We start from the raw sequence: 47,011 nt of genomic DNA on the forward strand, positions 1-47,011 counted from the left end.
CAAATCAGGCCGACAACGAAGGGAGGAAGCCAAAATCTTGACCACGGCGTAACCGCCGTTCCATACACAAAAGGCGGGTCAATTCTCGGTGGAAATACCGGGTCAGTTCTCAGTGAAAATCAACAACTGCCTGTTTCAGAGCCGCTTGTGCCTGTTGCAACTGTGCCGAGGCGACGGCGAGTTCGCTGTCGGCCAGTTTCATCTGTGCCTCGATTTCCGCTACCCGCTGTCTTGCCGTGGCCAACGCCGCTTCCTGCGTACGGCTGTCGAGTTTCAGAAGCGGCTGACCGGCCTTCACTTCGCTTTCGAGTTCGTTGGCCACATAGACTTCCTCCACGCGCCCAATGGCCTCAGTCAGAATCGGCACTGTCCTGAAAGTTGACGCAGCGCTTACGGCCGTTGGGTGGAAATAGAAGATCAGCGTTATCAAGGAAACAGTCAGCATAAGGCAGGTGACGATGCCGTATCGCAGTTCGTACCAAACCGAATAGAGGGTTATCTCCCGGCCGATCCTTTTCCCCTGGACAAATCGCCTGAACAGAAAGTCCGGCAGGATCGTCAGCATTGAACAGAACAACAGCTCAAACATCGATCACTCCTTGTTCGTCGGCCGTTCAGGCTCGGCGATCTCGTTCAATGCCACCACGAGTTCTTCATCAGGCGTGGGATTGTGCCCGTCAGAGGAGCGAGGGTCAGCCGCGGGCTGCGCCTGGTCAGGAGTGTCGCCACCAGATGGCGAGCGGTCAGCAAGTGCCGGCCCGTCACGGCCAGCGGTCACAGGGCCGACCATGCGGCCAAGCGACTCGGCGATTGAGGCGAGCGGTGTCAAAAAATCCGGCAGTTTGACAAACGCCAGAAGCAGTGCCGCCACCCAGAACCAATTGTTGTGTGTGAAAAGCGCCAGCAACCCAAGAACCGCGACAACCTCGAACTGCATGCGGTCATGCTTGTGCGCCAAGCGCTCGGGAAGTGAATGCAGGTAGAGATAGAACACGCCGACCATGATCACACCGGCGACAAGCAATACCGTCATGACGGTCATAAGCGGATCGGTTCCGTCCGCCGACGGTATGAAAAAGGGAACGTGATGAGGGGCAAGCTCGTTCATGCCCGCAGGCGCCGCACCAGCCATGACTTCTCCCCGATCAAGGCAAGCGCCGCATCCCGGCAGGCGCGCCCCAACAGTCTAAATTCGATCAACTAATCCGCAATCGCCCAACCATATCCGAATATCTGGCGCTGGAACAATGGATCTTTTTCGCTGGCTCCCGCTACGGCCGTGCGCGTCTATCCGAACACGATTCGACAGACACGATGGGGGCTTTGCGGAAATGCAAAAGGGCCGCAGTGAATGGCCCTTGCGTACTCACGCAACGTCGCCCTGTTACTTCGGCGCCATGCGGATCGCGCCGTCAAGACGGATGGTCTCGCCGTTCAGCATGTCGATCTCGGAGATCGACTTGACCAGCGCCGCGTATTCGGCCGCCTTGCCGAGGCGCGAGGGAAATGGCACCTGCTGGCCGAGCGAGTCCGGCACTTCCTGCGAGAGGCCGAACAGCATCGGCGTCTCGAACGTCCCCGGCGCGATCGTCATGACGCGGATGCCCGATTTCGACAGGTCGCGCGCCACCGGCAGGGTCATGCCGACCACGCCGGCTTTCGAAGCCGCATAGCCCTGCGGCTTCACCGCAGGCAGCTGCGCGAAAACGTCGGCCGCGAGTTCGAGACGGTCCTGCACCTGCGCGGTGGTCCAGTCAGACATGGCTCACCTCCCGGACCGCAGGCGGCTTTCCGTAGAGCTTCTCCCCCAGCTGACGGACCAGCGCGCGCTCTGGCCAGGTCAGGCGGTGATCGTGGACGGAGACGGCGAGCAGACCCTCGTCATGCCAGCCATCGCGCTTCACCTGGTCCGGGTCCCGGCGCGTGCGGCCGGAGCCTTTCGGGTACCACCTCAAGCGTGTGCGATACTCTGGGTGTGAAGAGCTGCGACCAGTTTGCCTTTGGTCGTTCCCTCGATTTCAGGACAAACTGAAAAAGACCGTAAATGCGTGAGCTAACCGTCGTCGGCTTCAGCTAAACCTGACTCTTCCGATACCGCCACTCCGGCGGCGCCTCGCGCCCGCCCTCGTCGCGCCTTCGGTACCGCTCCCAGCCGTTCGCCTTGAGGTAGGGCCAGTGCTCAGCCCCTCCCGCATAACCCTCGAAAACAAAGGAAAAATCCGGCTGCAGCCGGATCGTGAGAACTCTTTCTCTGAGGCAAGTGGCGGAGCAAATGGGACTGAGACCGAACGTTCTCCATATGTTAAGCTATGAGAATTACATAATTTAAACTGGTCGCCGCAAACCGGCGCTACCGGGGCACATCAGACAAGCGCGATGTCCGCTCCGCCTCTTTACGCCAGGAGCGGATCGTTTTCAGCCGAAGCATTCTCCACTCTGACCAGTACCTCCATTGAAAGCAGATCGACGTTCGAACCAAGGAACGTGCCTGCCACCGGCGTGACCTGCGCAATGTTCCGGGCCACGGCGAGCGGTATCAAGTTTCCTGAGCCGACGCTCCGGTTCGTTGGATCGAAGGCAATCCAACCAGCACCGGGGATGAATATCTCGACCCAGGCATGTGTAGACCCTGAACCAGCCGAACCTGCGAGGCTTGTTTCGGGATTGGACAGATAGCCTGAAACGATGCGGGCTCCCAGGCGAAGATGGCGGGCGGCCTCTGCAAGCAGGACTGCGAAATCGCGGCAAGAGCCACATCCCCGGTCGAGCGTCTCGATTGGCGACTGGGTGCCTTCGTCGTCGCGGCTCTGGTAGGAAATCTGTGTGAAAACGCCATTGCTGATGTCCTTCAGCAGAGACAGAGTATCTGTCGGGCGCGCCATGACAAAGCGCTCGACCCATTGGGAAAAGCGGCCATCGACATCACTGTATTGCGGTACCGTCAATGCCCCTAGATCCAACCATTCGTCAATGTCATAGACAAAAGGGAAGCGGGCGGCCGAGGCAGCGATAGCAAAGACCGGCCAAGCTGGCGCGGTCAGTTCCACGCTGGCGCGGCTCTCGATCATCAAATGATCTGTCGGACCGTCAAACACGACGGTGGCGATCGCGTTGCCAGCCACATCATGAGCCCAGGTTACGGTCGCCGTCGGCGTGATGGAAAGTTCGTGCGAAAAAAGCCGTAATTCCCGCGTTTCGCGCGGGCGCAGCATCAACCTGTGCGCCCCCAGAGCGACCGCATGACGGTACCGGTAGCTTGTAGTGTGAAAGATGTCGAGACAGGCCAAATGCGATCCAGTATGGTTCGAGGTGGAGGGCACGCACGTCGATGCGGATCCTCGGCAGCGAGATGTGCTCGGGCGGACAGGAACGGCGTTTCACAATCGGCTGCGGCCTTGCAGCGCCCACACAAGCCTCAGACCTACCAGATCAGGGCGCCCGACCCTCGGCCGACCAACGGTCCTCGGCGACCAACCGACAGAAAAGGTTCTCGACAGTCTGTCCCATGGGATGGGCGTTTCTGCCATAGCCGGGAAACTCGGCATCACCCAACTGTGGATCTTGCGGGTCCGGGACGAAGTTTCAATGAAACCCCAGACTTACTTGCACTCGATCGAGTTCATGCGACCCAACTGAAGACTCAGGTCTTGGTTATGCCCCATGATTACACTTCCCTTGTTTTCCAGCTAAATGACCTGCGGAAAGCGTTGCGAGCCACAATAACGCAAACAGGCCGAACGTCGCAGAAATTGTGGAACCCGCAAGGATTCCGAGCTTTGCCGCACCCAGCGTGGTCGGATCAAAAGCCAGGCTGGCAACAAATAGTGACATGGTAAAGCCAATGCCGGCGAGAAAGGCGCCGGCCGTCAAGAACGGCCACGACAGATCTGGGGGCTTAACCGCCAGGCCTGATCGGACGGCCAACCAGCTGAAACCGAGAACGCCGAGAGGCTTACCGAGCACGAGCCCGGCAACAATGGCGATGGGGATTTTTTGGCCAAAATCGCCCAACTCGATCGCGACGCCTGCATTTGCAAGTGCGAACACCGGCATCACCACAAATCCCACCCAGGGATGCAGCGTCATTTCGAGCCGCTCGACCGGAGAAAGAGACTCTGAAACCGCCCGGCCGGCCTCACGGAGATCACGGCGGTCCGGGGTGTCACCGCTCCAGTGCTCGCCTCCCGGATAGGCAAGCACCCGCCCAAGGATTCCACGCAGACGTGTATCGCTCACCCAGACTTGGGTTGGTGTCATCAGTCCGAGAACAACCCCGGCAATAGTCGCATGAATGCCAGATGCGTCGATGCACAACCAGACGGCGCCGCCAATCAAAAAATACATTGGAATGCTCCGCACTCCAAGCCGTGCAAATCCAGCGACCAATCCAAGACCGAGAATTGCAAGCCCGATGACGACCCAGTTCAACGGCTCACCGTAAAAAACAGCCACCACCAGTATCGCCCCCACATCGTCGAAAATCGCCAGCGATAACAAGAACAACCGAAGCGCGGTCGGAATGCGCTTTCCGAAGAGCGCAAGGCACCCGATCGCCAATGCCGTGTCGGTCGCCATGACCGTTCCCCATCCCTGAGCGCCCGGCTGTCCTGCGATCAACGCCAAATAGATTGCGACTGGAACGATCATTCCCCCGAGAGCTGCAGCCAGCGGCAAGGCCGCTTGTTTCGGTTTTCTCAATTCTCCCAGGACAAGTTCCCGTTTGAGTTCGAGTGATATCACGAAGAAAAAGAACGTCATCAATCCGTCGTTGATCCAGTGCCGCAACGAGCGGGTGAAATCCAACGATCCGAAATTCAGACCGACCGGTGTCTCCCAGAATTCGAGGAAGGTGGACGCCCAATTTGAATTGGCCAAAAAAAGCGCTACCAAAACAGCCATGAGCAACAGTCCACCGGCCGCGGATTCGATCTTGAGAAATCTTGCGACGGGTTTCGTGAACCTGTCGGCGATTTCGCGTGGCAGTTTCGTGTTGTTCTTGACAGTCATGACAATTGCGATACCCATGTGCCGTGAAGCGCACTAGCGCCTTATTGAAGTGGCAGAACCAAATCGCTTTCGGCACGGTTCGATCTCAGGGCGCGCGTCTCACCGAGTTGCCACCGGAGATAATCCGGTTGATCAGATCCGAAACGGCCCGGTGCGTTTCCATATCCGTTTCAGAACCTGAGGCATTCTCATGGGTTGCGGCAGCGTCTCGCAACACACCTAAGATCTCGTGCTCGGGCAGAATTTTGCGGTCGTTCATTGCAAGCAAGAGGGCTTCACAGATCGAAAGTGCTGCCATTCCTGCATAGTCCCGTTGGTCAGGCATTTGAGCAGTCCTTTCAAGAATGAGGGCCCATGCTTCGGTGCGACCCCGAGAAACTTCTGCATGATGACAGAAACCCGGTATGCTGAACTGATCGAAAGCAGTGCCAACCCAGACGTCTCGCGAAGCGGATCACACACTGGGGAGAACCGCCATTGACCGCTGTCGAACAAAGTCCGCTGGTGCTCAAGCTGTCCAATTTCGTCGTCTTGACGGACACTGAGCTCAACGTACTTCATCATTTGCACCGGCGCGGGCGTTCCTTCGTTGCCGGGCGCGATCTTGTGCAGCAGGGGCAGTCGGAACAGGCAGCCTATATACTGGCCAAAGGTTGGGTTTGCTCCTACAAGATCCAGCCGGACGGATCACGGCAGATCATTGATTTTCAGATCCCGGGCGACTTTCTGGGCTTACGCAGCGTTCTGTTGCGCACATCGGACCACAGTTTTGAGCCAATCACCGATATTCAGGCAGCCGAGGTACCGGCGGGTGACCTGCTCGCCGCCTTTGCCCAAACTGCGCGGCTCGCAACTGCCGTCCTGTGGGCCGCGTCACGGGATGAGGCGATGGTCGTCGAACACCTCGTCAATCTGGGGCGCCGCGATGCAGACGTCCGTGTGGCCCATTTTCTGCTCGAACTTGGCGCGCGACTTGCACTGGTCGGCATGGGCAGCAAAACGGGCTATGATTGTCCACTGACCCAGTACCACCTCGCCGATGCACTGGGACTGAGCGCGGTGCATGTCAATCGCGTTTTGCGGCAACTGCGTGAGAATGGGCTGGTGACGTTTCGAAATGGCAAGGTGATGTTCGACGATCGAGACCGGCTGGTTCAATTCGCAGAATTCGATCCCGAATATCTCGATCAGACCGGCCCTTTGCTGACATAGGCCGCGCGCCTGCGCCGACCCAGCGAAGGCCAGGTCATGCTTCACCCGAATGTGCCGGAAACAAAATGCGTCGGAAACGGAGGACAATTCCGCTCTTGGGCGGATCGATTGTTCTGGACCCCCGACGGTCATTCCTCCGGCCTCACTCGACCAAAGCAGCTTGCATGCAGCGCTTTCGGCTGCAGGCCAATGCAAAAGACGCCAAGGACTAACCTCGATCAGGATACTGCCTGAAAGCGGCCTGTAGGATCCGTCGAACAATCAGGGTTCGAACATTTCTATTCGCTGTCTCAAGGTGCTTCGACACCCCCGATTGGCTCAAGCGCAGGTTTCAGTGTCAGGTTCTCCCCGTGCCGAGGCAGCGGGTTCGGCTTCGCCAGTGCTTGGTCCGTTTCGAATTCCACATCCGCCTGTCGAAGCGAGTGATCGTGGACTTTGAACGATCCACGTTCCAACAGGCAAAGGAGCAGCACGGCCATGGAAACAAGAGCGAAAGACATCGACTCCAAAACGGATTCAACCGACCTCGAAAGGCGGGTTCTGACGCAAGACCGAATTCTGCAACCGCTGATCTCTTATATGTCCTGTTCCGAGCCACGGTTTGTGGAGCATCTCAAGATGCGTTTTGCCGACACCATGTCCATGGCACGGCGGGAACAAGACTACCGAGACGATGACGAGTACGCCGAGGAATTCATCAGGCCGGGTTTCAACCTTGGGCAATTCGACGGTCCGGGAAAACCGGAGAGTTCAACATCCAAAACGACCATGGACCGTTCGCCGGAAAACGATGTCCACGAGAAAGCGCATCTCCCTTTTGCCAAAGGTGAAACGGATCGCGTACGGGTCCGGGAAAGAAACGGAATTTGGGAGATCCGGGTGGACCGCGCCTTTTTCGGAGACCACAACAAACCCGAACATGCTTGGGCGGCAGCCGCTTTGGCCACGCATTCGATCAGATGAGGAAAAACCCTCCATCGGATGTCAGTGTGAGACAGTCAAAGCGGGCAACACAAGGAGATATCCGGATCAGTCTGGGTTGCCGACTTGAGTTTGAGTTTCCCAAATCCACCCCGCTGGTTGCTATGCTGAATGTCGATGGTACACGGTATCAGGACATAGAACTGCTGGATTATTTGACGACGTCTCCCTGCGTACAGATCCAGAGTTACCAGGATATCTTCGGAAATTGGTGTTCCAGGTTGATGGCACCGCCCGGCACTTTCACATTGGCGACGCGCGGCGTATTTTTGGACAGTGGAAAGAAGGATCCGGTTTTTCCAGCCGCCTATCAGCACGCTGTTGAAGATCTCCCGTCCGACACGTTCGTGTTCTTATTGGGAAGCCGGTATTGCGATACGGATCTCCTGTCGGAAGAAGCCTGGCGGCTGTTTGGAAATTCAAAGACTGGCTGGGCCAGGGTACAGGCCATTTGTGACTATGTGCATCAGCATGTGGTCTTCGGATATGAGCACGCTCAGTCGACCCGTACGGCGTCCCAGACGCTGGCTGAAGGGCATGGTGTTTGCCGTGACTTCACCCACCTTGCGATCAGCTTCTGCCGCTGCATGAACATCCCGGCCCGGTATTGCACCGGATATCTGAGTGATATCGGCGAGCCGGAACCGCATCCCCCAGGTGATTTTGCAGCCTGGATGGAAGTCTTTCTGGCCAACCGATGGTGGGTCTTCGACCCGCGCAACAACCAGCGCCGTATCGCACGGTTTCTGATAGGCCGCGGACGCGATGCAGCCGATGTTCCATTGATTCAGACATTTGGTGACCACTCTTTAACAAAATTCACGGTCTGGACCAATATTTCCAAATGAGACTAACCTCGATCAGCACACAGGCCTCTATAATTTCCTATATTTCACCAAACACTCACTTCTCTAATTTGCTTTATATTCGAATAAGAGAATGACTAGTTTTTAGATGACTTCATAATAAAAGGGGGTGGACACGACAATGAGCGCCCGTTCTACAAGATCTACGGTAAAATTCTTCCACCCGTTTTCACTTAACGGGCAATCGGAAGTCCTGCCTGCCGGAGACTACGAAATTATTGTCGAAGAAGAACTTCTCGAGAGCATGAGTTTCCTCGCCTACCGGAAGACGGCAACCTACTTGATCGTCACCGGCCATGGCCGGACTGAAATGCGCGAGATTTCCGGAGACGATCTGGAGGCCGTGCTCTCCCGCGATCGCTCCTCACAGAACCCTTGACAAAAAGCGGGGCGGCACTCTGGCCGCGGGAAGAACGAATATGAACGCGCCTGGCTTGCTGAAAACTGCTGTGCCTGGCGCTGTGCCCGGCACAGATTGTGTTGGCATGGTGCGCTACCACTCGGGCAGCAGAGTATCGGGCATCAGGCTAGAGGCAACACCATGATTTCAGAAATCTCGGGCCCGGACACTTCAGGGCCATGGGGAACTGGCCCCCAAAACCGGTCAGCAGACATGGATGTCCTTTGGCAAAAGGGACGGCAGCAGTTTGGCGGATTGTTTCCAGGTGGGCCGCCTTCGGTCCGGGGACTACTTATCGCCGCCACCGTTGCGGTGGCTGGAATAGGGATCTGGTCGTCCTATTACACCGTGCCGAGCGATTCCGTTGCCGTGATCCAGCGATTTGGCAAGTATGTCGCAGACGTGCCGCCGGGCCTGCATTTCAAATTTCCCATGGGCATCGACACAGCGACAATCGTGCCCGTGAAGCGGCAACTGAAACAGGAATTCGGATTCACCACACCAGGTGGCAATGATCCCTATCAGAGTCCGACGGACGGACGGCGTGAAACCGAAATGGTGACGGGCGACCTGAACGCAGCCCTTGTCGAATGGGTGGTTCAGTATCGCATTTCCGATCCGGTAAAATTCCTGTTCGAAGTCCGCGAACCGGCCGCGACGCTGAGATATGTTTCTGAATCCGTCATGCGCGAAGTCGTCGGCGACCGTACTGTTGATGAAGTCATCACCATCGGCCGGCAGGAAATCGAGAGCGAAGCGCTTTTTAAAATGCAAGCTTTGGCTACGAAGTATGCCATGGGCATAAGCATCGATCAGGTGCAGCTAAAAAACATCAATCCGCCCGAGCCTGTTCAGTCCTCTTTCAATGAGGTCAATCAGGCCCAGCAGGAAAAGGAGCGCCTGATCAACGAGGCCCGCAGGGAATACAACAAGGTTATCCCCCTGGCAGAAGGTGAAAAGGACCAACGTATCCGTGAAGCAGACGGTTATCGCCTGAAACGGATCAACGAGGCGGAAGGCGATGCCGCGCGCTTTAGCGCTCTGCTGAGTGAATATCTGAAAGCACCGGATGTAACCCGGCGTCGGATCTACATCGAAACGCTGCAAGATGTGATGCCCGGTATCGAATCGAAAATCATCGTTGATGGAACCACAGGCAGCATCCTTCCGCTTCTCAATCTCGACCGGCAAAGGGAAAACCAGCCATGAAGATCGTACGGGTACTTCTTGCTGGGATTGCCGGAGCAACCGTTCTAGCGGCCTCAACCGCCGTGTACACAGTTAGCGAGACTGAACAGGCGATCATCACCCAGTTCGGCAAGCCGGTAGGCGAGCCCGTGACCACGTCCGGCCTCAAACTGAAACTGCCCTTCATCCAGGACGTCAACCGGATCGACCGCCGGGTTCTGGAGTGGGATGGCAATCCCTCCGACATGCCCACCAAGGACAAGCTCTATATTTCCGTCGATCTGTTTGCGCGGTGGAAGATCACGGATCCCTTACAGTACTTTCTCCGGCTTCGTGACGAACGCAGCGCCCAATCCCGGCTCGATGACATTTTGGGCAGCGAAACACGCAATGCCGTTGCAAAGCACGAACTGATCGAGATCATCCGGACGACCAAAGGGCGCACCCCCTTGCGGGATACACTTCTCACAGATGACGAACTGGCGCAGGATATCGGCGCCCTTGTCCCGATTCAGAAAGGCAGGGCGCTGGTTGAAAAAGAGATTTTCGACGCAGCAGCCGAGAAAGTCCGCGTCTTTGGAATTGCGCTGCTTGATATCCGGTTCAAGCGGATAAACTACAATGAGAGCGTCCGGCCGAAGATCTACGACCGGATGGTCTCCGAGCGGCGGCAAATTGCCGAACGGTTTCTTTCCGAGGGAAATGGTGAGGCCGCCCGCATTCGCGGCAACCGAGTGCGCGATCTGAACAAGATCCAATCAGAAGCCTATCGCGAAGTTGAAGAAATTCGCGGCGTGGCCGATGCCACTGCGGCCGATATCTATGCCCAAGCCTACAACAAGACCGTGCAGTCCGCAGATTTCTATGAGTTTACCCGAACCATGCAGGCTTACAAGGATATGATCTCCACCGGAACGACCCTCGTCTTGTCGACGGACAGTGATCTTTTTAAGTTCCTGAAGGGTATGCAGGTTGGCATGGGGAAACAGGACCGCAGCCGGCCGGACAGCGGCGGCGGAATGGTTCGTGACCTTACAACAACCAGTCAGCAATGAAAAAGCAGGTCCCAGCAGATCGCGCGGAGTTTCAAAAGCCGCAAAAATCCGGGGCTGTTCCCTTGGCGACGTCTTCCCCGGAAGCCGAAATTGTCATGAGAAGTGCCCTGGAAAAATGGGGTGACGAGGGCGGAGCGCCCGCGCAGGATTCCATGCATAGCGAATATGGAAAGCGGATCGAGACCGATGGGACCTGGACGATCTACCACGTCTTTTCAGGAGGACCAGCAACAATCGGCGGCGATCTGATGCAGGGAATGACTTTGAAAGACACACTGGACCAGATGCAAAGAGCAAAGTTCCGCAATTGCGAACGCAGAGCAGCGCATGCAGGTGTCTTGAAGGCTCGGTTCCTGCCTACTTGGTTGGTGCGGCTCAGGAGCTGCTTCTGACGCGCTGTTCTTCAGTCCGCGGGGCATGGGAGTTTGGCCTTGCCGACCCTCCAAGAAATATTGCCAGTTTTTTGGCGTTTTTCAGGAGCTTTGATCCCCGCCGGCGGCGGACCGACCCCTCTGGCCATCAGCGCGCGAATACAAGCAACAGTGTTTGTCCGGAAATGATACAATTCAAGCCTTCCATGGGATGGAGGCTTCGCAGCCTCGCAAAGATCCCACTGGCCCAAACTGATGCGTGTCGGTCCGGCGACAAAAGAAACGAAATTGCCTTGTCTTGCAAGTTGAACTAGCCCGCCACGGGCTCAACGCTTGTCGGGCCGCGTCCTGTCGGTGATGTCATGAACCGTGCCGCGAATCCGGCGGCCGTGCCCTTCAGTCGCTGTCACCGCTTCGACGCACGCATGGATGACCTTGACAGTGTCATTGGGCAAACGGATCGAAAACTCCGTGTCACAGGGTGCGCCTGTGTTCAACGCCGTCTCGGCGATCGCACGCAGTCGGTTGCGATCATCCGGCTCGATTACGGCCAGGATAGACGCCATGTCACCGGCGGTTTGATCCCATCGGAGACCGAAGATCCGGCGGAGTTCGGGCGAAAACAGCGCGGTATCCGTCTCCAGATCGTAACTCCAGCTTCCCAGCCGCGCGAGCCGCTGGGCTGCCTGCAGTCCGGCCTCACTTGCGACAAGGTTTTCCCGGGAGCGGATCGGGTCGGTAATCTTGGCGTATGTAATCACCGTCCCGGCGATCTTGTTGTCATGGGTTCGGTATGGCAGCACCCGGCGCCAATACCACTCAGCCTGACCAATCCCATTAGCCACGGCTCTGACTTCCCGTTCCATCGGTGCCAGCTTGTCCATAACCCGGCCGATATCGACAACCAACCCCGGATCGTCGACATTGACTGAAATATCGGTCAAAGGCCGACCGATATCCGATGAAATAACATTGAACAATTGCTGTGTCGCCGGAGTGAAGCGTTTGATACACAAGTCGAGATCCAGGAAGATTGTTGCCATGTCGGTACTGGCCAAAAGGTTGGCAAAGTCGTTGTTGGTGGCCTCAAGCTCATTCAATTTTTCTTGAAGCTGCACGTTGACCGTGCTGAGCTCTTCATTAACCGATTGCAATTCTTCCTTAGAGGTTTCCAGTTCCTCGTTTGTGGATTGAAGTTCTTCGTTCATGGACATGACCTCCTCATTGGAGGCCTTCAGTTCCTCGTTCGACGTTTCCAGCTCCTCAATCGTACTCTGGAGGTCCTCACGCGTGGCTTTCAGCTCATATTCGAGCTGCTGTACCACGCCATCCTCGTCCATCGGTTCGCCTTCGAACAGCGGCACCGCAGGGACCACGCCGGGGATATCCTCGAATGTAATCACTAGGCTGCCTTCAGCGTTGCTTCGCAAAGGAATGGCGGTGATCTTCAATCGTTTTCCGGGAGCAGCATCCGGCCTCAGGCGGACCCCGGCGGAGGCCGCAATCGCGCCGGACTTGACGGCCTTGTTGACCAGGGCCCGGATATTGCCCCGCAGCGCCGGACCTGCCAGATCCAAAATGTTACGCGTCGGTTCACCGGCTGGCTGGCTTAAATAAGCATGTGTCCGCCCGTGAAAATACTGAACCGTCATATTCTGGTCGATGAGAACCGCTGCTGGAGCAAAAACATCGAGCAGTGTCCTTTGCACCAGATCCTCATGTGAAACTGACGTACTTTGCAGATCTTCGCCGTGCGAAAGCGCAGAACCGAAAACCCCATCGGCGGAGGAAACGGGGAAGGCAAGAAGGCTCGGCCCCGCGGCTCGTGTCTTCTTGTAAATGCGGACCTTTTTGCCAAGCTGCCGGAACAGGTCACCGTGACGGCCGACCGTCTCCGATGTTCCAAGGCACAGATATCCATCCTTGCGAAGGGCAAAGTTGAACAGCGGAATGATCTTCTTCTGGATCTGCGGCTCCAGATAGATCAAAAGGTTGCGGCAGGAAATCAGATCTATCCGGGAAAACGGCGGATCAACGATGAGGTTCTGCGCTGCGAAAACGACGTTTTCCCGCAACTCCTTGTTGACACGGTAAGTATGTCCGTCCCGTGTAAAGAACCGGTTCAGCCGTTCGGGCGTGACATCTGCTACGATGCCGTCCGGGTATATGCCGTTACGCCCGACTTCGAGGGCGTCCATGTCGACATCGGTTGCAAAAACCTGCAAGTTGGGTTTCTGTCCAGCCGCCCGGAAGCCCTCCATGAACAAGATGGCGATGGAATAGGCCTCTTCGCCGGTCGCGCAGCCCGGAATCCAGACCCGCAATGGGTGGTTGCCCGCCGCCCGGGCAACAAGCTCCGGCACGACTTTTTCAGCCAGTTCCCGCATGGTCTCCGGATCGCGGAAAAAACTGGTCACGCTGATCAACAAGTCCTTGAACAGAGCTTTGAGTTCGTCACCGTTTTCGCGCAAAATTCTGAGATACGCCGCCATATCCGAGATATTCAAAATGCCCATCCGGCGCTCGGTTCGGCGGACCAAAGTGGTCTTCTTGTAGTATGAAAAATCAAAATTCAGCCGCACCTTAAGCAAGGCCAGCACAGGGTCTATCTGCTTCGCAATAGATCTTTCCACGGGAAGTGTTGCTCGCATCGCGTCCAAGCCAGGCGATTCGGACCCGCCAAGAAGATAGTGCGCCATGTCTTCCGGTGGGCACACTTCATCCACCAGCCCGGTCGCGATCGCGCTTTTCGGCATGCCGTCATAGCCGGCGGTCTCCGGATCCTGCACGATCGCCCGTCCCCCCTGTTGCTTGACCGCTTGAAGACCAAGAGTTCCATCGGTTCCGGTCCCCGACAAGACAATACAGATCGCGTCTTTGCCACGGTCCTCCGCCAGCGAGCGGAAGAATATGTCAATCGGCATCCGCTGACCTCTTGGTTCGGGTGGAGCAGCAAGATAAAGGGCCTGGCCGCGCAGCGTGACAAAGGCCTTGGGCGGTATCACGTAGACATGGTCGGGTTTCACCGGCATGCCATCGGTGATCTGCAGAACGGTCATGCCGGTCGTCCGCGACAAGAGCTCGACCATCATGCTCTCGTGATCCGGATCCAGGTGCTGGATCAGCACGAAGGCAAGCCCGCTGGTTGGCGGGACCGCGTGCAAAAGCCCCTTGAACGCTTCCAGGCCGCGCGCGGATGCGCCGACGCCGACGACCGGGCAAACAGGTGGGGCCGCGTTCAAAGAAGGGGCTGGTGTATCCGTATCCAAGGACATTTCCGCATGGGGAAGCTGGCGGTTTGCGTTCGGTTTGCGGGGCTTGCGCGCCACCTTGGACCGGGTCTTCTTTTGTCCAGCTCTGCCCTTGTTCGAGTTCTCATTCGTCATCGTGCCACACTAGAGCATCGGGCGTTTTGTTGGAAACGCCAAAAGATGCTCGGTCCCTTCAAAAGCGATCAGCTTTGCGCGTGAAGTCGCTTCCGATCGAACACTCGCCGATCTAGCCTTTGAACGCCACAAATCCACAAGGGATCGGAACGCACAACGGCTTTTTGCAGCCACTATTTTTGGTTTTTGTTTTGCGCGGTGATCAGCGAGATAAAGTCGGTCGGGTGCATCGGCCTATGGTAGTAGAAGCCTTGCCCATAGCTGCATCCATATTCTGCAAGACGCGTGGCCTGCTCCGGGGTTTCAACGCCTTCGCAGATAACCCGCAACCCTAGGCGATTCGATAAATCGATGATTGCCTGAAGGATGATTATGTCAGCGGCGTCCTTATCCATGTTTTGAAGGAAGGACCGGTCAATCTTGATCGTGGTGATCGGATACATCCGCATGTAGGCAAGCGAGGAGAAACCAGAGCCGAAGTCGTCAATGGCAATTCCAAACCCCAGTTTGCGGAGATCACTCAACGTCTCCAGAGCTGCGCTTTGGTTGTCCATCAGCACGCCCTCGGTCAGTTCCAGCGTCACGTTGTCCGGATTCACCCCATGTTGGCGGGCGAGCGCCGCAAGATGTACTGATGCGAAATCCCCCTGGATGTCGCGCCCGGACAAGTTGATGGTGATATCCGGCACCGAAATGCCTTGACGGCTCCAGTCCGAGAGGGTCCGGAACACCTTCTCGCACATCCATTTGCTGATTTCCGAGATCAAGCCCGTTTGCTCTGCAATGGGAATGAATTCATCGGGAGACACCGCCTCACCGTTATCGAGTTCCAGCCTCAACAGCGCTTCAGCACCCTGAACAAGGCCCGTCTTGAGATCGACGATCGGCTGGAACACAAGATCGAAGTCATTCTGCACAAGCGCGGCCCTGAGGCCGTTTTCCAACCGCATGCGCCGCCGCGCAGCCTGCATCAGATCCTCGGTATAGAATTGATACTGGTTTTTCCCGCGTACCTTCGCATGATACATGGCGATATCCGAATGCTTCAACAGGCTCTCACCGTCCGAGGCATCGCCGGGGTAAAGGCTGATCCCGACGGACATGGTTGTAAAAACCGTTTGACCGGCGAGTTCGAACGGCGGAGCCATGGCGAGCAGAATGCGCTTTGCCGCTTCGATCGCTGCCGCCTCGGCATCCGGGGGTTCAATCAGCAGCGTAAATTCGTCGCCGCCAAAGCGGGCAAGTGTGTGTTCTTCGCGCACGACACTGCGCAGACGGCCGGCAACGGCCTGGAGCAGACAATCTCCTGCATCGTGGCCCTGGGTGTCGTTGATGTTTTTGAAATTGTCCAGATCCATGAACAGAACTGCGATCGTGGCTGACGGGTTCGCCCCACTGTCTAATTCGCGGATCGTTTTGCCGATACGATCGGTAAAATGCGCCCGGTTTGCCAGATCGGTCAGTTCGTCATGGGTGGCGAAATACTCTATGCGGCGTTTTTCCGTCCGGACGCTCCTGATGTCGGACAGCATGTAGACCGTATTGGCAATCACCCCCCGGTCCGTTCTCACGGCAGTCACATTCAACCAGGTCAAATGATCCTCACCGTCCTTTTGCCGGCGCCAGATACGCCCCTGCCACCATCCGTCGGCTTCAAGACCGTGGCGGATGCGTCCGCGCAGATCGCTCGCCTGACGGTCGCTGTCGAGGATCGCGGTTGTCTTTCCGGTAATCTCGTCCAGTCCATAGCCGGTCATGTCTGTAAACGCCTCGTTGACGGTGAGGATTCGCCCTCTGGCATCGGTGATCGCAATGCCCTCGGCAGACCGGTTGAACAGCTTTTCGGCAAGGCGGGAACTTTCCTCCGCCTTCTTCCGGTCCGTAATGTCGATAAGGCTTGACAGGCACAAGCCAGTGCTCGTTGCGGGCTCCGTTACCGCGACACTGACGAGCTCAACATACCGTTCGCCTCTATCCATCGAAAAGACGCGGGTTTCCAGCGACGCGACCTCTCCGGTTTGAAAGGCCTGCCGAAGGTGTTCGCGAACAGCGGGATGGTCGTCCATATGGAACCGGGATAGAAAACTCCGCCCCTCCATGAGAGAGGGGCTGGAGTAGCCAAAAAGGCAAGCGGCAGCCTTGTTGGCACACCGCACCAGGTCGCCGGGATAGCCAATATGAACCATGGCGGTCGGCGACTGGTCGAACAGCGCACGCTGATAGGCGTAGAGCGCTTCCGCTTCCTGTTGTGAAGCTTGAAGTTCCGAGTTCTGAGCTGTGAGTTCCTCTTGATGGATTTGCAGATCCGCGAGGGTCTGATCAAAAATGTCCTTGAGCCGTGAGAAACGCGCATCCTCGTCAGCATATGCCCTGTAAATCCGCGTGATTTCTTCTATCTCTGCGCGGATTTCCTCAGCCCCTTTGGTGGTTGCCATAAGGTGTGGACCCCCTGACGATCAAACCATCAAATGCCCTCGTTCAAATGGGGCCCGGATTCTTCATGTTCTGATTTGACGTTATTGCAACTTTCGCGATTCACCTAACCCAAATATGGCGAAGAATGATGCTTTGGCGCACTGGCTGACGGCTTTCAGGCACTGCCCCCAAGCCCTGCCCCCAGCCCTTGCCCTTTGTGCTCACCGGAAAGGCGAAGGGACGGCCGGACGACCAAGAACCGCCAAGAGCCGTGATAGCGACCCGGAGCGCCATGAGCACAAATGCGGGGCCGGCGAGCGTGGCCAAGAGCCCGCCGATCACCGCTGCCCCCGTTTCCAGTCATCGAGCCGGGCATAGATCGTGACCGCGCCCCCCCCCCCGAGAGAGACGGCAATGACCCCCCAGCGGAGCGTGTCGAGATAAGGGACGAGCGGCAGGACCGCGGTCTGGGTCTCGGCCAGGACGCTCTGCGCGACCTCGACGCTAACCGCGCCTGGTGTCGCGATGCCAGCCAAGCCGATTTTACCGCCTCTTTCGGAGAGCGGCCGTATCGAGAACTAGTGACGCAGTGCGCAGCAAACCACTAGTTGGACCCGAGTCGCGTTGGCGGAGGGGATGGGGCCGGGATCCAACGTTCTCCAAAACAAAATGAATGTTTTCAATGCCTTATGGGAATTCCTGGCCCGCGATGCTGGCGAAGAAGAACAGCGTGGCGAGGGCCATGGCCCATATCACGCCGCCGACCACGATCATCGCTGCAACACCGACCGCGAAGCCCGCAAGGACCCAAACGCCGTCGCGTTCGATCATGCCGAGTGCGATGATCGAGATCGCCAGCGCCGGCAGGACGTTTCCCAAAGGGATGGGCAGGATCTGGATGACCGCCAGGGCGAGGCAGAAGGCACCGATCACCCGCTCTGCCGTATCTCCCTTCAGCCCGGGCATCCTCGGGCGCAACAGTCTCTCGACCCGTTACAGCCGGGGCAACGTCTGGTCGACCATGCGACCGAAGCCGTCGCTGGAAACGGATCGCTCGAGGACGACGTCAGGGAGCATCAAGGGACGACCGCCCATCAGTTGAAACGCGACGATGACCAGCGGTAGGCCAAGGATGCCCGAGCTCCCCGGCGGCGTCGGCAGGACGTTGGGCACGGCGAACAGAATCAGCAGGGCGCCCGAAGCGCGGTAGCGGAACGCCTCGACGAGCGCGCGCACAGAGGCACGGTCGCCGCGGGTCTGGTCCGAGACCTGGGCAAGCATCTCGGTCAGCCGCAGCGGGCTGCAGGCTTCAGCACTGTCGGCTGACCACCTCGTAGTCTGGTCGGTCATCGCGATCCCCGGGGAAAGAGTCCATGGCGGATGGGTCCGCACGGCGCTCTGTTCCCCCGGTTTACGGAGCCGCCAGGCGCCCCCATCCGCTGAAAGAAGAGCGCCGACAATTTTTCGAAGTGCGGGATGCGATCGGCCGACGCCTCCGTATAAAAGTCGAACCCAGATAAGAGAGCACGTATGGATTCACCGCTGCAGATCGACACGACGACCCTGCTGACGCCCGGCGACCCCGCGCCCGGCTTCATACAGAGGAGCGTCGCCAACCCGCGCTACGCCTTCGACAGCGCGGCGGGGCGGTACCTGGTGCTCTGCTTCTACGGCAGTGCGGGCGATCCCGACGCGCAGGCGGCGCTGAAGGCAGCCCACGGGCGGCCGGACATCTTCGACGACGACCGGGCCTGTTTCTTTGGCGTGAGCGTCGATCCGGAGGACGAGGCCTCAGGGCGCGTGGCGAACCGCATCCCCGGCTATCGCCACTTCTGGGATTTCGACCTGACCGCGTCTCGGCGCTACGGCGTCGCCGACAAGGAGGCGGATCCGGCGCGCGGGCCCGTGGCGCTGGCGCGGCAGTGGGTCATCATCGACCCCACGATGCGCGTGATCGCCGCGATCCCCTTCCGGAGAGATCGCAGCGACCTGGCGGAGGTGATGGACGTTCTGGACGATCTGCCCCCGCCCGCGCGCTTCGCCGGGGTCGAGATCATGGCCCCGATCCTGTTCCTGCCACGCGTGTTCGAGCCCGAGCTCTGCCGCCACCTGATCGGGCTCTACGAGGCGCAAGGGGGCCGCGAGAGCGGGTTCATGCGCGAGATCGGCGGCAAGACGGTGGGCGTGACCGATCCGGGCTTCAAGCGGCGCAAGGATTACAACATCGAGGATCGCGATCTGATTTCCGCCCTCCAGGGGCGGTTCCTGCGCCGGGTGGTGCCCGAGATCGCCAAGGTGCACCAGTTCAAGGTGACGCGGATGGAACGCTACATCGTCTCCTGCTACGCGGCCGAGGACGGCGGGCATTTCTCGGCCCACCGCGACAACACGACGAAGGGCACCGCGCATCGCCGCTTCGCCGTCTCGGTGAACCTCAACGACGAATTCGACGGCGGCGAGGTCAGCTTTCCCGAATACGGCCCGCGCAGCTTCAAGGCCCCGCCCGGCGGCGCCGTCGTGTTCTCCTGCTCGCTGTTGCACAAGGTGAGCAAGGTGACACGCGGCCGGCGCTACGCATTCCTGCCCTTCCTCTACGACGATGCGGCGGCGCGGCTGCGCGAGGAAAACGCGCGATATGTAGGCGACACCGGATCGTCGTATCGTTCGGGACCGCAGGCCCAGGTGGAGAAATCTGCATGACCCGCGCCCGAAAGGAGACGTGAGCCGCATGGCCCGTGACGACCTCGATATCGTCGGACAGCTGGAGGCCCTTCGGCGCTACGCGCGCGTGCTGACCCGCGACGCCGAGGCGGCCGACGACCTCGTGCAGGCGACCTTCGCGCGGGCGCAGGAGCGGCGCGCGACCTTCCGCGAGGGGGCGGATGTGCGGGTCTGGCTGATGGCGATCCTGCACAACCTCTTCATCGACACCCGGCGCAGCGCGCAGGCGGCGCAGGCGCGGGAACAGGCCTGGGCGGAGACGCGACCCTCCTTCGTGGAGGCGTCCGGCGAGATGGCGGCGCGGCTCGCGCAGCTGCGCGCGGCGTTCCTGTCGCTTGGGCCCGAGCAGCGCGAAGCCCTGCACCTGGTGGCGGTGGAGGGGCTGGGGCCGGCCGAAGCGGCGCAGGTTCTGGGCGTGCCCGTGGGCACGGTGATGTCGCGCGTCGGCCGGGCCCGCGCGGCGCTGCGGGCCTTCGAGGACGGCGCGGCCGACGCGGGCCCGGCGAAACCCTTCAGGATCGTGGGAGGCCGCGATGAGCGACAGGACTGAGTCCGACTCGGACGTCGAGGCCGATTTTCTGGCGCTTCTCGAAGGGCGTCTGGACCCCGATCGCACTCTCGCCATTGCCGATTACCTCAAGGGGAGGCCGGAGCGGACGGCGGACCTGCTGGCCGATGCAGGCAACACCGCCGCGCTGCGCATGGCGTTGTCGGCGGCGGACGACCCCGCGCCGGAGCGGCTCGTGACCGAGGCGCGCCGCCTGCAGGATAGGCTGCGCGGACAGCGCCTGTTGCGCCGCACAGCCCCCTTCGCGGCTGCCGTCGTCCTGTTCGCGGCCGGTTGGACCGGTCATGTCGCCTGGCAAGCGGCCGGCCCCGCGGGCGCGCCCCCGCTGGTCGAGGCGGCCCTCGACGCGCAGGCCGCGCTGGAGCTCCGACACTGGATGGTGTCGCAGCCCGAAAGCGCGGAACTGAATGCCCAGGAAATCGTCGCGGCGCTCGGCATCGAGCTTCCCGTCCTCCCAGAGGACTGGACCGTGCGCGACGTGCAGATCGTCGCCACCCCCGACCGCCCAGCCGTCGCCATCGCCGTCGATGCCCCGGATCTCGGGCGGCTCCTGCTCATGGCCGTCGCGCGGAGCCCCGAGGATGCCGAGGATCCGCCGACGGCCTTCGATTACCGGGGACGCACAGTCGCGCTGTTCGAGCGCGGGCGGTCCTCCTTCGTCCTCGTCGACGAGTCCGGCCATCCCGAGCAGCTGGCGCTCGGAGCCGACAGGCTGCTGTCTCGTGGTAACTGAGTGTGCCCGCTGTCTCCGAAACGAATGCAGGCTACGACCAAAACCACACGCGGCGGCATCCGCGTCGCCGCCGAAACCCGCGAAGAAGGATAGAATGTTTCCGTCACCACGACCGAGCAACACCGAAAAGGCCTGCGATCTGCGGACAGCCTCGAAGGCCGCGCGCACCGGAAAACCGATGCCGGGTTTGCCAATACGCGGCAGATTTCGCCACTCCAACGTCTCGATCTGGCTCCTCGCCATCTGTATCGCTGTGGCGCTGATCCTGCGGACGACCACGGCAGCCGAGGCGCAGGAACGCCTTCAGGATTGGCTGCCCGACGTTCTCGAACTGCCGGGTGATGTCGAGGTGCTCGCCGACCGCCAGGTCGGATCGACCATCCGCATGCTCACCCTGCGAACATCGGCGAATGTCGACGATCTGCTGATCGAATGGGAAGTGGCCCTGCGTGCGAACGGATACGCCATCGGGCGCGGACGCGACGAGTCGCTCGACGGCGTCATAGAATTCAGCGGGACCGGGATCGTGAATGCAAAGATCATCGTGGCTCAGGGTGGCGACGACGACGGCCGGGTGATCGAGATCGACGCCACCCTGCGCTGACGCCGGCGGCCACGCGCCAATAGCCAATGCGCCCAGTGTGCGGACGGGCTAAACCATGCCCATGACCATCCGCTCCATCACAAATACTTCGCATTGGGCTCACTCATGTTTTTGGAAATTCTTCTCGTTCTGCTTCTGATCGGTGTGAACGGCCTGCTCGCGATGTCCGAACTGGCGGTGGTCTCGTCGCGGCCGGTACGGCTGAGATCGCGCGCCGAGCACGGGGACCGCGGCGCCGGGATCGCTCTTCGGCTGGCCGAACACCCGGGAAAGTTCCTATCGACCGTCCAGATTGGCATCACCCTGGTGGGCGTTCTCGCCGGCGCCTTCTCTGGCGCCACGATCGGTCTGCGGCTGGCCGAAGTGCTCCCTGAATTCGGCATTCCCGAGGCCGCAGCGAGCAAGGTCGGGGTCGGGCTCGTGGTCGTCGTCATTACCTATCTGTCGCTGATCGTCGGCGAGCTTGTCCCGAAGCAGATCGCTTTGGCCGCTCCAGAACGCGTAGCGAGCGCCGTTGCCCCGGCGATGCTTATGCTGTCCCGCGTCGCGGCGCCCGTGGTCTGGCTGCTCGACAGATCGGGTACCCTCGTCCTGCGCCTCATAGGCCATTCGGGAAAACGCGAACCCTCCGTGAGCGACGAGGACATTCGTACACTGCTTTCCGAGGCGGCCGGCGCCGGCGTGATCCACCGGGCCGAGAAGGACCTGATCGGCGGCGTCATGCGGTTCTCCGATCGCCGCGCAAGGGGCCTGATGACGCGACGCCATCACGTCGAGACCGCCCACGTGGACGAAACGCGCGCTCAAATCCTGGCGCGTTTCCGGACGTCTGGCCACTCGCGCCTCCCGCTCCGGCGCGACGGGCCGGACGATATCATCGGTGTCCTTCACAGCCGCGATCTGCTCGCGACGACGGACGCGGCGTTCGATGCACAGGCGCTCATGCGTCCGGCCCCCGCGATCCAGGAGTCCCTGCCGGCCCTCGACGTCATCGATCGGCTGCGGGATTCTCCCTGCCACATGCTGCTCGTCTATGACGAATACGGACATTTCGAGGGGATTGTCACGCCAATGGACGTGTTGGGGACGATTGCAGGGGGATTCGACGAAACGGAGACCGACGAGCCCAAATTCGTCGAACGCGGTGACGGCTCACTGCTGGTCGCGGGCTGGATGCCTGTCGACGAGTTCATCGAGCAGCTCGAATTGACGATCCCAAGCCCCTCCTCCGCCGAAACCGTCGCCGGTCTTGTCATGGAGCACCTTGGCGAGATGCCGCGCGTCGGTCAGACGATCGACGTCGATGGCTGGCGGATGGAAATCATCGACATTGAAGGCTTGCGGATCGACAAGCTCATCGTAAAGCGTGAAGCGGCTACCTGATGGCGGGACGCGACCGTCCCGCGCGGGCCACGGTTAAACGGGCTGCGACGGAGGGACGGCAAGAACGTCGCGATCGGCTCTGCGCAGGACGGCTTCCGCGACGCTCCCGAGAAAGAACCGGGCGAGGCCGCTGCGACCGTGCGTTCCGACGACCACGAGATCGGCAGAGTCGTCCCGCGCCGTTGACAGGATTTCTTCGGCCGGGGCGTTTCGTACCTGACGTACCTTCTGCCGGATCGATCGCCAATCGACCGACTTCACGAAGGCAGCGAGCGCGCGCGAAGCCTCCTTCCGCTGATCTTCGAGATAGGCCTCTCGCGCATCCGAGGGAATGGTGTGGCTCATGGCCAGATGAATGGCGGGCGCATCGAAGACATGCAGTATACACGCGTTCGCGCCGTGGGCGATGTCGCGCACCACGGAGGCTTTCGCTGCCTGCGCGGCGCCCTCTGACAAATCCGTCGTCAGCATCACATGACGATAGGATCCCACGGGTGGCGCATTGACCATCAGAACGGGACAGGCCACCGAGCGGATCGTCCGCTCCGCCGTGGTGCCGATGAACACGTCCCTGAGCACTTGGCGTCGATGCGGACCGATGACGAGAAGGTCGGGCGTCGCATCTGCCACGGCTTGCGCGATGCCGACGAATGGGGACGCGAGGATGACCCGCGTATCGCAGTTAACGCCGTCCACGTCCCGCAGCGTGGCGGCCATCTGGCGAAGCAGCTTCGTGGCCTCGTCGCGCTCGGCGTCCACGATCCGGCGCGGTTGATCGTCGTCGACGACATGAACCAGCAGCATGGTGGCTTCGAACTGGCGGGCAAGAAGGGTCGCACGCCGCAGCGCCCGATCCGACCGCTCCGAAAAGTCCGTAGCCACTATGATTGTCTTCATCGTTTCCGGTCCCGGGCCGTGGCCTCACATCTGCGAGCGACGCGCTGCGACGCATCAAGCTCTGTCTGAATCATCTCATCTATCCTATAATCTGCTATATTATGCCAAATCCGGTGAAAAGGCGCCAGCATGTCACGCGAGCAATATCGGACCGTGAAGGAGGTCGCGGACCTTCTGCAGGTCAACGAGGTCACCGTACGACGCTGGATCAAGGACGGCGAGCTCCGGGCGATCGACATCGGCAAGGGATGGCGGATCGGCCCGGACGACCTCGACGCCTTTCTCGAAGGTCACGCGACGCGGCCCGCCGCCAGGCCAAACGGCGAGACGAACACCTCTCCGGAGGCGACAGCAGCACAGAGTACGAAGGAACAGAAGAATTGATGGAAGTGATTGTTCAGTCGCCGTTTGCGGAGATCGCCGCGCTTCTGGTGCTAGCGGCGGTTGTCGGGTTTCTCGGGATCATCCTGCGCCAGCCGCTGATCGTGAGCTTCATCGCGGTCGGCCTGATCGCAGGTCCCTCGGCGCTGGACCTGGTCCGGTCGGACGAGCAGATCAGCCTGCTTTCCGAACTCGGGATCGCGGTGCTTCTGTTCCTCGTCGGCATTAAACTCGACGTGAAGCTCATCCGCTCCCTCGGGGCCGTGTCACTCCTGACCGGGCTCGGCCAGGTCGCGTTCACGTCGATCTTCGGCTACCTGATCGGGCTTGCGCTCGGGCTCGGGCATATCACCAGCCTCTACGTCGCCGTGGCGCTGACCTTCTCCTCGACGATCATCATCGTGAAGCTGTTGTCGGACAAGCGCGAGATCGACAGCCTGCACGGCCAGATCGCGCTCGGCTTTCTGATCGTGCAGGACCTTGTCGTCGTGCTGGCGATGATCGTGCTCTCGGCCATTGGCATCGGCGCGGGCGGCGACGGCGGCCATGGCGGGGGATCAGTGTCGCTGGTGCTGGCCTCGGGCGTGGCGATGGTGGCCCTCGTCATCCTCTTCGTGCGCTATGTCGCAAATCCGCTGACCGAGCGGCTGGCGCATGCGCCCGAACTTCTCGTGATCTTCGCCATCGCCATGGCGGCGATGTTTGCGGCGGCGGGCGACATCGTCGGCCTCGGCAAGGAGGTGGGCGGCCTGCTTGCCGGCGTCGCGCTCGCCTCGACGCCCTATCGCGAAACCATCGCGGCGCGGCTCGCCCCGCTGCGCGACTTCCTTCTCCTCTTCTTCTTCATCGCGCTCGGCTCGGCGCTCGACCTGTCGCTACTCGGCGCGCATGTGACCGGTGCCATCGTCTTCTCGCTGTTCGTGCTGATCGGCAACCCGCTCATCGTTCTGGCGATCATGGGGGCCATGGGCTACCGCAAGCGCACCGGTTTCCTCGCCGGCCTGACAGTCGCGCAGATCAGCGAGTTTTCCCTGATCTTCGTCGCCATGGGGGTGTCGCTCGGCCATGTGCAGGAAGATGCGCTCGGCCTCGTGACCATGGTTGGGCTCGTGACCATCGCCGCCTCGACCTACATGATCACCTATTCGCATCAGCTCTACGCCGTGTTCGAGCGGTTCCTGGGTGTGTTCGAGCGCAAGGGCACGCCGCGCGAGCCGTCCGAGGCCGGGGCGCATCGCAACGACGGCCACAAGGTGATCATTTTCGGGTTGGGGCGCTTCGGCACCGCGATCGGGCTCCGGCTGCAGAAAAGGGGTATCAAGGTCCTGGGAGTCGACTTCAACCCTCTCGCCATTCGGCGCTGGCGTGAGCTTGGGCTTGAGACCGAATTCGGCGACGCGACCGACCCTGAGTTCGTGGCGGAGCTGCCGCTCGCGCGGGCGGAATGGATCGTCTCGACCGTGCCGCTTCACCCGACAGGCCTAAGCCACGAGGACACGCGCACGACGCTGATCCAGCTCACACGCACCTCCGGTTTCCGCGGGCGCGTGGCCGTCGCGTCTCATCACCCCAAGGACACCGAGGAACTCTTCGCTTCTGGCGCAGACATGGTGCTGGAGCCTTTCCAGGACGCGGCCGACCGTGCGGTGGACCTGCTCTGCGGCGCACCGGAGGAAGAGCGGACCGAAATCCCGTCCATCGGAACCGAAGAGAAGCAGGTGTCGTGATCGTGATGCCGCGCAGAGGACAGACGGGCCAACCGGGATGACGAACCACCGAGATCTTCCAGCATATCACGCAATGCCCTCGGCCACGGCACTGGACGCCCTCGCGTCCAGGTCAAGCGGGCTCGAAACCGGGGAATACACACGTCGCCTTGCGAAACATGGCCCGAACCGCTTGCCCGAACCGCCTAAGCGCAGCCCGATCCTGAGGTTCCTGTCACACTTCCACAACGTATTGATCTACGTCCTGATCGCTTCGGCCGCCGTGACGGCGGCGCTACAGCACTGGGTCGATACTGGTGTCATTCTCGCAGTAGTCATTGTAAACGCCGTGATCGGCTACATCCAGGAAGGCCGCGCCGAGCAGGCCATGGATGCGATCCGCGGGATGCTCGCACCACGGTCTGCCGTCCTGCGCGACAGGCGGCGGATCAGCGTGGATGCGTCCGATCTCGTCCCGGGCGACATCGTGCTGATCGAGGCCGGGGATCGCGTGCCTGCCGATCTGCGTCTGATCGAAGCGCGCGGCATCAAGGCGGAAGAGGCGATCCTGACCGGAGAGTCCGTGCCAGTAGATAAGGGCACGGCGCCCGTGACGGAGGACGCGGCGTTGGGCGACAGGTCCTCGATGCTGTTTTCCGGCACGCTGGTGGCCGCCGGTGCCGGGCGGGGCGTCGTCGCCGCCACAGGTGCGGACACCCAGATCGGGCGGATCAGCGGCATGCTCGGACGCGTCGAGACGCTGACCACGCCGCTTGTGGCCCAGATGGACCGCTTCGCGCGCTGGCTGACGGTCTTCATCCTGATCGTCGCAGCCTCCCTGCTGATCTACGGCTACTTCGTCGGGCATCTGCCTTTCGCGGACCTGTTCATGGCCGTTGTCGGCCTGTCGGTTGCGGCCATCCCCGAGGGTCTGCCTGCGGTGCTCACGATCACCCTTGCGGTAGGCGTTCAGGCCATGGCGCGACGCAATGCCATCGTGCGTCGCCTGCCCGCGATTGAGACCCTGGGTTCCGTCTCGGTGATCTGCTCCGACAAGACCGGCACGCTTACCCGCAACGAAATGATGGTGGCGTCTCTGGCTGCGGCGGGGCATAGCTACTCCGTCGGCGGGAATGGCTATGCGCCCGAGGGCGCGGTGCGCTGGCGCGAGGCCGACGCCCACCCCGACGAACACGCCGTGCTGATGGAATTCGCGCGGGCTGCGGGGCTCTGCAACGACGCAATGCTGCACGCCCATGAGGCGGGTTGGCGAGTCGAGGGCGATCCCATGGAGGGCGCGCTGATGGCGCTCGCCGGAAAGATCACCCGCGAGGGAGGCGAGCCTTTCCGGCAGTGGACCCGCACCGATGCGATCCCATTCGACACCGCCCATCGGTACATGGCCGTCCTCCACCACGACCACGAAGACCGCGCCTGCATCCACGTGAAGGGCGCGCCGGAGGCGGTGTTGGCGCTCTGTGCCGATCAGCGTGCCGCTGATGGCGGGTCCCAGCCACTCGACGCGGATCACTGGAACGGGATGGTGGAGGATCTGGCGGCCGAGGGGCAGAGGGTGATCGCCGTGGCGGCCCGGGCGGTGCCCCAGGACCACACGATCCTGAACACCGCAGATTTGGAGGGGCGACTTACGCTCATCGGACTGATCGGGCTGATCGACCCGCCGCGCCCCGAGGCCATCGAGGCGGTGGCGGAGTGCCACGCCGCCGGCATCCGCGTGAAGATGATCACCGGCGATCATGCCGCCACCGCGCGGGCGATTGCAGGCATGATCGGCCTGAAAAATCACGACCGCGTCCTGACCGGCGCCGATCTTGAAGCGATGGACGATGCCGCGCTCGCGGAGGCAGCGGTGCAGGCCGACATCTTCGCTCGCACCTCTCCCGCTCACAAGCTGCGTCTCGTCACCGCCCTTCAGTCGCGCGGGCTGACCGTCGCGATGACAGGCGACGGCGTGAACGACGCGCCCGCGCTAAAGCGCGCCGATGCTGGCATCGCCATGGGACTCAAGGGTAGCGAGGCGGCGAAGGAGGCTGCTGAGTTCGTGCTCGCGGACGACAACTTCGCTTCGATAGCCGCCGCCGTACGCGAAGGCCGCACCGTCTACGATAATATCAAGAAGGTCATCAGCTGGACTCTGCCCACAAACGCGGGCGAGGCCATGCCGATCATCATAGCTCTCTTTCTCGGGATGGCTTTGCCGATCACAGCGGTGCAGATCCTCTGGGTCAACCTCGTCGCCACCGTCACGCTGGGGCTGGCTCTGGCGTTCGAGCCTTCGGAACCCGGAACCATGCGCCGCCCGCCCCGGCCGCGCGGCGAAGCCCTGCTCAGCGGGGGGCTGCTCTGGCACGTAGCGCTGGTCTCGCTTCTGTTCTCGGCCGCCGTGTTCGGTATGTACACCTACGCGCTGGACAAGGGGCATTCGCAAGAGCTCGCGCAGACCATGGCGATGAACACCATCGTCGTGCTGGAAATCTTCCACCTCTTCTTCATTCGCAACATCCACGGGACGTCTCTCACTTGGGCGGCAGCAAGAGGAACGCGGGTAGTCTGGGCGTGCGTCATCGCCGTCACCACGGCCCAATTCGCCGTCACCTATATGCCGCCGCTTCAGGCCGTCTTCGGAACCGAAGCCGTGCCTTTGTTCGACGGGCTGCTTATCGTCGCAATAGGCGTCGTCTTTTTCGGGCTGATCGAGACCGAAAAGCAGATGCGGCTGACCTTCCGCTCCGCCAATGGCGCCGCGGCAGGATAGCGGCGGGAATGCGCCGACGAAATTGAACATGTACGCAGGTTAGATAGCTTTCTGGCCATGACATCCATGACATGCACCCCCGCGAACCCTTTCCTTCCGATCGGCCCCAGACGAGCCGTCGCCAGCCTGCGCACCACTCTCCTGCGCCTGCCCGTGAGAGACGCGCTTGTTGCAGCCTGGCTCGTGCTGGCCGCCTCGGCGGTCGTATACGCCGACGAGCACCTACAGGACTGGATTCCCGACGTGCGCGCGATCCCGGACGATGCGGAGGTCGTCACGGACCGCGCCATCGGCTCGACCGTGCGAATGTTCTCCATCGCGACGGGCGCTGATGTGGATGCACTCTTTGCGGATTGGGAAGAAAGCCTGAGCGGCAACGGATATCCCGTAACGCAGGGCGCCGACGATTTGCTGGACCGGTCGATTGAGTTTTCCGGCCCGGGCATCACCAACGCAAAAATTATCGTCGCGCCGACGACAGACGACGGGCGCAGCATCTTTGAATTCGACGCGACTCTGGACTGACGTCAAACCGACGCGCGATCGTCTGGCGGGCGCTCGACGTTCGTGTCGTCGAATAGATGGTCCGGGTCGACCCCGCGCTTATCGGCGCTCGCGCGGACGGCGTCCTGAAGAGCTTCGCTGCGCTCCAGCAGCCGGCGGAACCGCGCCTCGTCAAGAACGAGCAGCGTCGAGGGCGCGATGGCGCGCACCTCGGCGCGACGCGCCTTCTTCATCAGGATCGCCATCTGACCGAACATCTCGCCCCGCCCGAGCCGCCATGTCTGACCGGCGGTCTCGAGTTCCACCGCCCCGGAGGCGATGAAGAACACGCTTCTCGCGGCACTGTCCTTGCGGATGATGACCTCGCCGGCGTTGATGTAGCGCGTCTCGAGCGCGCGGCCGAGGCGCCTCAGAACGGCATCGTCGAGTTCGGCGAAGAGCGGAAACTGCCGGACCAGTTCGGCCCGCTGGAGCGCGATGTCGAGATGCGGGCGTTCCTCGGCGGCGGCCCTGCGCGCATCGAGGTCCTGCATCAACGTGGTGTAGACCTCGGCGCCGATCAGCCCATCCTCGCGCATCGCGGTGTATTCCCGTTCCTCCAGCCGAAGCGCCGTGCGCCGGATGAACCGGCGTTCCAGCTCCTCCGCATAGCCCGGGTATTGCAGGCGCAGCCCCTCCAAAGCGGTCTCGACCATCTCGATCCGGCGCGCGAGCAATTCGTGCAGGAGGTCCGCCACCCGCCGGCCGTGAATGCGCCGGATGCGCCCGTCGATGAAGGTGCCCAGATCCCGCAGGATCAGCCGTTGCGAGAGCAGAAGCTCGAACCGGTCGGCGGTCATGCGCGCCAGCGGCCCCGACAGGCGCAGACGGCCGTTCAGCACCACGGCGACGCGGAAACCGGGGCCGTAGGCGACGCTGCGCCGGGCGGCGCGGTTGTAGCCGCTGCGCCCCTGGCTGCGGGCGCCCTCGATCAGCCGGTCGGCATCCGACAGGATCTGTTCGGCCATCCGCGCCGAAATCGTCCGCTCCCGGACGCGGGCAAGGATCGTGTCGCGCTCATGGCCGGCCAGCGCGATCAGGCCGAGCGTGACCCGGTCGCGGTCGAGGATGTCCGCGCTGTCCTCGGCCGACTTCACCGCCGCATCCAGCCGCTCGCCGAAGCGCTTGGCCTCCGAGCGCACGGTGTCGTGGCTCAGTTCGTAGTTCTCGGTCGTGCGCGCCACGTCCTCGCGCACGGTCTGCAGCGCCACGGCGACGACCTGCCGCGACAGCGCCTCGTCGATGGGCGAGAGCCGGTCGAGCCCCAGCCTGCCGATCACCCACCTGAGCGTGGTGCCCTGCACGATCAGCGTGAAGAGCGTGAAGCCGGTGGCCAGGATGGCCACCACGCGCTGGATGCCGTCCGGCACGCGGAAGCTTTCCGTTACCGCGAGCGCAAGTGCGAGCGTCACCGCGCCCCGCAAGCCGCCCCATAGGATCGCGACGCGGTAGGGGCGCTCGACCGCGGGCGAGAGCCTGAGCGCGGTCAGGAGCGGCAGAAGCCCGAACAGGATCACCGCCCGCGCGGCGATGGCGGCGAGGATCACCACGCCGACCAGAACGAAATCCTCGACGCGCACCTCCTCCAGCAACCGCGGGATCAGCAGCGCAGCAAGAACGAAGATCAGCGCCCCGGCCCAATGCGCCAGCACGTCCCAGATCTCGCGCAGGTTTGCCCACGCCTGCGGCGGCAGGCGCCCGGGACCGGTCAGGTTCAGCGTCAGTCCAGCGGCGACCACGGCGATGACGCCCGAGGCGCCGATGCTCTGCTCGGCCCCGATGTAGGCGAGGTAGGGCAGAGCGACCGAGATCGAGATCTGCGCCAGCTCGTGGCGCGAGAACAACGCCATGACCCGGACCGCCACCCTTGCCGCCAGCCAGCCCGCAAAGGCGCCCCCCAGGATCAGGACGGGAAAGCGCGCAAGCGCCGCGCCAAGGTCCGGATCGGGCATCCCCAGCATGACGAAGCCCATGAACAGGCCGAAGAGCGCGATGGCCGCGGCGTCGTTCAGGAGGCTCTCGCCTTCGATGATCCGCGCAAGCCGGCGCGGCGCCGAGATCGAGCGGAAGATGGTGACGACCGCCGAGGGATCAGTCGTGGACACGATCGCGCCAATCAGCAGGCACGCCGCAAGCGGCAGTGTGCTCGCCCAGGACAGGGCATAGCCCACGCTTAGCGTCGCCACGACGACCGCTACGACGGCGAGCACTAGGATGGGCACCCAGTCGTCGAGCATCCGGCGCAGGTTCATGCCCAGCGTCGCCTGGAACAGCAGCGTCGGCAGGAAAACATAGAGGAAGACGTTGGACCGGATCGGCAACCCCAGGATCGCCTCGGCCACCGGGTTCAGCGCGTCCGTCAACTCCGTCCGCAGAAAGAAGATCGCGCCCGCACCGATCATCACGCCGAGCACGGCGAGGATCACGGAGAAGGGCAGTTTCAGGCGCGCGGCAAGCGGCTCCGCCGCGCCGATGACGAGGAACAGGGACGCGATGACAGTGGTGACGAGAACGATGTCCATAGGCCTGAAATAGCTGGAAATTCAGGCGCGGGGAATCGGCGGGGCTCGAATGTCGCCAGAGAGGGGCAAGATTTTCTCGTATTGGCGCAAGGGACAGCTACGGCGGTCGTGAACTGCGCCTGTGAGAAACCCGACTATGGTCGCCTTGTACGCGGCAGTCCGGTCACCGTCGCTCCGGCAGCGACCACCGGGACCCGATCAGGGCGACTGTGAGCGGCGCTCACCTACACAAGCCGGTCGTAGCCGTCTCTCCGCAGGCGCGGAGTTGATCTCTGACGACAGCATAATCGCTCAGCATCTCGGCGATCGCCGATCCATCCGGCAGCAGGACCAGTTCCTCGGCCGCCCGCGCCTGGAGCTCGCGGGTGTACTCCACCACGGGCGGACAGGCGGTCGCGATGCCGGGCTCAGAACCGTCCGTCGCGCAGCCGCTGAGCAAGCTCGTTGCGATCGCGAGGGCGGCGAGCTGCCGCCTCCAGCATCCGGCGTTGGACGTCATTGGCCTTCTCCGTGGTTTCAAGGCGTTCGGCGAGGCGGCCCGCTCGCTCGCCGGACCGCCGAAGCGACAGCAGGAACAGAAGCACGGCGAGGACGATGGCGCCGTAGCACAGCGCCGCTCGCACCCACGGGCTGGCCGCTATCCCGGTGAGGAGCCCGGCGATCACCGCCGGCCCCGCTTCCAGTCATCGAGGCGAGCATAGATGGTGACCGCGATGCCGCCGAGCGCCACAAGGATGAACACCCAGCGCAGTATCCGTGATGGTCAAGCCTGATTTGGGCTCCATTCTCGTCCAGCCGCGACAAGGATGTTGGAAAGCACGATCAGCTTTCGCATCACAGCAGTGATCACGACCTTGGCAGGCTTGCCCCTGGCGGCCAGGGTTTCTGACATCGTCTTCAGATCGGGATTGAAGCGCATGGCCGAGAGCGCCGGCATATAGAGCGCGCGTCGCAATTCGCGTCGGCCGCCTCGGATGTGCTCCTTGCCTTGCCATTTGCCAGACTGACGCGACACTGGCGCAAGCCTGGCCAGGGATGCGGCTTGCTTGTTCGACATCGTTCCAAGCTCGGGCATTTCGACCAGCATGGTGAAAGCGGTGATCTCGCTGATACCGGGAATGCTCAGGAGAATGTTGAAACGGGCGCACAGCTCGGGATCGTCATTTATCCGATCGAGGATTTCGCGCTCCAGCTCTGCGATCTGGCTTTCGGCGAGCCGCAGCCGCTTGGTGATCTGGCGACGAACGACGGGCTGCAAGGCTCTTTTCTCACGTGCCTTCCCGGTCGCCAGGTCCTTGACCAAAGCACGACGGGCAACCAATAACTCCCTCAGATCATGATGCGTTTCTGCCTTCGGCGTTTGCGGTGACAGACTCAGTGCCGCCGCCATGCGTGCGAGCATCGCGGCATCCACGCGATCGGTCTTGGCAAGGCGACCGGTTGCTTCGGCGAACCGCCGAGACTGCCTTGGGTTGATCTTGTGGAAATGCACGGCATGCTTGGCAAGGGAAGCTTCGAGCCGGCGATGGTAGGCGCCGGTTGCCTCGAAGACCACAAGCGGCTGGTCGAGTTTTCCGAGCTGACGGATCAGCGCCCGGATGCCATGCTGATCGTTGGCGAACTGGTGGTATGTTCGATCAGCGAGTGCAAAGACGTCCAGTCGATCTTTCGAGATGTCGACGCCAATGATATTCCTCATGTGTCTTTTCCTCTCCTGGTCTTGTCATGCGGGCCTCAAAGCCCCGGTATCCGTTCAGGCCGAAAGAAAAGACGGGGGCGATCCTACTGCGCTGCGGTCCTGCAAGACCAACGTGTCGACCGATCCCTCCCCCGCCACTGTCCGCCATAAGTGGCGTGGCGGACAGTGGCTCCCTTTTGCCTCAGGAGCCGACCGAAGTCATAAAACAAGGTGTCGAGATACGGCACGAGCGGCAGGATGGCGGATTGCGTCTCGGCCAGGACGTTCTGCGCGACCTCCACGCCAGCAGCTCCCAGCGTCGCGACGCCAGCGGCCCCGCCGCCTTTCATGGTGCGGCTGTCGGCCAGCACCTCGCGTGCGGGCGGTGTCTCGACTGCAAATGCCGTCGCCCGGACCGGGAACCGCTCGCCCCACTGACGCGCCGGGCCGAGGTCGACATGGATGAACCCTGAGCGCGGATAGAAGCCGAAGCCGAGGAACCCGACCGCCCGCGCCGCTGCCTCAAACGCCACCGGATCGTGGTTCGCCATGGCGATGTCGAAGGCGGCGCCATCGAGGTGCTTGGAGCGGGTCGCGCCGCCCACGGCACGGTTGTGCTCGGGGCTGCGATAGGCCGAGCGGACGATCAGCGGCTTGCCCAGCCGGTCGCGTAGCGCCTGCAGCTTGTCGAGCGCGGGTTCGTTGATGAGCAGCTTGCCGGTGCCCCGGCAGGCAATTTCGGCCGGGCTAAAATTTGGCCAGCGCCAGGTGCCCCCAGGCACGTCGCGCCAATGGCTGTGGAATGTCGTGGTCATGGGGATCCTCCGAAACGAAAAAACCCGCCACCAGGGCGGGTACGGTTAGGCTGAAGATGGGAGATGGGGAGAGGCTACGTGCTGCCGCTGAAGATCCTGAGCTTGATGGCGATGTCCGCGAGCGGCGCCAGCATGACGCCGGTGGTGATCATGCGGACGGCGGTCTGCATCGCGGTGCGGCGCACCAGCCGGATGCAATCCACCAGGGAGCGCAGATCGCGGATGTCGAGCGCGGCCTCGTCGCCGTCGAGCCCGACATCGGCAAGCGCGCGCTTCGCGCCTTCCTCGGCGGCCCGGGTCAGGATCGCCTCGAACTCGGCGTCGGGCATGCGCACGAAGCCCTCGGATCGGGGTGGGTTCATAGGATCCTCCTTCCGCCGCTCAGCCGACCTTGCAGCCCCAGAAGGACGTGTGATCGGCGGCGAAATAGCCGTCCGCGACCCGGAAATACCCCTGCAGTTCGACGGTATCGCCCGCGGTCAGCGGCACCATGGTCTGCAGCCAGACCGGAACGCCGAGCAGCGAAAGGCTTTCGCGGTGTTGCAGGAATGGATAGCCGCAGATCCAGGCGGCATCCACCGATCCATCGAGAATGGTCGCCGTGATTTCCTGATAGGTCCGTCGCTGGATGAGATCGACCGGTTCGCCCATCGCCTCGGAGAAAGCGGACCTCAAACGCTCGATGACGACGGCATCATTGTCAAGGAAGACCGGGGTTAGTCCGAGGCGAAAAGTCTCTGCGGCACGCACGAGGCTCGGCAATCCGATTGCCGCACATGTACCAGCTCCAGTGAGGCATCGCCTCCTGTCCGGTTGTGTCTCGAATCTGGTGGAAATTCTCTGGCGGCGATCTCCGAGCATTTGGATTGGGGCCTGATCAGGCCGCGAGGTCAAGGCTGATTGGGGCGATGGGCTGAGCCAAGGTTTCCCAGCCATCGACCTTTCGCATCTGGATTTGGCCCGATGCCATCAGCGCCCAGAGTAGCATCGGCACGGTTTCGGCGCAGGGCAGCACGGTCTGGGTCTTGATGCGACGGCGGAATTCCTCGTTCAGACGCTCTATGGCGTTTGTCGTCCTGGCCGATTTCCACTGCGATGGGTCCAAGCGCGTGAAGGTGAACAGCCGATCCCCAGCCTCGTCCAGGCTGTCGGCGACCGCGCGACATTTCAGGTGCCATTTGCGCAAGAATGCCTTCCGCCGCTTTTCGATATCTGCCGCGGTGTCGGCATAGATCATATCGCGGTAATCTTCGGACAGCTCGTCATGCATGTGCTTCGGGGCATGGCCCAGAAGGTTGCGGTGCTTGTGAACCGTGCAGCGCTGGATCGGCAGGTCATCGCCCCAGAGCGCGACAAGGGCGGCCTCGAGTCCGGGCGCGCCATCGACGATGACAAATTCCGGTTGTTTCAGACCGCGCGCATCGAGATCACCGAGAAACATGCCCCATGCAGCTTTGCTTTCCCCGCCCATATTCTTGATGGAAAGCAGCACCTTCTGCCCGTCCCGGCGCACGCCTATGGCGGCCAGAACCGAGATGTTCGTGGCCTTTCGATCCAACCGGGTCTTGATGACGGTGCCATCCAAAATCAGACGGACGATGTCTTCGCCGGACAGGTTCCGCGCAACCCATGCGTCCCAGTCGACCTTCACCTTGCGCCAGGCGCGGCTGACCACGTCCTTGCTGACCGCCCCTTCAAACAGCCCATACAGCGCCCGCTTCACCCGCCGCGTGTTGGTCCCGGCCAGATAAACCGAGGCAATGAGGGCCTCGGCCTTCTTGGTCAGTCGCTGGTAGCGCGGCAGCGCCTTCGAGCGCCATTCCGTAGTCTTGCCGACCTCGTCAACGCTGCGGGCGCGCGGCACGCTTATCGTCTCTGCCCCAAACGTGCCAATCAACTGACGCTCCCGGTGGCCGTGCCGGTAGCCCGTGGGTTTGCCGGTGCCACGGTCATAACGGCAGCGCCCCAAAAACGCGTCCAGTTCCTCTTCGAAAACCGCCTCGATCGTGGCACGGATATTTTCTCGTAGACGATCCTCGATAGGATCATAGCCGGCTTCATTGGCCAGTAGCGAAAGCGCGGCAGTGTCGGTATTGCTCTTCATGGCGTGATCTCCCTGGCGGTTGCTGCCGCCGGTTGGGTGGGTTCAGTTCACCCGGAGATTACGTCACCTTCAAATTTCCACCACCTTCGCGACACGACCCCTGTCCATCGAAAATGGTCTCCCTGCCTGTATGTTAGCGACCGGAGCCGATCTGAGGCAATCCAGCATTCCCGCGGACGGGACGGCTTGATGTGCAAGTCGCGCATCTTCAGACACGAATGCTGCGCTACAGGAGAGCCAGAATACCGGCATTCGCGAGTGCCAGCGCCGAGAGACCCCAGAGCCGTCGCCGCAGGCCCGGTACCGGCTATGATCCATGCTCCAAGCACGGGAGGCGGACGCCGGGCCGCGAGATATCCGCAAGCCCGTTCGCGTCAGCTGCAATCACTCCCAACACTCCGGCGGGAAGCCCTTGCCGGGCGGCCTCGCGGCTGGTGACGATTTCAATGTCATGCAGCCTCAGACCGAGCCGCTGGAATTTGGCGATCGCCCCGCGAGATCCTGGCTTGCGGCATTGGTCAGCACCCGGATCGCAATGCCGCGCGCGCGAAGATCATCCAGCCTGCGGTCTGCGCCCGGGATTGGCCGCGCGCAGACATTGAGCACGCCGAACGCATCGAAAACACAGGCGTCGATCTGATCGGTGATATCGAGAAGTCTGGAAATACCGGTCATCGCGCCGGGCGCGGCCATCGCAGGCAGGCGGTCGCGGATCGCTTCATAGGCATGGAAGATTTTTCCGCGTCCGTCATCGGGTGCCCCCTGCCTGTCCCAAGGAAAATGCGCAGCGGCCGTATCCTGTTCGTGCCAGAGACGCCAACCACCCGCACGACCCGGCCCACGGCGAAACGGGGGCCAATTTCCCGAGACGACAAAACTGTCATATCTCTGTTGCGTTTCGACGGTATGCGACCGTTAGCTTCGCAACATCTTGAGGGATACCATGAAAGCGTCCACAGCCATTGCGGCCATAGCCACATTTGCATTTGCTCTGCCTGTCTATGCCGAGTTCACGCTCGATCCGCGTTTTTCGGATGCCGACGGCGACCTGATCGCCGACATCCCGACCGACCCGGCGCAGCTGGTCGATCCCGAAACCCTGATCTTCGCCTATACGCCCGTCGAAGATCCGGCCGTCTATGCCGAGGTCTGGCAGGGTTTCCTTGACCACATGGCCGCCGTCACCGGCCGCGAGGTCCAGTTCTTTCCGGTCCAGTCCAACGCCGCCCAGATCGAGGCGATGCGCGCAGGCCGCCTGCATGTCGCGGGCTTCAACACCGGGTCGAACCCGCTGGCCGTGGCCTGCGCGGGCTTCCGCCCCTTCGCCATGATGGCGGCCGAGGACGGGTCCTTCGGCTACGAGATGGAAATCATCACCTACCCCGACAGCGGCATCACCGCGGTCGAGGATATCCGCGGCGGTCAACTGGCCTTCACGTCCGAGACGTCGAATTCGGGCTTCAAGGCCCCCTCCGCGATCCTCAGCGCCGAATTCGGCATGGTCGCAGGCACGGATTTCGAGCCGGTGTTCTCGGGCGCGCATGACGCCTCGATCCTCGGTGTGGCCAACCGCGACTACCCGGCCGCTTCCATCGCCAACTCGGTCATGGCCCGCATGATCGAACGCGAGGCGATCACCCCCGATCAGATCGTGTCGGTCTACACCTCGCAGACCTTCCCGACGACGGGCTACGGCACCGCGCACAACCTGACCCCGGAACTGCAGGACGCCATACGCGAGGCGTTCTTCAGCTTCGACTGGGAAGGCAGCGCGCTGCAGGCCGAATTCGCCAACTCCGGCGAAGCGCAGTTCATCCCGATCACCTTTCAGGAAGACTGGGCCGTGATCCGCACGATCGACGAGGCCACCGACGTCGTCTACGAGTGCAACTGAGCTGCAATCTGTCATGATCGCGCCACGGGCGGCCTTGCGCCGCCCGTGGGCTTTTGCACGAGAGGGTGCCCACCGATGCTGATCCTCGAAGGTCTGTCCAAGACCTACAAGACCGGCGATGCCGCGCTGCGCGACGTGTCTCTGACCGTGCCCAAGGGCCAGATCATGGGCCTGATCGGCCCGTCGGGCGCGGGCAAATCCACGCTTATCCGCTGCATCAACCGTCTGGTGGAACCCACAGGTGGCAAGGTGCTGCTGGGCGATATGGACCTTGTGCGTCTGGGCAAGGCCGACCTGCGCCGTCAACGCCGCCGGATCGGGATGATCTTCCAGGAATACGCGCTGGTCGAACGTTTGACGGTGATGGAAAACGTCCTGTCCGGGCGACTGGGCTATGTGCCGTTCTGGCGCAGCTTCCTGCGGAAATACCCGCCTGCCGATATCCAGCGCGCCTATCAACTGCTGGACCGCGTGGGCCTGATTGAACATGCCGACAAACGCGCCGATGCGCTGTCGGGCGGGCAACGCCAAAGGGTCGGTATCGCGCGGGCGCTGGCCCAAGACCCGGAATTGCTGCTGGTGGATGAACCCACCGCCAGCCTGGATCCGAAAACCAGCCGCCAGATCATGCGGTTGCTGACCGAGATCTGCGCCGAGCGGGACTTGCCCGCCATCGTGAACATCCATGACGTGCCCTTGGCGCAGCAGTTCATGCAGCGCATCGTCGGCCTGCGCGCGGGACGGGTGGTGTTCGACGGCACGCCCGATCAACTGACCCATGACGCGCTGACCGCGATCTACGGCGAAGAAGACTGGAACGAGATGCGGCGCGGCGACGAGGAACAGACCCGCGCCGAGCTTGACGCCCGCGACCGGATGGCGGCGCTGGCGCGATGACGACAGGGCCCTATCCGACGACATGGCGCCGCCCGCCGCAGATCCTGAAGGATCTGCGGTGGCGCATCGCGATCCAGATCGGCATCGTGATCTACCTTGTGCTGGCCATCGGGTCGGTCGAGGTGAACTGGGCCCGCGTCTATGCCGGGCTGGAACGTGGGCAGCGGTTCGTCATGGGGTTCCTGCAGCCCGATTTCACCAGCCGTTGGCGCGACATCAGCCAGGGGCTGATCGAAAGCCTGACCATGACGCTGACCTCGACAGTGGTGGGGGTTGCGATTTCCATTCCCATCGGGATCGGCGCGGCGCGCAATCTGGCACCGCGATGGATCTATTACATCTGCCGGTCGATCATCGCCGTCAGCCGCGCGTTGCAGGAGGTCATCATCGCCATCTTCTTCGTGGCGATGTTCGGATTCGGGCCATTCGCGGGATTTCTGACGCTGTCCTTCGCCACGATCGGCTTCATCGCCAAGCTGCTGGCCGACGACATCGAGGAGATCGACGAGGCGCAGGCCGAGGCGGTGCGCGCCACCGGCGCCTCTTGGGGGCAGTTGGTGAACTACGCCGTGCAGCCGCAGGTGATGCCGCGGCTCATTGGCCTGTCACTCTACCGGCTCGACATAAATTTCCGCGAAAGCGCGGTGATCGGCATCGTGGGCGCTGGCGGCATCGGGGCGACGCTGAACACCGCCATCGACCGCTACGAATACGACAGCGCGGGGGCGATCCTGTTGATCATCATCGCGGTCGTGATGGTCGCCGAATACAGTTCCAGCTACCTGCGGAAGTTCCTGCAATGACCGAGATCACCCATTACAGCCAGGTCTGGTCCTACCGCACGTCCCGCGGGCGGTTGGCTTTGTGGGGCGGGTGGCTGGCGCTGGTCGCGCTGTTCGTGTGGTGCTGGCAAATCATGACGCGGGACACAATCTGGTTCTTCGTCGCCGACGCCCCGACGCAGGCCGCCGATATCGGTAGCCGCATGGTTCCGCCGCGCTGGTCCTACCTGCCGGAACTGATGCAACCCTTATGGGACACCATCAACATCGCCACCCTCGGCACGATCGGCGGCGTCATCATGGCGGTTCCAGTAGCCTTTCTGGCCGCGCGCAACACCACACCCTCGGCGCTGATCCTGCGGCCTATCGCGTTGTTCATCATCGTCGCCTCGCGCTCGATCAATTCGTTGATCTGGGCACTTCTGCTGGTCGCCATCATCGGGCCGGGCCTGCTTGCGGGCATCGTGGCCATCGCGCTCAGGTCCATCGGCTTCATCGGCAAATTGCTCTACGAGGCGATCGAGGAAACCGACGCGACCCAGATCGAGGCGATCGAGGCCACGGGCGCGAGCGGCGCACAGGTCCTGTCCTATGGGATCGTGCCGCAGATCATGCCGGCCTTCTGGGGCATCACCGTGTTCCGCTGGGACATCAACATCCGCGAAAGCACGATCCTCGGGCTGGTCGGCGCCGGCGGCATCGGGCTGAAGCTCCAGGCATCGCTCAACACGTTGGCCTGGAGCCAGGTGACGGTGATCCTCCTGCTCATTCTCGCCACCGTCGTCCTGAGCGAATGGGTCTCCGCCCGCATGCGCCACGCCATCATCTGACCGGAAGGACCTCACCGCCCGATCCCAACCATTTGCGCCGCCCTGTTTCTAGGAAAACGACTTCTGACAAGCCAGGCGAACCGTAGCCTGCAAACACCACGCCGAACCTCAAAACGAAGGGAAACCACCATGAACAGACGATCCATGCTCCTAGCCGCCTCGGCCATCGCACTGCTTCCGGCCATGCAGGCCCGTGCCCAATCAGGCGAACTCGTGCTTTATTGCTCGGTCGGCGAGGAATGGTGCCGGGTCATGTCCGAGGCGTTCAGCCGCGAGACCGGTATCAACGTGCTGATGACCCGCGCCTCCTCGGGCGAGACCTATGCCAAGATCAAGGCCGAGGAAGGCCAGCCGCGCGGTGACGTGTGGTGGGGCGGCACCGGCGACCCGCACCTGCAAGCCGCGCAGGAGGGACTGACCGAGGAGTACCGCTCGCCCGTGCTCGCCGAGTTGCAGGACTGGGCCGTGCGCCAGGCGGAAACCTCCGGCTTCCGCACCGTGGGCATCTATGCCGGTGCACTTGGCTTCGGCTACAACAGCGAACTGGTCGATGATCCGGCCCCGGCCTGTTGGGCCGACCTGCTCGACCCGCGCTTTGCCGATGACGTGCAGGTCGCCAACCCGAACTCGTCGGGCACTTCGTACACAATGCTCGCCACCATGGTGCAGCTGATGGGCGAGGACGAGGCGTTCGACTACCTGACGCAACTGCACAACAACATCAGCCAGTACACCCAGTCAGGTAGCGCCCCGATCCGGGCGGCGGCCACCGGCGAGACCGCCATTGGCATCGTGTTCCAGCATGACGCCGTGGCCCAGACCGTTCAGGGCGCTCCCATCGTCACCGTGGCACCCTGCGAAGGCACCGGGTACGAGGTCGGCTCGATGTCGATCATCGCAGGCGGTCCCAACCCCGACAACGCCCGCATCTGGTACGACTGGGCGCTGAGCCCGGCCGCTCAGGAACTGGGCGCAAGCGCCGCCAGCTATCAGGTTCCATCCAACGTCAACGCTGCCACCCCGCCCGAGGCACCACGTCTCGAGGATGTCCGGTTGATCGACTACGACTTCGCAACCTACGGCTCAAGCGAGACGCGCACCCGCCTGCTCGCCCGCTGGGACGCCGAGATCGGTTCGCTGCCGCAGTGACGACGACCCGCACCATCGACCGAGCCAGCTTGGGTTGGCTCGGTCTTCTGGTCGTCTCGACCGTGGGGCTGCCGTGGTATGCCACAGGCGGCATCGGCGCCTCGGCACTGACGCTCGGCCTGTCGGACCGGCCCTGGCTCTTGCCGGTGGCCGGGCTGACCTTTTCGCTTGCCGCCCTCGCGCTCATCGCCCGCGACTGGCGGCGGCACGCCTTGCTGCTGCCGCTCGTGATCGCGGCTCTGGCGGCGCTTCTGCTGCAGGCCTTCGGCATCGGGTTGAACGGCCCCGTCCTGCCCGCTCTCGGCACCCTTTTCCCGACCGCCGCTTCGGGGCAGACCGGGCTCGGTCTCGGCGGATTTCTCGCCGGCCTTGCGCTCTTGGGGCTTCTCTCCGATGGGCTGGCCGCCCGCGGCTTCTGCCGAGGCGAGCGGTTCGCGTCGGCTTGCGTCATCATCATCGTGGCCCTTTTGACGCTCTTTGTCTTCTTTCCCATCCTCAAGCTCGGCGCTGCCGCCTTCACCGACGAGACAGGTGCGCTCGCCCTCGGCCGCTTCGTCGAACGCATCACAGCGCCGAACCTTTGGGGGTTGGCCTGCTTCACCTCGAGCCAGAGTTGCGGTGTCGTGATCAACACCCTCCAGCTCGGCATCCTTTCGGCCACGTTCGCCACCGCCCTCGGCCTTGCCCTCGCGCTACTCGTCGCGCGCACCGATTTTCGCTTCAAGCGCGCGCTCCGCGCACTCTCGATCCTGCCGATCATCACCCCGCCCTTCGTCGTCGGCGTGGCGATCATCGTGCTCTTTGGGCGCTCGGGCATGCTCACCCAGTTCGGGGCCGAGCTGTTCGACGTGCGCCCGGGTCGCTGGGTCTACGGTCTCACCGGTATTCTCATGGCGCAGGTGCTGGCGTTCACGCCGGTCACCTTCCTCGTGCTGCTCGGCACGCTCGAGGCGATCAACCCCACCCTCGAGGAAGCCTCGAAGACCCTCGGCGCGCGGCCCCTCAAGACCTTCAGCACCGTCACCTGGCCGCTCCTGCGGCCCGGCATCGCGGCGGCGTTTCTTCTCGCGTTCATCGAGAGCCTCGCCGACTTCGGCAACCCGATTGTGCTGGGCGGCGGCTACGACGTGCTGTCGACCAAGATCTTCTTCGCCGTCGTCGGTGCACGCTACGACCTCGGCAACGCGGCGACGCTGGCGATGATCCTTCTCGGGCTGACACTTGTCGCCTTTTGGGCGCAGATCCGGTGGCTCGGCCGATCGAACTACGTCACCGTCACCGGCAAGTCGGACGCAGGGCTCGTGGCCCCGATGCCGCCGATGCTGAAGTTCGCCGCCATCGCCGCCGTGCTGCCCTTCGCGGCCTTCACCATCGCGGTCTACTCGATCGTTCTGCTCGGAGGCTTCGTCACCGACATCGGCCGGCTCGACCTCACCCCCACGTTCGGCCACATCTGGACGGCATTTTCTTTCGAGCTCGGCACCGAGGGCTTGCGCCTCTACGGCTCTGCCTGGGACTCGATGATCACGACCCTCTGGGTCTCAGCGCTCTCCGCCCCCCTCACAATGGCCATCGGCATCCTGACCGCCTGGCTCGTCGCGCGGCAGGATTTCGCGGGCCGCCGCGCCTTCGAATTCGGCACAATGCTGTCCTTCGCCATTCCGGGCACAGTCGTTGGCGTCTCTTACGTCGCGGCCTTCAACGTGCCGCCCGTCGACATCACCGGAACCATGATCATCCTCGTGATCAGCTTCGTCTTCCGCAACATGCCCGTGGGCATGCGCGCCGGCATGGCGGCATTGGCGCAGATCGACCGCAGCATGGAGGAGGCGAGCCAGACCATGGGTGCTGGCGGTGCAAAGACCTTGCGCAACGTGGTGCTGCCGCTGATCCGTCCGGCGATCTTCACCGCCCTCGTCTATTCCTTTGTCACGGCGATGACGGCGGTCTCGGCGGTGATCTTCCTTGTCTCGGCGCGGCACAACATGGCGACCGCCTACATCATGGGCCGGGTCGAGAACGGCGAATACGCGCTGGCCATCGCCTATTCGGCCGTGCTCATGGTGGTCATGGTGGCCTGTGTCGCACTGATCCAGCTTCTGGTCGGCAAGCGGCAACTTGGCCGCCGGACCGGCATGACTGGCGCAACCGCGGCCCAACCGGCGGAATGAGAGACATGAAGGACAACGCAGAAACCCAGGACCTCGCCATCGAATTCGTGGGCGTCGTCAAGCGCTTCGGCGACGCGGTCGCGGTCGACGGCATCGATCTTGCGATCCGGCGCGGCGAGCTTGTCACCTTCCTCGGCCCCTCGGGCTGCGGCAAGACCACGAGCCTGCGCCTGATCGCGGGCCTCGAACTGCCGAGCGACGGCCACCTGAGGATCGCCGGACGCGATGTCAGCCGCGACCCGGCCTCGGAACGCAACGTCGGCATGGTGTTCCAGTCCTATGCACTGTTCCCCCATGTCAGCGTGCTCGACAACGTGGCCTATGGCCCGGTGATCCGAGGCGTGAAGAAGGCCGAAGCCCACGCCAAGGCACGCGGCATTCTCGACCAGATCGGCCTCGGCGGCCTTCACGACCGCCTGCCCGCCGAGTTGTCGGGCGGCCAGCAGCAGCGGGTCGCTGTCGCGCGCGCCATCGCCCAGCAACCCGACGTGATCCTCTTCGACGAACCCCTGTCGAACGTCGATGCCAAACTCCGCCGCAAGGTCCGCTCGGAAATCCGCGCGCTGCAACAGGAATTCGGGCTGACGGCCGTCTACGTTACCCACGATCAGGAAGAGGCGCTGGCGGTCTCTGACCGCATCGTGGTGATGGACAAGGGCCGCATCGCTCAGGTCGGCACGCCCGAAGACCTCTACGAGCGTCCGGCCTCGGCCTTCATCGCCAACTTCATCGGCGACGCGAACCTGATCGAGGGGCGCGTCATGGCGGGCCGTTTTGCCGCCGAGGGGCTCGACGTGCCGGTATCGGGAGCCGACGGCCCCGCCTCTGTCTCGATCCGCCCCGAGCGCATCGCCCTCGATCTCTCCGCCGACGGCCCCGCCCGGATTGCCAGTGGGACCTATCTCGGCAGCCGCATGGAATATGCGGTGACCCTCGGCGGCACCGAACTTCTGGTCTCGCGTCCTATCTCGGAGCCGCGGCTCGAGGCGGGCCAGCCCGTCGCCCTGCGCATCGACACGGGCGGCGTCACCCGCCTTTCGTGAAGGAACACCCTATGACCGACCAACTCGCCGCGCGCCATGCGTTCGCTTGCCAGATCGTGCGCGAGGCCGGCGCGGCAGCGCTCGCATTCTTCGAGGCACGTGACACGCTCGCCATCGAGTCCAAGGCAACCCCGCAGGATGTGGTCAGCCGCGCTGACCGCGAGGTCGAGGCGCTGGTGCGCGCCCGCATCGCCGCCCACTTCCCCGATGACGGGATCATCGGCGAGGAAGACGTGCCGAAGCCGGGCTCGAGCGGTTCCACCTGGGTGATCGACCCGATCGACGGCACCATGCCCTTCTTATCGGGCCTACCGCACTGGTGCGTCGCCATCGCGCTTGTCGAGGGCAACCGCACGGTTGCGGCTGCGACCTTCGCGCCGGTTTCTGACGAGTTGTTCGACGCGCGCCTCGGGGCCGGTTTCCGCTGCAACGGCGCGCCGCGCGTGGTTTCGACCACACTGGAGTTGACGGGGGCAATGACAGCCATCGGCGCAAGCCACCGTACGCCGGTCGAGACCGTCAGCGGAACTCTCTCCCGCCTGATGGAAGCGGGCGGCATCTTCTACCGCAACGGCTCCGGTGCGATGATGCTCGCCGAAGTCGCGGCGGGCCGCCTCGCGGGGTATTTCGAGCCGCACATGAACGCGTGGGACTGCCTCGGCGGCCTTCTCATGGTCGAAGAGGCCGGCGGGTGCATCGAAGCCGTTGCAATGGACGCGATGCTTTCGGAAGGTGGGCGGGTGCTGGCGGGGGCCCCCCGGGTCTACGTCCCACTGGCGCGCCTTTGCTCAATGAACTAACGCCCGTGAGTAAGGTGTGCCGTCGGGATAGAGGACCAGCCTCTCGGCCGTCCGTGCGTTCTGGATCGCGCCCCGTGACAGCCCGACATTGGCGGCGTACTGGCGCTCGCTCATGCCCTGCATCGACAGCTCCGATTATCATTTCGAATCATGTGCTTATCGAGTTGATGAGCGCGGCGAACAGAGCGAACGTCACTCCAACGAAGCGATGCAACTCACCACGGAGCCACCCCGATGACCCGCCGCGCGACCGACAACACGAAAGCCCTCGACGCCTTTATCGCCGCCAAGACCGAGATCGACGCGATGCTGGAGCGGCTCGCCGCCCTCAGCGCGGACCATTTCGAGACCCACCCCGACGAGATCAACTGGGGCCATGTCGGCACCCTCAACCACTACCGCGCCAAGCTGCGCGAGATCACCGACATGGCCTTCCACGAAGGCGAACACGCCGAGTGAGACGACCCGCTCCCGGTCCCGCCCGCCGACTGGCGGGCTCGACCTCGTAGAAGGGGCCGCATTCCGCGCGCCCCGATACGGGAGACGATGATGACCAAACTTTCCGACACCCAAGCCCTGATCCTGAGCGCCGCCGCCCAGCGGCCCGAGCACATCGCCCTGCCGCTGCCCGAAAGCCTGCGCGGCGGCGCTGCCGCCAAGGTGGTCGGCGCGATGCTCGCGAAGGACTTCCTGCAGGAGGTCGACGCGGACATACGCAACGGCGAACCCGTCTGGCGCGAGACCGGAGACGGCCACGGCGTCACGCTGGTCGCCACCGACGCAGGGCTCGCCGCCATCGGGATCGAGACCGAGGACGCGAACCCCGCGCCTGCGGGCGCGACGGACGCGCCGACCGACGAGCCCGCGCCGAACACTCCCACCGAACCGAAGGCCGCGCCCAGGACGCGCACACCGCGCGAGGGAACGAAGCAGGGCAAGCTGATCGCCATGCTCCGCGCCGAGGGCGGCGCGACCATCGAGGAGATTGTCGCCGAAACAGGCTGGCAAGCTCATTATGCCGATGCCCGGATTATGCCGATGTAACTGTGTAATCATCTGAATACCTTCAGTTTTGCTGCATCGGGTTCGGCATAATCCTCGGGGCTGCAGGCTGGTAACGTCTCCTCTTTCAC

At 62.5% G+C, this 47,011-nt stretch carries 45 protein-coding genes and 2 pseudogenes; 26 read left to right on the top strand and 21 right to left on the bottom strand.

Annotation, left to right across the window (positions count from 1 at the left end; genetic code table 11):
* Positions 1-109: 109 nt before the first annotated feature.
* From F0184_RS18910 to F0184_RS18940, 7 genes and pseudogenes are all read right to left on the bottom strand, one after another.
* On the bottom strand, positions 110-589 hold the full coding sequence (locus tag F0184_RS18910; RefSeq protein ID WP_188656282.1) for an HlyD family secretion protein: 480 nt from the start codon (positions 587-589) through the stop codon (positions 110-112).
* A gap of 3 nt (positions 590-592) precedes the next feature.
* Positions 593-1,132, bottom strand: coding sequence for a hypothetical protein (locus F0184_RS18915; protein ID WP_188656283.1), 540 nt, complete (start codon positions 1,130-1,132; stop codon positions 593-595).
* 252 nt (positions 1,133-1,384) lie between these two features.
* Positions 1,385-1,672 (bottom strand): annotated as a pseudogene (locus tag F0184_RS18920) (SDR family oxidoreductase); the annotation flags it as partial.
* A gap of 82 nt (positions 1,673-1,754) precedes the next feature.
* Positions 1,755-1,955 carry a hypothetical protein gene (locus F0184_RS18925; RefSeq protein ID WP_150497775.1) on the bottom strand — a complete coding sequence of 67 codons (201 nt, stop codon included), beginning with the start codon at positions 1,953-1,955 and terminating at the stop codon, positions 1,755-1,757.
* Between the two features lie 438 nt (positions 1,956-2,393).
* Positions 2,394-3,287 carry a transglutaminase family protein gene (locus F0184_RS18930; protein WP_150497776.1) on the bottom strand — a complete coding sequence of 298 codons (894 nt, stop codon included), beginning with the start codon at positions 3,285-3,287 and terminating at the stop codon, positions 2,394-2,396.
* Positions 3,288-3,651: 364 nt separating this feature from the next.
* The gene (nhaA, locus tag F0184_RS18935; RefSeq protein WP_150497777.1) at positions 3,652-5,007 is read right to left on the bottom strand and encodes a Na+/H+ antiporter NhaA; all 1,356 of its coding nucleotides are present in this window, start codon (positions 5,005-5,007) and stop codon (positions 3,652-3,654) included.
* Between the two features lie 85 nt (positions 5,008-5,092).
* Positions 5,093-5,332, bottom strand: coding sequence for a hypothetical protein (locus tag F0184_RS18940; protein WP_150497778.1), 240 nt, complete (start codon positions 5,330-5,332; stop codon positions 5,093-5,095).
* Between the two features lie 152 nt (positions 5,333-5,484).
* On the opposite strand from F0184_RS18940, the gene F0184_RS18945 reads away from it, so the two are divergent.
* On the top strand, positions 5,485-6,219 hold the full coding sequence (locus F0184_RS18945; RefSeq protein ID WP_150497779.1) for a Crp/Fnr family transcriptional regulator: 735 nt from the start codon (positions 5,485-5,487) through the stop codon (positions 6,217-6,219).
* 290 nt (positions 6,220-6,509) lie between these two features.
* Here F0184_RS18945 and F0184_RS18950 read toward each other — a convergent pair whose 3' ends face one another.
* Positions 6,510-6,719 (bottom strand): hypothetical protein, encoded by a 210-nt coding sequence (locus F0184_RS18950; protein WP_150497780.1) that lies wholly within the window; start codon positions 6,717-6,719, stop codon positions 6,510-6,512.
* A gap of 118 nt (positions 6,720-6,837) precedes the next feature.
* On the opposite strand from F0184_RS18950, the gene F0184_RS18955 reads away from it, so the two are divergent.
* The 6 genes from F0184_RS18955 (at position 6,838) to F0184_RS18980 (ending at position 11,101) form a co-directional block, all read left to right on the top strand.
* The gene (locus F0184_RS18955) at positions 6,838-7,182 is read left to right on the top strand and encodes a hypothetical protein (protein ID WP_150497781.1); all 345 of its coding nucleotides are present in this window, start codon (positions 6,838-6,840) and stop codon (positions 7,180-7,182) included.
* Positions 7,183-7,241: 59 nt separating this feature from the next.
* Positions 7,242-8,048, top strand: a complete 807-nt coding sequence (locus tag F0184_RS18960; RefSeq protein ID WP_208998570.1) for a transglutaminase-like domain-containing protein — start codon at positions 7,242-7,244, stop codon at positions 8,046-8,048.
* A gap of 139 nt (positions 8,049-8,187) precedes the next feature.
* On the top strand, positions 8,188-8,445 hold the full coding sequence (locus F0184_RS18965; protein WP_208998565.1) for a hypothetical protein: 258 nt from the start codon (positions 8,188-8,190) through the stop codon (positions 8,443-8,445).
* Between the two features lie 162 nt (positions 8,446-8,607).
* Complete coding sequence (hflK, locus tag F0184_RS18970; protein WP_150497782.1) at positions 8,608-9,675, top strand: FtsH protease activity modulator HflK; 1,068 nt, start codon at positions 8,608-8,610, stop codon at positions 9,673-9,675.
* Positions 9,672-10,709 carry a protease modulator HflC gene (gene hflC, locus F0184_RS18975; protein ID WP_150497783.1) on the top strand — a complete coding sequence of 346 codons (1,038 nt, stop codon included), beginning with the start codon at positions 9,672-9,674 and terminating at the stop codon, positions 10,707-10,709. The genes hflK and hflC overlap by 4 nt, the downstream gene beginning before the upstream one ends.
* A gap of 95 nt (positions 10,710-10,804) precedes the next feature.
* Complete coding sequence (locus F0184_RS18980; RefSeq protein ID WP_150497784.1) at positions 10,805-11,101, top strand: hypothetical protein; 297 nt, start codon at positions 10,805-10,807, stop codon at positions 11,099-11,101.
* A gap of 305 nt (positions 11,102-11,406) precedes the next feature.
* On the opposite strand, the gene F0184_RS18985 is transcribed toward F0184_RS18980, so the two are convergent.
* The 4 genes and pseudogenes from F0184_RS18985 to F0184_RS20950 form a co-directional block, all read right to left on the bottom strand.
* Positions 11,407-14,466, bottom strand: coding sequence for a chemotaxis protein CheB (locus tag F0184_RS18985; protein WP_150497785.1), 3,060 nt, complete (start codon positions 14,464-14,466; stop codon positions 11,407-11,409).
* Between the two features lie 173 nt (positions 14,467-14,639).
* On the bottom strand, positions 14,640-16,901 hold the full coding sequence (locus F0184_RS18990) for an EAL domain-containing protein (RefSeq protein ID WP_150497786.1): 2,262 nt from the start codon (positions 16,899-16,901) through the stop codon (positions 14,640-14,642).
* 318 nt (positions 16,902-17,219) lie between these two features.
* Entirely contained in the window at positions 17,220-17,417 is a 198-nt protein-coding gene (locus F0184_RS18995; RefSeq protein ID WP_208998566.1) for a hypothetical protein, read from the bottom strand.
* A 151-nt stretch (positions 17,418-17,568) separates the two neighbouring features.
* Positions 17,569-18,231: pseudogene (locus F0184_RS20950) on the bottom strand (exopolysaccharide biosynthesis protein).
* A gap of 180 nt (positions 18,232-18,411) precedes the next feature.
* Here F0184_RS20950 and F0184_RS19010 point away from each other — a divergent pair.
* The 5 genes from F0184_RS19010 to F0184_RS19030 all read left to right on the top strand — a co-directional run bounded on the left by F0184_RS19010 (position 18,412) and on the right by F0184_RS19030 (position 22,890).
* Positions 18,412-19,581 carry a 2OG-Fe(II) oxygenase gene (locus F0184_RS19010; RefSeq protein ID WP_150497789.1) on the top strand — a complete coding sequence of 390 codons (1,170 nt, stop codon included), beginning with the start codon at positions 18,412-18,414 and terminating at the stop codon, positions 19,579-19,581.
* A gap of 28 nt (positions 19,582-19,609) precedes the next feature.
* Positions 19,610-20,152: a sigma-70 family RNA polymerase sigma factor gene (locus F0184_RS19015; RefSeq protein WP_150497790.1), complete on the top strand. Its 543-nt coding sequence runs from the start codon at positions 19,610-19,612 to the stop codon at positions 20,150-20,152.
* Complete coding sequence (locus F0184_RS19020) at positions 20,136-20,903, top strand: hypothetical protein (protein ID WP_150497791.1); 768 nt, start codon at positions 20,136-20,138, stop codon at positions 20,901-20,903. Before F0184_RS19015 ends, F0184_RS19020 begins: the two co-directional genes overlap by 17 nt.
* Before the next feature lie 94 nt (positions 20,904-20,997).
* Positions 20,998-21,507, top strand: a complete 510-nt coding sequence (locus F0184_RS19025; protein ID WP_150497792.1) for a hypothetical protein — start codon at positions 20,998-21,000, stop codon at positions 21,505-21,507.
* Between the two features lie 105 nt (positions 21,508-21,612).
* Entirely contained in the window at positions 21,613-22,890 is a 1,278-nt protein-coding gene (locus tag F0184_RS19030; protein ID WP_150497793.1) for a hemolysin family protein, read from the top strand.
* 33 nt (positions 22,891-22,923) lie between these two features.
* Here the strand turns inward: F0184_RS19030 and F0184_RS19035 are convergent, their stop codons facing one another.
* On the bottom strand, positions 22,924-23,787 hold the full coding sequence (locus F0184_RS19035) for a universal stress protein (RefSeq protein ID WP_150497794.1): 864 nt from the start codon (positions 23,785-23,787) through the stop codon (positions 22,924-22,926).
* Positions 23,788-23,916: 129 nt separating this feature from the next.
* On the opposite strand from F0184_RS19035, the gene F0184_RS19040 reads away from it, so the two are divergent.
* The 4 genes from F0184_RS19040 (at position 23,917) to F0184_RS19055 (ending at position 29,175) form a co-directional block, all read left to right on the top strand.
* The gene (locus F0184_RS19040) at positions 23,917-24,171 is read left to right on the top strand and encodes a helix-turn-helix domain-containing protein (RefSeq protein WP_150497795.1); all 255 of its coding nucleotides are present in this window, start codon (positions 23,917-23,919) and stop codon (positions 24,169-24,171) included.
* Positions 24,171-25,895, top strand: a complete 1,725-nt coding sequence (locus F0184_RS19045) for a cation:proton antiporter (protein ID WP_206668381.1) — start codon at positions 24,171-24,173, stop codon at positions 25,893-25,895. Before F0184_RS19040 ends, F0184_RS19045 begins: the two co-directional genes overlap by 1 nt.
* A gap of 73 nt (positions 25,896-25,968) precedes the next feature.
* On the top strand, positions 25,969-28,650 hold the full coding sequence (locus tag F0184_RS19050) for a cation-transporting P-type ATPase (RefSeq protein WP_244299359.1): 2,682 nt from the start codon (positions 25,969-25,971) through the stop codon (positions 28,648-28,650).
* Positions 28,651-28,707: 57 nt separating this feature from the next.
* Positions 28,708-29,175: a hypothetical protein gene (locus F0184_RS19055; protein WP_188656284.1), complete on the top strand. Its 468-nt coding sequence runs from the start codon at positions 28,708-28,710 to the stop codon at positions 29,173-29,175.
* A 2-nt stretch (positions 29,176-29,177) separates the two neighbouring features.
* On the opposite strand, the gene F0184_RS19060 is transcribed toward F0184_RS19055, so the two are convergent.
* From F0184_RS19060 to F0184_RS20815, 8 genes are all read right to left on the bottom strand, one after another.
* On the bottom strand, positions 29,178-31,715 hold the full coding sequence (locus F0184_RS19060; protein ID WP_150497799.1) for a cation:proton antiporter: 2,538 nt from the start codon (positions 31,713-31,715) through the stop codon (positions 29,178-29,180).
* Between the two features lie 220 nt (positions 31,716-31,935).
* Positions 31,936-32,214, bottom strand: coding sequence for a hypothetical protein (locus tag F0184_RS19065; protein ID WP_150497800.1), 279 nt, complete (start codon positions 32,212-32,214; stop codon positions 31,936-31,938).
* A 264-nt stretch (positions 32,215-32,478) separates the two neighbouring features.
* Positions 32,479-33,414, bottom strand: coding sequence for an IS110 family RNA-guided transposase (locus tag F0184_RS19080; protein WP_150497802.1), 936 nt, complete (start codon positions 33,412-33,414; stop codon positions 32,479-32,481).
* Between the two features lie 83 nt (positions 33,415-33,497).
* Positions 33,498-34,208 carry a YcbK family protein gene (locus F0184_RS19085; RefSeq protein WP_208998567.1) on the bottom strand — a complete coding sequence of 237 codons (711 nt, stop codon included), beginning with the start codon at positions 34,206-34,208 and terminating at the stop codon, positions 33,498-33,500.
* A 74-nt stretch (positions 34,209-34,282) separates the two neighbouring features.
* The gene (locus F0184_RS19090; protein WP_150497803.1) at positions 34,283-34,570 is read right to left on the bottom strand and encodes a DUF6127 family protein; all 288 of its coding nucleotides are present in this window, start codon (positions 34,568-34,570) and stop codon (positions 34,283-34,285) included.
* Positions 34,571-34,589: 19 nt separating this feature from the next.
* Entirely contained in the window at positions 34,590-34,970 is a 381-nt protein-coding gene (locus tag F0184_RS19095; RefSeq protein WP_172972167.1) for a type 2 periplasmic-binding domain-containing protein, read from the bottom strand.
* 115 nt (positions 34,971-35,085) lie between these two features.
* Positions 35,086-36,312, bottom strand: a complete 1,227-nt coding sequence (locus tag F0184_RS19100; RefSeq protein ID WP_150497805.1) for an IS256 family transposase — start codon at positions 36,310-36,312, stop codon at positions 35,086-35,088.
* A gap of 459 nt (positions 36,313-36,771) precedes the next feature.
* Complete coding sequence (locus tag F0184_RS20815) at positions 36,772-36,987, bottom strand: HAD family hydrolase (protein WP_208998568.1); 216 nt, start codon at positions 36,985-36,987, stop codon at positions 36,772-36,774.
* Between the two features lie 268 nt (positions 36,988-37,255).
* Between F0184_RS20815 and phnD the strand changes: the two genes are divergently transcribed.
* From phnD to F0184_RS19155, 10 genes are all read left to right on the top strand, one after another.
* Positions 37,256-38,206 (top strand): phosphate/phosphite/phosphonate ABC transporter substrate-binding protein, encoded by a 951-nt coding sequence (gene phnD, locus F0184_RS19110; RefSeq protein WP_150497806.1) that lies wholly within the window; start codon positions 37,256-37,258, stop codon positions 38,204-38,206.
* Positions 38,207-38,281: 75 nt separating this feature from the next.
* Positions 38,282-39,103 (top strand): phosphonate ABC transporter ATP-binding protein, encoded by an 822-nt coding sequence (gene phnC / locus F0184_RS19115; RefSeq protein WP_150497807.1) that lies wholly within the window; start codon positions 38,282-38,284, stop codon positions 39,101-39,103.
* Entirely contained in the window at positions 39,100-39,906 is an 807-nt protein-coding gene (gene phnE, locus F0184_RS19120; RefSeq protein WP_150497808.1) for a phosphonate ABC transporter, permease protein PhnE, read from the top strand. Before phnC ends, phnE (F0184_RS19120) begins: the two co-directional genes overlap by 4 nt.
* On the top strand, positions 39,903-40,715 hold the full coding sequence (gene phnE / locus F0184_RS19125) for a phosphonate ABC transporter, permease protein PhnE (protein ID WP_150497809.1): 813 nt from the start codon (positions 39,903-39,905) through the stop codon (positions 40,713-40,715). The genes phnE (F0184_RS19120) and phnE (F0184_RS19125) overlap by 4 nt, the downstream gene beginning before the upstream one ends.
* A gap of 129 nt (positions 40,716-40,844) precedes the next feature.
* Positions 40,845-41,864: an ABC transporter substrate-binding protein gene (locus tag F0184_RS19130; protein ID WP_206668382.1), complete on the top strand. Its 1,020-nt coding sequence runs from the start codon at positions 40,845-40,847 to the stop codon at positions 41,862-41,864.
* Positions 41,861-44,035: an ABC transporter permease gene (locus F0184_RS19135; protein ID WP_150497810.1), complete on the top strand. Its 2,175-nt coding sequence runs from the start codon at positions 41,861-41,863 to the stop codon at positions 44,033-44,035. The genes F0184_RS19130 and F0184_RS19135 overlap by 4 nt, the downstream gene beginning before the upstream one ends.
* A gap of 5 nt (positions 44,036-44,040) precedes the next feature.
* Positions 44,041-45,078 carry an ABC transporter ATP-binding protein gene (locus tag F0184_RS19140; RefSeq protein ID WP_150497811.1) on the top strand — a complete coding sequence of 346 codons (1,038 nt, stop codon included), beginning with the start codon at positions 44,041-44,043 and terminating at the stop codon, positions 45,076-45,078.
* Positions 45,079-45,089: 11 nt separating this feature from the next.
* Positions 45,090-45,878: an inositol monophosphatase family protein gene (locus F0184_RS19145; protein ID WP_206668383.1), complete on the top strand. Its 789-nt coding sequence runs from the start codon at positions 45,090-45,092 to the stop codon at positions 45,876-45,878.
* Between the two features lie 234 nt (positions 45,879-46,112).
* Positions 46,113-46,337: a hypothetical protein gene (locus F0184_RS19150; protein ID WP_062563487.1), complete on the top strand. Its 225-nt coding sequence runs from the start codon at positions 46,113-46,115 to the stop codon at positions 46,335-46,337.
* 90 nt (positions 46,338-46,427) lie between these two features.
* Positions 46,428-46,922 carry a DUF3489 domain-containing protein gene (locus tag F0184_RS19155; protein ID WP_150497812.1) on the top strand — a complete coding sequence of 165 codons (495 nt, stop codon included), beginning with the start codon at positions 46,428-46,430 and terminating at the stop codon, positions 46,920-46,922.
* Positions 46,923-47,011: the final 89 nt, after the last annotated feature.

Origin of the sequence: Roseibium aquae, assembly GCF_008711285.1 — a bacterium.
GTDB lineage: Bacteria > Pseudomonadota > Alphaproteobacteria > Rhizobiales > Stappiaceae > Roseibium > Roseibium aquae.

What these genes read in the sequence shown, in the direction of transcription:
- F0184_RS18910 (WP_188656282.1), bottom strand. Translation starts at nt 589, where the DNA reads ATGTTTGAGCTGTTGTTCTGTTCAATGCTGACGATCCTGCCGGACTTT.
- F0184_RS18915 (WP_188656283.1), bottom strand. Translation starts at nt 1,132, where the DNA reads ATGGCTGGTGCGGCGCCTGCGGGCATGAACGAGCTTGCCCCTCATCAC.
- nhaA (WP_150497777.1), bottom strand. Translation starts at nt 5,007, where the DNA reads ATGACTGTCAAGAACAACACGAAACTGCCACGCGAAATCGCCGACAGG.
- F0184_RS18940 (WP_150497778.1), bottom strand. Translation starts at nt 5,332, where the DNA reads ATGCCTGACCAACGGGACTATGCAGGAATGGCAGCACTTTCGATCTGT.
- F0184_RS18950 (WP_150497780.1), bottom strand. Translation starts at nt 6,719, where the DNA reads ATGTCTTTCGCTCTTGTTTCCATGGCCGTGCTGCTCCTTTGCCTGTTG.
- F0184_RS18955 (WP_150497781.1), top strand. Translation starts at nt 6,838, where the DNA reads ATGCGTTTTGCCGACACCATGTCCATGGCACGGCGGGAACAAGACTAC.
- F0184_RS18965 (WP_208998565.1), top strand. Translation starts at nt 8,188, where the DNA reads ATGAGCGCCCGTTCTACAAGATCTACGGTAAAATTCTTCCACCCGTTT.
- hflK (WP_150497782.1), top strand. Translation starts at nt 8,608, where the DNA reads ATGATTTCAGAAATCTCGGGCCCGGACACTTCAGGGCCATGGGGAACT.
- hflC (WP_150497783.1), top strand. Translation starts at nt 9,672, where the DNA reads ATGAAGATCGTACGGGTACTTCTTGCTGGGATTGCCGGAGCAACCGTT.
- F0184_RS18980 (WP_150497784.1), top strand. Translation starts at nt 10,805, where the DNA reads ATGAGAAGTGCCCTGGAAAAATGGGGTGACGAGGGCGGAGCGCCCGCG.
- F0184_RS18985 (WP_150497785.1), bottom strand. Translation starts at nt 14,466, where the DNA reads ATGACGAATGAGAACTCGAACAAGGGCAGAGCTGGACAAAAGAAGACC.
- F0184_RS18990 (WP_150497786.1), bottom strand. Translation starts at nt 16,901, where the DNA reads ATGGCAACCACCAAAGGGGCTGAGGAAATCCGCGCAGAGATAGAAGAA.
- F0184_RS19010 (WP_150497789.1), top strand. Translation starts at nt 18,412, where the DNA reads ATGGATTCACCGCTGCAGATCGACACGACGACCCTGCTGACGCCCGGC.
- F0184_RS19015 (WP_150497790.1), top strand. Translation starts at nt 19,610, where the DNA reads ATGGCCCGTGACGACCTCGATATCGTCGGACAGCTGGAGGCCCTTCGG.
- F0184_RS19020 (WP_150497791.1), top strand. Translation starts at nt 20,136, where the DNA reads ATGAGCGACAGGACTGAGTCCGACTCGGACGTCGAGGCCGATTTTCTG.
- F0184_RS19025 (WP_150497792.1), top strand. Translation starts at nt 20,998, where the DNA reads ATGTTTCCGTCACCACGACCGAGCAACACCGAAAAGGCCTGCGATCTG.
- F0184_RS19030 (WP_150497793.1), top strand. Translation starts at nt 21,613, where the DNA reads ATGTTTTTGGAAATTCTTCTCGTTCTGCTTCTGATCGGTGTGAACGGC.
- F0184_RS19035 (WP_150497794.1), bottom strand. Translation starts at nt 23,787, where the DNA reads ATGAAGACAATCATAGTGGCTACGGACTTTTCGGAGCGGTCGGATCGG.
- F0184_RS19040 (WP_150497795.1), top strand. Translation starts at nt 23,917, where the DNA reads ATGTCACGCGAGCAATATCGGACCGTGAAGGAGGTCGCGGACCTTCTG.
- F0184_RS19045 (WP_206668381.1), top strand. Translation starts at nt 24,171, where the DNA reads ATGGAAGTGATTGTTCAGTCGCCGTTTGCGGAGATCGCCGCGCTTCTG.
- F0184_RS19050 (WP_244299359.1), top strand. Translation starts at nt 25,969, where the DNA reads ATGCCCTCGGCCACGGCACTGGACGCCCTCGCGTCCAGGTCAAGCGGG.
- F0184_RS19055 (WP_188656284.1), top strand. Translation starts at nt 28,708, where the DNA reads ATGACATCCATGACATGCACCCCCGCGAACCCTTTCCTTCCGATCGGC.
- F0184_RS19060 (WP_150497799.1), bottom strand. Translation starts at nt 31,715, where the DNA reads ATGGACATCGTTCTCGTCACCACTGTCATCGCGTCCCTGTTCCTCGTC.
- F0184_RS19065 (WP_150497800.1), bottom strand. Translation starts at nt 32,214, where the DNA reads ATGACGTCCAACGCCGGATGCTGGAGGCGGCAGCTCGCCGCCCTCGCG.
- F0184_RS19080 (WP_150497802.1), bottom strand. Translation starts at nt 33,414, where the DNA reads ATGAGGAATATCATTGGCGTCGACATCTCGAAAGATCGACTGGACGTC.
- F0184_RS19085 (WP_208998567.1), bottom strand. Translation starts at nt 34,208, where the DNA reads ATGACCACGACATTCCACAGCCATTGGCGCGACGTGCCTGGGGGCACC.
- F0184_RS19090 (WP_150497803.1), bottom strand. Translation starts at nt 34,570, where the DNA reads ATGAACCCACCCCGATCCGAGGGCTTCGTGCGCATGCCCGACGCCGAG.
- F0184_RS19100 (WP_150497805.1), bottom strand. Translation starts at nt 36,312, where the DNA reads ATGAAGAGCAATACCGACACTGCCGCGCTTTCGCTACTGGCCAATGAA.
- F0184_RS20815 (WP_208998568.1), bottom strand. Translation starts at nt 36,987, where the DNA reads ATGACCGGTATTTCCAGACTTCTCGATATCACCGATCAGATCGACGCC.
- phnD (WP_150497806.1), top strand. Translation starts at nt 37,256, where the DNA reads ATGAAAGCGTCCACAGCCATTGCGGCCATAGCCACATTTGCATTTGCT.
- phnC (WP_150497807.1), top strand. Translation starts at nt 38,282, where the DNA reads ATGCTGATCCTCGAAGGTCTGTCCAAGACCTACAAGACCGGCGATGCC.
- phnE (WP_150497808.1), top strand. Translation starts at nt 39,100, where the DNA reads ATGACGACAGGGCCCTATCCGACGACATGGCGCCGCCCGCCGCAGATC.
- phnE (WP_150497809.1), top strand. Translation starts at nt 39,903, where the DNA reads ATGACCGAGATCACCCATTACAGCCAGGTCTGGTCCTACCGCACGTCC.
- F0184_RS19130 (WP_206668382.1), top strand. Translation starts at nt 40,845, where the DNA reads ATGAACAGACGATCCATGCTCCTAGCCGCCTCGGCCATCGCACTGCTT.
- F0184_RS19140 (WP_150497811.1), top strand. Translation starts at nt 44,041, where the DNA reads ATGAAGGACAACGCAGAAACCCAGGACCTCGCCATCGAATTCGTGGGC.
- F0184_RS19145 (WP_206668383.1), top strand. Translation starts at nt 45,090, where the DNA reads ATGACCGACCAACTCGCCGCGCGCCATGCGTTCGCTTGCCAGATCGTG.
- F0184_RS19150 (WP_062563487.1), top strand. Translation starts at nt 46,113, where the DNA reads ATGACCCGCCGCGCGACCGACAACACGAAAGCCCTCGACGCCTTTATC.
- F0184_RS19155 (WP_150497812.1), top strand. Translation starts at nt 46,428, where the DNA reads ATGACCAAACTTTCCGACACCCAAGCCCTGATCCTGAGCGCCGCCGCC.